General features: G+C 74.1%; 38 protein-coding genes and 1 pseudogene. 26 read left to right on the forward strand and 13 right to left on the reverse strand.

Annotated features, from left to right (window positions below; translation table 11 throughout):
• The first annotated feature begins 490 nt into the window (after nucleotides 1-490).
• Together ACFVXH_RS08445 and ACFVXH_RS08450 are read left to right on the forward strand one after the other, a co-directional pair.
• Nucleotides 491-1687: a HEAT repeat domain-containing protein gene (locus ACFVXH_RS08445; protein WP_387821571.1), complete on the forward strand. Its 1197-nt coding sequence runs from the start codon at nucleotides 491-493 to the stop codon at nucleotides 1685-1687.
• 483 nt (nucleotides 1688-2170) lie between these two features.
• Complete coding sequence (locus tag ACFVXH_RS08450; RefSeq protein WP_387821574.1) at nucleotides 2171-3082, forward strand: TIGR04222 domain-containing membrane protein; 912 nt, start codon at nucleotides 2171-2173, stop codon at nucleotides 3080-3082.
• Between the two features lie 278 nt (nucleotides 3083-3360).
• Here ACFVXH_RS08450 and ACFVXH_RS08455 read toward each other — a convergent pair whose 3' ends face one another.
• Nucleotides 3361-4593 carry an alpha/beta hydrolase family protein gene (locus tag ACFVXH_RS08455; RefSeq protein ID WP_387821577.1) on the reverse strand — a complete coding sequence of 411 codons (1233 nt, stop codon included), beginning with the start codon at nucleotides 4591-4593 and terminating at the stop codon, nucleotides 3361-3363.
• 264 nt (nucleotides 4594-4857) lie between these two features.
• Between ACFVXH_RS08455 and ACFVXH_RS08460 the strand changes: the two genes are divergently transcribed.
• Together ACFVXH_RS08460 and ACFVXH_RS08465 are read left to right on the forward strand one after the other, a co-directional pair.
• The gene (locus ACFVXH_RS08460; RefSeq protein ID WP_074006099.1) at nucleotides 4858-6048 is read left to right on the forward strand and encodes a sensor histidine kinase; all 1191 of its coding nucleotides are present in this window, start codon (nucleotides 4858-4860) and stop codon (nucleotides 6046-6048) included.
• On the forward strand, nucleotides 6045-6719 hold the full coding sequence (locus tag ACFVXH_RS08465) for a response regulator transcription factor (protein WP_074006098.1): 675 nt from the start codon (nucleotides 6045-6047) through the stop codon (nucleotides 6717-6719). The genes ACFVXH_RS08460 and ACFVXH_RS08465 overlap by 4 nt, the downstream gene beginning before the upstream one ends.
• 232 nt (nucleotides 6720-6951) lie before the next feature.
• Here ACFVXH_RS08465 and ACFVXH_RS08470 read toward each other — a convergent pair whose 3' ends face one another.
• Entirely contained in the window at nucleotides 6952-7704 is a 753-nt protein-coding gene (locus ACFVXH_RS08470; protein ID WP_049655690.1) for a hypothetical protein, read from the reverse strand.
• A gap of 187 nt (nucleotides 7705-7891) precedes the next feature.
• Complete coding sequence (locus ACFVXH_RS08475; RefSeq protein WP_074006097.1) at nucleotides 7892-8332, reverse strand: hypothetical protein; 441 nt, start codon at nucleotides 8330-8332, stop codon at nucleotides 7892-7894.
• 280 nt (nucleotides 8333-8612) lie between these two features.
• Here ACFVXH_RS08475 and ACFVXH_RS08480 point away from each other — a divergent pair, with 280 nt between their 5' ends.
• The 5 genes from ACFVXH_RS08480 to ACFVXH_RS08500 all read left to right on the forward strand — a co-directional run bounded on the left by ACFVXH_RS08480 (nucleotide 8613) and on the right by ACFVXH_RS08500 (nucleotide 12080).
• Nucleotides 8613-9266 carry a metalloregulator ArsR/SmtB family transcription factor gene (locus ACFVXH_RS08480; RefSeq protein ID WP_074006096.1) on the forward strand — a complete coding sequence of 218 codons (654 nt, stop codon included), beginning with the start codon at nucleotides 8613-8615 and terminating at the stop codon, nucleotides 9264-9266.
• 32 nt (nucleotides 9267-9298) lie between these two features.
• Complete coding sequence (locus ACFVXH_RS08485; protein WP_074006095.1) at nucleotides 9299-9769, forward strand: DUF3291 domain-containing protein; 471 nt, start codon at nucleotides 9299-9301, stop codon at nucleotides 9767-9769.
• A 458-nt stretch (nucleotides 9770-10227) separates the two neighbouring features.
• On the forward strand, nucleotides 10228-10887 hold the full coding sequence (locus ACFVXH_RS08490) for a hypothetical protein (protein ID WP_074006094.1): 660 nt from the start codon (nucleotides 10228-10230) through the stop codon (nucleotides 10885-10887).
• Nucleotides 10888-10940: 53 nt separating this feature from the next.
• Nucleotides 10941-11543, forward strand: coding sequence for an RICIN domain-containing protein (locus ACFVXH_RS08495; protein WP_074006093.1), 603 nt, complete (start codon nucleotides 10941-10943; stop codon nucleotides 11541-11543).
• Between the two features lie 303 nt (nucleotides 11544-11846).
• Nucleotides 11847-12080 carry a hypothetical protein gene (locus tag ACFVXH_RS08500; protein WP_074006092.1) on the forward strand — a complete coding sequence of 78 codons (234 nt, stop codon included), beginning with the start codon at nucleotides 11847-11849 and terminating at the stop codon, nucleotides 12078-12080.
• Between the two features lie 180 nt (nucleotides 12081-12260).
• On the opposite strand, the gene ACFVXH_RS08505 is transcribed toward ACFVXH_RS08500, so the two are convergent.
• The 4 genes from ACFVXH_RS08505 to ACFVXH_RS08520 all read right to left on the reverse strand — a co-directional run bounded on the left by ACFVXH_RS08505 (nucleotide 12261) and on the right by ACFVXH_RS08520 (nucleotide 16860).
• Nucleotides 12261-13322 carry a DUF2776 family protein gene (locus ACFVXH_RS08505; protein WP_387821585.1) on the reverse strand — a complete coding sequence of 354 codons (1062 nt, stop codon included), beginning with the start codon at nucleotides 13320-13322 and terminating at the stop codon, nucleotides 12261-12263.
• Nucleotides 13323-13724: 402 nt separating this feature from the next.
• On the reverse strand, nucleotides 13725-13856 hold the full coding sequence (locus ACFVXH_RS08510; RefSeq protein ID WP_387821588.1) for a hypothetical protein: 132 nt from the start codon (nucleotides 13854-13856) through the stop codon (nucleotides 13725-13727).
• A gap of 7 nt (nucleotides 13857-13863) precedes the next feature.
• Nucleotides 13864-14928, reverse strand: coding sequence for a substrate-binding domain-containing protein (locus ACFVXH_RS08515; RefSeq protein ID WP_387821590.1), 1065 nt, complete (start codon nucleotides 14926-14928; stop codon nucleotides 13864-13866).
• A 132-nt stretch (nucleotides 14929-15060) separates the two neighbouring features.
• A complete protein-coding gene (locus ACFVXH_RS08520; RefSeq protein ID WP_049655682.1) occupies nucleotides 15061-16860 on the reverse strand; it encodes a beta-galactosidase family protein in 1800 nt (599 codons plus the stop codon).
• 263 nt (nucleotides 16861-17123) lie between these two features.
• Between ACFVXH_RS08520 and ACFVXH_RS08525 the strand changes: the two genes are divergently transcribed.
• Complete coding sequence (locus ACFVXH_RS08525) at nucleotides 17124-18242, forward strand: substrate-binding domain-containing protein (protein ID WP_380778549.1); 1119 nt, start codon at nucleotides 17124-17126, stop codon at nucleotides 18240-18242.
• Between the two features lie 52 nt (nucleotides 18243-18294).
• Here the strand turns inward: ACFVXH_RS08525 and ACFVXH_RS08530 are convergent, their stop codons facing one another.
• Together ACFVXH_RS08530 and ACFVXH_RS08535 are read right to left on the reverse strand one after the other, a co-directional pair.
• A complete protein-coding gene (locus tag ACFVXH_RS08530; protein WP_074006088.1) occupies nucleotides 18295-19077 on the reverse strand; it encodes a sugar phosphate isomerase/epimerase in 783 nt (260 codons plus the stop codon).
• 6 nt (nucleotides 19078-19083) lie between these two features.
• Nucleotides 19084-21015, reverse strand: a complete 1932-nt coding sequence (locus ACFVXH_RS08535; protein ID WP_117484825.1) for a DUF2264 domain-containing protein — start codon at nucleotides 21013-21015, stop codon at nucleotides 19084-19086.
• A gap of 325 nt (nucleotides 21016-21340) precedes the next feature.
• Here ACFVXH_RS08535 and ACFVXH_RS08540 point away from each other — a divergent pair, with 325 nt between their 5' ends.
• The 10 genes and pseudogenes from ACFVXH_RS08540 to ACFVXH_RS08585 all read left to right on the forward strand — a co-directional run.
• On the forward strand, nucleotides 21341-22693 hold the full coding sequence (locus ACFVXH_RS08540; RefSeq protein ID WP_079272882.1) for an ABC transporter substrate-binding protein: 1353 nt from the start codon (nucleotides 21341-21343) through the stop codon (nucleotides 22691-22693).
• Complete coding sequence (locus ACFVXH_RS08545) at nucleotides 22690-23634, forward strand: carbohydrate ABC transporter permease (RefSeq protein ID WP_049657191.1); 945 nt, start codon at nucleotides 22690-22692, stop codon at nucleotides 23632-23634. Before ACFVXH_RS08540 ends, ACFVXH_RS08545 begins: the two co-directional genes overlap by 4 nt.
• A complete protein-coding gene (locus ACFVXH_RS08550; protein WP_049657190.1) occupies nucleotides 23631-24536 on the forward strand; it encodes a carbohydrate ABC transporter permease in 906 nt (301 codons plus the stop codon). The genes ACFVXH_RS08545 and ACFVXH_RS08550 overlap by 4 nt, the downstream gene beginning before the upstream one ends.
• A 116-nt stretch (nucleotides 24537-24652) precedes the next feature.
• On the forward strand, nucleotides 24653-25633 hold the full coding sequence (locus ACFVXH_RS08555) for a hydroxyacid dehydrogenase (protein WP_387821659.1): 981 nt from the start codon (nucleotides 24653-24655) through the stop codon (nucleotides 25631-25633).
• A 102-nt stretch (nucleotides 25634-25735) separates the two neighbouring features.
• On the forward strand, nucleotides 25736-26887 hold the full coding sequence (locus tag ACFVXH_RS08560) for a Gfo/Idh/MocA family protein (RefSeq protein ID WP_049657187.1): 1152 nt from the start codon (nucleotides 25736-25738) through the stop codon (nucleotides 26885-26887).
• A gap of 100 nt (nucleotides 26888-26987) precedes the next feature.
• On the forward strand, nucleotides 26988-28136 hold the full coding sequence (locus ACFVXH_RS08565) for a dihydrodipicolinate synthase family protein (protein ID WP_387821599.1): 1149 nt from the start codon (nucleotides 26988-26990) through the stop codon (nucleotides 28134-28136).
• On the forward strand, nucleotides 28133-28987 hold the full coding sequence (locus ACFVXH_RS08570) for a sugar phosphate isomerase/epimerase (protein WP_049660487.1): 855 nt from the start codon (nucleotides 28133-28135) through the stop codon (nucleotides 28985-28987). The genes ACFVXH_RS08565 and ACFVXH_RS08570 overlap by 4 nt, the downstream gene beginning before the upstream one ends.
• Entirely contained in the window at nucleotides 28984-30072 is a 1089-nt protein-coding gene (locus ACFVXH_RS08575) for a glycerate kinase (RefSeq protein WP_117484817.1), read from the forward strand. Before ACFVXH_RS08570 ends, ACFVXH_RS08575 begins: the two co-directional genes overlap by 4 nt.
• 174 nt (nucleotides 30073-30246) lie before the next feature.
• Nucleotides 30247-33171: a polysaccharide lyase family 8 super-sandwich domain-containing protein gene (locus ACFVXH_RS08580; protein WP_387821603.1), complete on the forward strand. Its 2925-nt coding sequence runs from the start codon at nucleotides 30247-30249 to the stop codon at nucleotides 33169-33171.
• 74 nt (nucleotides 33172-33245) lie between these two features.
• Nucleotides 33246-33503 (forward strand): annotated as a pseudogene (locus ACFVXH_RS08585) (hypothetical protein); the annotation flags it as partial.
• Nucleotides 33504-33688: 185 nt separating this feature from the next.
• Here ACFVXH_RS08585 and ACFVXH_RS08590 read toward each other — a convergent pair.
• Nucleotides 33689-34837 (reverse strand): helix-turn-helix domain-containing protein, encoded by a 1149-nt coding sequence (locus ACFVXH_RS08590; protein ID WP_387821606.1) that lies wholly within the window; start codon nucleotides 34835-34837, stop codon nucleotides 33689-33691.
• An 87-nt stretch (nucleotides 34838-34924) separates the two neighbouring features.
• Between ACFVXH_RS08590 and ACFVXH_RS08595 the strand changes: the two genes are divergently transcribed.
• Complete coding sequence (locus ACFVXH_RS08595; RefSeq protein WP_387821609.1) at nucleotides 34925-35989, forward strand: ferredoxin reductase; 1065 nt, start codon at nucleotides 34925-34927, stop codon at nucleotides 35987-35989.
• A 7-nt stretch (nucleotides 35990-35996) separates the two neighbouring features.
• Nucleotides 35997-37115 (forward strand): fatty acid desaturase family protein, encoded by a 1119-nt coding sequence (locus ACFVXH_RS08600; protein WP_387821612.1) that lies wholly within the window; start codon nucleotides 35997-35999, stop codon nucleotides 37113-37115.
• A gap of 988 nt (nucleotides 37116-38103) precedes the next feature.
• Here ACFVXH_RS08600 and ACFVXH_RS08605 read toward each other — a convergent pair.
• Entirely contained in the window at nucleotides 38104-38913 is an 810-nt protein-coding gene (locus tag ACFVXH_RS08605) for a TniB family NTP-binding protein (RefSeq protein WP_387821662.1), read from the reverse strand.
• A gap of 385 nt (nucleotides 38914-39298) precedes the next feature.
• Between ACFVXH_RS08605 and ACFVXH_RS08610 the strand changes: the two genes are divergently transcribed.
• Both ACFVXH_RS08610 and ACFVXH_RS08615 read left to right on the forward strand, forming a co-directional pair.
• On the forward strand, nucleotides 39299-39775 hold the full coding sequence (locus tag ACFVXH_RS08610) for an RICIN domain-containing protein (RefSeq protein ID WP_387821615.1): 477 nt from the start codon (nucleotides 39299-39301) through the stop codon (nucleotides 39773-39775).
• 144 nt (nucleotides 39776-39919) lie between these two features.
• On the forward strand, nucleotides 39920-40396 hold the full coding sequence (locus ACFVXH_RS08615) for an actinohivin (RefSeq protein ID WP_387821618.1): 477 nt from the start codon (nucleotides 39920-39922) through the stop codon (nucleotides 40394-40396).
• A 15-nt stretch (nucleotides 40397-40411) separates the two neighbouring features.
• Here the strand turns inward: ACFVXH_RS08615 and ACFVXH_RS08620 are convergent, their stop codons facing one another.
• Nucleotides 40412-40906, reverse strand: a complete 495-nt coding sequence (locus ACFVXH_RS08620) for a hypothetical protein (protein ID WP_387821621.1) — start codon at nucleotides 40904-40906, stop codon at nucleotides 40412-40414.
• A gap of 57 nt (nucleotides 40907-40963) precedes the next feature.
• Here ACFVXH_RS08620 and ACFVXH_RS08625 point away from each other — a divergent pair, with 57 nt between their 5' ends.
• Nucleotides 40964-41617 carry a hypothetical protein gene (locus ACFVXH_RS08625; protein ID WP_387821624.1) on the forward strand — a complete coding sequence of 218 codons (654 nt, stop codon included), beginning with the start codon at nucleotides 40964-40966 and terminating at the stop codon, nucleotides 41615-41617.
• Nucleotides 41618-41706: 89 nt separating this feature from the next.
• Here the strand turns inward: ACFVXH_RS08625 and ACFVXH_RS08630 are convergent, their stop codons facing one another.
• Nucleotides 41707-42084 carry a ribosomal protein L7/L12 gene (locus tag ACFVXH_RS08630; RefSeq protein WP_387821627.1) on the reverse strand — a complete coding sequence of 126 codons (378 nt, stop codon included), beginning with the start codon at nucleotides 42082-42084 and terminating at the stop codon, nucleotides 41707-41709.
• Nucleotides 42085-42248: 164 nt separating this feature from the next.
• Here ACFVXH_RS08630 and ACFVXH_RS08635 point away from each other — a divergent pair, with 164 nt between their 5' ends.
• Nucleotides 42249-42416: a hypothetical protein gene (locus tag ACFVXH_RS08635; RefSeq protein ID WP_387821630.1), complete on the forward strand. Its 168-nt coding sequence runs from the start codon at nucleotides 42249-42251 to the stop codon at nucleotides 42414-42416.
• The last annotated feature ends 2358 nt before the right edge of the window (nucleotides 42417-44774 follow it).

Genomic DNA, 44774 nt, shown 5'->3' on the forward strand with positions numbered 1-44774 from the left:
AGAAGTTCGAGTGGACCGCCGAGGGCCAGCTGCGCAACCCCGCCAGCAACCGCTGCCTGAACGTCGCCGGCGCCGGCCCGGTCTGGAACAACGAAACCCCGATCGTCCTGTGGGACTGCACCGGCGACCCGAACGAGAAGTTCCAGCTCATCGCCGTACAGGCCTGACCGCAACCCCGGATCAAGAGTGGTGGGGTGGCCGTGGCCGGATGCCGCGGTCACCCTTCCGGTTTCGGCTGTTTCAGCGGTGGGCGGCCCGTGGAACGCGCCGTCGCCCCACCGTCGGCGGCGAGGTACCGCGCGGACGTGAGGTCCCGGATGGATTCGCTCCGGGGCGCGGTCCTGCCGCCGTCGTCCTGCCGTCGCCGCCTCGTCGCGCCGGCGGAACCTGGGGCGGAGCCTGTTCCCAAAGATCCGGGCACCATCTGGCCAGGTCAGGAATCGAACGTCGAATCGCAGGGCGGACTCCCGGTGTGCCAGGATCTGCTGCTGTGACCCGCGATCCTCTTGCCGGCCTGGACGATGTGCCCTGGGCCCAACTGCAGCACTCCTATGGCAAGGCCGACGATGTACCCGGACATCTCCGGGCGATGCAGACGGGGGATCGGGAGGGCCCGTACCCGTCGAGCGCGCTGCTCGCGAACAAGATCGTGCACCAGGGCACGCGGTCGCAGGCCGCGGTGCACACCGTCCCTTTTCTCGTGCGGATGGCGCTCGACCCGAGATCGGTCGACAGGCATCGGTTCGTCGGTCTGCTGGTCGCCATCGCGATCGGGCTGGACAACAACCATCTGCCGAACGGCTACAACCCTCGGGAAGACCGCGACTACCTGGCAAGGATGCGAGGCGAGGCCGACGACTGGGCCCGGTGGATCGCCGAGGCCGCGGACGACGAGCAGCGCAAGCAGCGCGAGGAGGGCTGCGAGCAGGTGCTCATCGACGCCGAAGCGGTGGTGGTGTGCTACGACGCCGTGCGGGAGGCGCTTCCCGCACTCGCCGTCCTGCTGGCCTCGAACAGCCCTGAACTGCGCGCCGAGACGGCGAACCTGCTCGCGTGGTTCCCCGAGTCCGCGTCGACGTCGATCCCGCTGCTGAAGGCGTTCGTCGCCGACGAAGCCTCGCCGGGCGCCGCGGCGACGGGCCTGGTCGCCCTCGGGCTGCTCGGCGATCCGGCGGTCGTCCCCTTCGTCGAAAGCTACCTGGACAGCCCCGTCGTCGAACTGCGCTGGGCCTCCGCCTTCGCGTTGACCCGGCTCGGCATCGCCGGCCAAGCCGTCGTCGACGTGCTGGTCCGGGTCGTCGCCCGGCCGCCGGAAAGGACCGCGACGATGTCGTTCCTGAGTGGCTCCTACGGCGGCCTCGCAGTGACGGCCCTGGCCGAGATGCCCGAGGCCACGACGCTCCGGGCGGTCGATGCCATGCTGGCCGGCCTGGCTGACTGCGCGGGCGGCGAAAGGCAGGGCGACAGGTACTACATCACGCACATGCTGTTCACGGCGGTCTTCCCGGGCGAACCAGCCGAACCGCCGCAGTCCTTCGGGGACCTGAGTGACGTGCAGCAACGTGTCGTGCGGTTCGTCGCCGACCAGGACGACGCCGGCTGGCCGTACCACATGGCGGACGCCCTGAACCGGTGGAAGGTGCCGACCGGACACTCCGACCTGCGCGTCTACGTCGGGAGTGTCTAGGGCGTGTCTTCAAACTCGCGTCTGCGGGGCGACGCTCCCCCAGCCTTCGGCCGGGAGGTACCCCCAGGGCACAAGCGCACCTCGCCGCGTTGTCGTCGGTCGCCAATGGCCCCCAGCCTTCGGCCGGGAGGTGCCCCCACCGCAGTGGCTCCCTCCTCCGCCTTGCGATGCACGCACCCCAACGCCGCCCCGCCCGCCCTCCGGGCGGACGACGGGAGTTCGACGACAGGCCCCAGGCCCGCCGACGGGTTGACCTCCGACGCCCGGCGCCGGTGGGACCGATCCGGCAGTGGAAACCGAAGCGCGGAGCTTCGCCTGAGCCTCTGCCCCCATCAGGACAACCCAGGACCGAATGCCTGGAGGCCGCCGTCCCGCGGGGTGATCGACGGCGTCCTGTGGGCAGGGCCGGGTGCCCGCCCTCGTCGACGGACTTGCCGGGCGGCACGGGACGTTCCCACACTTGAGTGATGCGAAGGGGGCGTCATGTGGGTGGTACCGGGCCTGCTGGTGGGGGCAGGGACGGCAGTGGCCGCGACCTGGCTGAATGCCGGCGTCTGGATGGGCAAGCTGTACGGCATCGAACGGCGCGCGAAGGGACGGGAGTTCGACCCCAGCGTGGAGGAAGTGGCCTGCCTGGCGGGCCACCTGGTGGAGCTGAGGCTCCTGAAGATGCACGACGCGGGCCGGATCGTCGTCTCCCGCTCGGGGGACGTCACCGCGACCGTGACCGCGACCGACCCGGAGGACTACTTCGAGGCGGCGGCCGTCCGCAGTCTCGGTCCCACCCGCACTGGTGACATGAGGACGCTGACCATGTGGTTGGACGACGACGCGCCGCCACACGCCGTGCGCCGCCGCCTGGTGGCAGCGGGTCTGCTCCATGACGCAAAGCTCCTCGACCGGGCTTCGCTGGCCGAGGAGTCGATGGTCCTGGTGTCCTTCGTGGTGGCCGCGGTGGGCGTGGCCGCCTTCGTGTACGCACTCGTGCGGGACGAGAGCTGGCTCCTCCCGCTGCTGGCCTTCCCCACGCTGTTCGCGGTGGCCCGGCTGGCCGTCGCGCTGGTGGACATGTACGGGGACTTCAGTCGGCACACCGGGCTCGGCTCCCGGGTGCTCTCCGAAGCCCGGTCGGCCGACCGTCGCGAGCACGGGCCCACGGCCGACCGTCGCGAGCACGCGCCGATGGCCGTGGCCCTGGTCGGGATGTCGGCCCTGCCGGCCGAGCACGCCCTGCGGGTCTGCCTCGAAGCCTCCCGCGCCCGTGCCTCGGCCCGAGCCCGGGCCAGCAGGAGCACCCGCCGCTCCCACAGCGGGGGCAGCTACAGCGGCAGGAGCTGCGGCAGCAACGGCCCGATCGGCTGCGGGACCAGTTGCGGATCGAACTGCGGCTCCTGACCACGGGAGAGTACGAGTCCCCGGCGGTGCTTCCGGGAAGAGCGGCCGGGAGATGTGGACACCCGTCAGCTCGACGCCAGGACGGGCCCGAAGCCCGTTCCGGGGCTCCGCACCTGATGGACCGAACGGGTGCGGTGGCGTGGGCGTCCCACATCGACCCGGGGGCCGGGCGTCTGGCGGATCCACTGGGCCGGGGGTGTGGCGGCCGGGACGGCGGCACGGTCACGGTGCTGCGGGTCGGGCCGTACCTGTGACGCGGTGTCGGCGGGCGGGCCGGTTCAGCGCAGCACCTCCAGCTCCGGCCAGTCGTCGCCGGGCCGATCGAGGAAGCCGGTGGGCCGCCCCGTCAGGTACCGCGCGAAGAAGGCGGCGACGGCGGTGCGCTGGGCGGCCAGGGAGCGCCGGGGGTCGACGGTGCCGATGAGTCCGGCCGCGTCGGGGACCGGGAGGCGGCGGACGAGCTGGGGCAGGAGGACCTGGAGGTCGGTGTACGAGCCGTGGGCGGTGTTGCGCAGCCGCAGGGCGTGCCGCAGGCCGGTGGACGCCGCCCAGCACGAGGCCCAGCTCGGTTCGGTGCGCAGGGTCTTCGTACCGGAGGCCATCAGCAGGAAGGGCTTGGCGAGGCCGCTGTCGGCGACGGGTCCGAGGAGGGCACCGTCGAGGTCGGCCGCCGCGCGGACGCGGGGCTCGTCGTGGGCGAGCTGGGCGGCGACGGAGCCGCCGAGGGACTGCCCGAGCACGCCGGTCCTGGCCGGGTCGGCGGCTTCGGCGAGCCCGTCCGGGAGCGGGCCGGTGCCGGTGTCGGGGCGGTCCCCGCGGGCGAGGCGGTCGAGTGCGCCGAGGACGAAGCGGGCGTCGGCGAGGCGGGCCCGGGAGTGCCCGGCGAGGAGGGCGGCGACGACCTCCGGGGTGAGGTCGTCGGGGAGCGGGAGGGCGCGTTCGACACGGCCGCCGGGGAATTCGACCTGTTCGGCCTCGTACGTGGAGTCGAGGGTGACGACGAGGTGGCCGCGGCTCGCCAACTCCTCGACCAGGGTGGTGCCGAGGGCGCGCGAGCCGCCGTCGCCGGGGGAGAACAGCACCACGGGCAGCCGGCCGGCGCGCCGGGCGACGGGCGCGCCGGTGCGGGCGTGGGTCCTGATCCCCCGCCAGTCGGCGGCGCCGGCGGGGACACCGAGGGCCGGTGCGGAGTGCGCGTCCCAGTCGGCCGCCGCGGCCGGGGGCAGCCAGGGGGCCGTCGGGTGCCCGGCGCCGGGTTCCGCCGGGTACCAGAGGCCGGCCATGAGCTCCCGGTAGGGCTTGGCGGGGAGGAGGGGGTCGGGGCGGCTGTCGTCGACCAGGTGCAGCGCGACGGTGCCGACGGGCCAGGGCCCGGTGGGCGCGGGCAGGCGCAGCGGGACGGGGGCGGCGGGGCCATGTCCCCCGGCCGGGGCGGCGGCCACGGTGGCGAGCGCGGCGACGCCGAGCGTGCCGAGCAGGGCGCGGCGGGTCGGGGGCATGGGCGGGGGCATGGCGCGTACTCCTCAGGTGGTGCGGCTGCGGGGTCGCCACCAGGGTTCCGCCGCCGGGGGGTGCGGGGCGCCCTGCCGGGGGACGATCCCGCCGGTGGGCGCGGGTCGCCCCGGCGCGCGTTCGCTCCTCCGCGCGGAGGAGCCCCCGGTGTCCCGGGGTCTCCCTCGGTGTCCGCCGGCGGGCGGACGCCTTCGCGGGCGCGAGGGCCCTACCGTGGGGCTCCGGCGAGGACGCCGGACGACGCGGACGCGAGGACGGACACGATGACCGAGACCGGCGCGGTACGGACGGGCCCGCCGGGAGCCCTCGCCCGGCTGCCGGGGCGGGTGCCGCCCCTGGTGGCGGACGCCGCGCTCGCGGCGGCCCTGTTCCTGGTGACACTCGGGCCGGGGCGGGTGGCGAACGGTACGGGCTTCGCGCTGCAGACCGCCCTGGTGCTGCCGTTGGTGTGGCGGCGGCGGGCGCCCCGGGCCGCGTTCGGGGCGATCGCCGCCGCGGCGCTCGCGCAGTGGCTGCTGGGCGTTCAGCTGCCCGCCGACGCGGCGTTGCTGGTCGCCCTCGGGACGGTGACCGCGCGGGCGCCGTACCGGTCCGCGTGGGCGGCGGCTCTGGTGGCGGTGGCCGGGGCGGTGCTGGCGGCGGCGCGCTGGGCGCCCGAGGGCCGGTTCCCCGCCTCGGCCGCCGCGATGACGGCGGCGGTCGCCGCGAGCGCGCTGCTCGGGGCGAACGCCCGGATCCGGCGGGCCGCGCGGGCGGAGCGGCTGGCACGGCTGGAACTGGACCGCGACGAGCGGGAGCGCCTGGCGGTGGAGGAGGAACGCGCCCGGATCGCAAGGGAGTTGCACGACAGCGTGACGCACGGCCTGTCAGTGGTGGTGGCGCTGGCGGACGCGCTCGGGCACGCGAGGCCGGCCGACGCCTGCGCCGTGACGGCCCGGATCGCGGAGACCGGGCGGCAGGCGCTGACCGACATGCGGCGGGCCCTGGGCCTGCTCCAGGACGCCGGTCCCGACGCCGGTCCCGACACGGGGCCCGGGGACGACCGGCGGTCGCCGCCGGGGATCGGGCAGCTCAGGGCGTTGTGCGAGCAGATGGAGGCGGCGGGCCTCGTGACCCGGCTGCGGGTGGACGGCGAGGCCGCCCGGGTGCCGGCCGCGGCGCAGCTGACGGTGCACCGGCTCGTCCAGGAGTCGCTGACCAACGCGCTGCGCCACGCGCCGCAGGGGTCGCGCGCCGAGGTGCGGGTGTCCTGCGCGCCGGGGGCGGTCACGGTCGAGGTGACCGACGACGGGCGGGCCGCAGGGACCGGGCGGCCGGGATCCGCCGGGTCCGGGCGGGGTCTCGCGGGGATGCGGGAGCGCGCCGCGGCCTTCGGCGGGGTGCTGGAGGCGGGTCCGCGGCCGGGCGGCGGCTGGCGGGTCTTCGTACGGCTGGATCCCGGGGGCGCGCCGTGAACGTCCGGGTGCTGCTGGTGGACGACGAGGAGCTGCTGCGGCTGGCGTTCGGCATGATCCTGCGCGCCGAGCCGGACATGGAGCCGGTCGGGGAGGCGGCCGACGGGGCGGCGGCGGTGGAGCTGGCGCGGCGGCTGCGGCCGGACGTGGTGCTGATGGACGTGCGGATGCCGGGCACCGACGGCATCGGGGCGACCCGGCGCCTGCTGCGCGAGGTGCCCGGGACGCGGGTGCTGGTGCTCACGACCTTCGACCTGGAGGCGTACGCCGTCGAGGCGCTGCGCGCCGGGGCCTGCGGCTTCCTGCTGAAGAACAGCCGGCCGGAGGAGCTGCTGGGGGCGATCCGCGACGTGGCCCGGGGGGACGCCGTGGTCTCCCCTCGGGTGACCCGGCTGCTGCTGGACCGCTTCGCCCACCGGCTCCCCGCCGCCGGAGCCGGGGGCGGGGGCGGGGGCGACGCGGAGCGGCTGCGCGTGCTGACCGCGCGCGAGCGGGAGGTCCTGTTGGGGGCCGCCCGCGGCCTGACCAACACGGAACTCGCCGCCGCCCTCGGTCTCGCGGAGCCCACGGTGAAGAAGCATCTCGGCCGGGTCATGGCCAAGCTGGGCCTGCGGGACCGGGTGCAGGCGGTGATCTTCGCGTACGAGTGCGGGCTGGTCGGGCCGAGGTAGGCGCGAGCGGCCGCCGTCCGGCCGCCGTCCCCGCGCGCCGCCGCCGGTCCGCCCGCCGGGTCCCCGCGCGCCGCCGCTCGGCCCGTCGGGAGCCGCTGGCGCGCCCGTGGCGAAGCAGCCCGTCCGGGCGCACGGTGTCTTCCCTGCCTTCGGCGAAGTGGTGGGTGGTCAGCGGGAGCACGGCTTGCCGACCTCTTGGATCCTGCCAACCTTCGGGGCGTGTCGGGCCCGTCTATGGCCGGTACCGGTCGGCGAGGTCGCCGTAGCCGCCCGCTGTCCAGACCGTCTTGCGGAACTCCGCGAGGCCGAGCGACCCGGTGCCCTGTCCGGCGGCGGGCGGGAAGTGCGTGGTGCCGCAACGGGCGCAGTACCAGGCCTGGTTCCAGAGCCGTTCGGCCCGGGGCCGGCCTGCCAGGTGCCGCCGCCTGGCGAGGAACAGTGCGGTCGCGCCCGCCAGCAGGGCGATCGCGACGGCCAGGATCAGACACGACCCCCAGAGCGGGACCAGCGCGTCGTTCGCGTCGGCGAGCGCGGCCGCCGTGTGCGTGGCCGGGGAAGCCGGAGCGGCCTTCGGAAGGTCGCCCGGGAGGAGGTCGGTGGGGAAGTCGTTCGGGAACCCCGGGTGCGCGGTCACCCAGTCCGGCGGCGAGAGGTCGGGCTTCCGGGCGACGGGCGCGTCGCGCGCCATGGTCCCCTGGACGAAGGTGAAGACCGCCCCGACCAGCGTCACGAAGCCCAGGGATGCCAGCGTCTGGACCGCCGTGCCGACCGCGGGCGGCGCGGGCGCCAGGGCCCGGCCGAGGGCGGAGACCTCCTCGCGGGTCTCAACGCGGCCGTCGCGGCCGGAGGAGCGCACGGTGACGTTCCGCCGCTCGCCCAGGTGGACCGCCGGCACACTGCGGACCTGGTCGGTCAGCGCGCAGCTCGGGCAGGGCGTCAGGGCACCGGGCGGCGGTGGCGCAAAGACGGCGTCGTTGATCGGCATGTACGGAAATCCCCCCAGGAGCACGACGGTCGGGCGACCGTTCGTATCCGGGTGGACGCAGCCGCACGGCCTCCGGTTGCCGCCGCCCCGACCGCCCCGTGCCCGCCGCTGCGCGTCCTCGGCTTCGGCCTGGGCCGGCTGCCCGCCGGGCGCCCCCCACGGTGCGGCACGGCCGGCCCGGTGGGTCTCACCAGGCGGGGCGCGGATCCAGGGGCGAGGTGAGGGCACCCTCCCCGAAGGCTCCCGCCACCGTCTCCGGCCGCCACAGGTAGCCCGGTGAGGGCGGGTCGGTTCGGGAGGTTCCGAGAGGCACGGGGTTGTAGTACCGCTGGTGGCCGGGGATCGGCACCTCGGTCAGGGCGCCGTCGCGCATCATCCACAGCCCGTAGCAGTCGTCCTCCTCGTCGTGGATCAGCACCTGCACGCTCTCCGGGTGCGGCCACGCCAGGGACTCCAGTTGCCGGAGCAGTCCGCTACGGTGGCGCAGCCCGTAGAACTCGATCACCCACCCGCCGGCGAACAGACCGAGCGGCTTGAAGCGCCAGTGCGGCGAGTCCTGCCGCGTCAGCGGCTCCATGGCCTCGTCCGCGTACGTCGCCAGCACGATCACCTGCGCGATTCTGCTCATGCCGCAGTATCCGCGCGGCCTGTGCGCCCCTGGCAAGAGGATTTCCGTCCCGACCGCGCCCGCGAAGCCGCCCACTTCCTGTGCGCGTGGTCTGGGCGGGGGAGCGGGCCGGTGCGCACGACCGCCGTTCCCGTGTCCACGTCCGCGCCGCGTCGGGCGGCAACGCGGCGGCGTTGCACCGGGAGCCGACCGGACCACCCCGCCGCCCGGTCGGCCCGGCCCGTCGGCCCCTGCGGCCCGCCCCTCTATCTCCAATGACCATTGTTCCTAGAATGGCCGCATGGAGCACATCGAAGCGATCGCCGCCCTGCACGACCCCGTGCGCCGCCGCCTCTACGCGTACGTGGCGGCCCAGGGCCGCGAGGTGGGCCGGAACGAGGCGGCGGAGGCCGTCGGGGTGGCGCGGACACTGGCGGCGCACCACCTGGAGAAGCTGGTCGAGGCCGGGCTGCTGGAGAGCGGCAGCCGCAGGCTCACCGGGCGGTCGGGGCCGGGGGCGGGGCGGCCGGCGAAGGTGTACACGCGGACGCGCGCCGAGCGGGTGGTCTCGCTGCCCGCGCGCGACTACCGGACGGCCGCCGAACTGCTCGCCGAGGCCGCCGAGCGGGCCGGGCTGGACGACGGGCTGCGCGCGGCCGCGCGGCGGCGGGGGGAGGCCGAGCGCGGAGCGGCCGCGCCCTGCGGGGGGCTCGACGAGGCCGTCGCGCTGCTGACCGCCCGCGGGTACGAACCCCGCCTGGAGGAGGGGGCCATTCGCATGCGCAACTGCCCCTTCCACTCCGTCGCCGAGCGATTCCCGCCCCTCGTCTGCGGCATGAACCTCGCCCTCCTGGAGGGACTTCTCGGCGCGGATGGCGCCCTCCATGCCCGGATGGACGCCCGGCCCGGGGAGTGCTGCGTGGTGGTCGAGCCTTCTAAAAACAATATTGATTGACATAGAAAGAAGGCCCGTGCTGGGATGGCGCCATGACCTCCCACCACCTCGCCCAGTTCAACGTCGCCACGCTCCGCCACCCCGTCGACGACCCGCGCATCGCGCCGTTCGTCGATCTGGTCTCCCCGGTCAATGCCGCCGCCGACACCGCCCCCGGCTTCGTCTGGCGGCTCGCCGCGGACGGGAAGGACGACGCGACCGCCCTGCGCCCGGCGGGCGAGGACGTCATCGTCAACATGTCGGTGTGGGAGAGCCGGGAGGCGCTGTGGGAGTTCACCTACCGCAGCGGGCACCTGGAGGCGATGCGGCGGCGGCGTGAGTGGTTCGAGCGGAACGTCGAGGCGCACCTGGTCCTGTGGTGGGTCCCGGCCGGGCACCTGCCGGACGCCGACGAGGCCCTGGAGCGACTGGCCGACCTGCGCGCGAACGGCCCCTCCCCGCGCGCCTTCACCTTCAACTCCCCCCGTACTCCGGACGGAGCCGCACCACACCCGGGCGCGTGAGCGGGCCGCTCCCGCCGACCTGGGGGCCGGTCCCGCGGGCCACTCCTCCGCCACCGCGCCGCGTGCTTCGGAGGCCGCGGCGCCGGCCAGGGCGACCAGCGGCCGGGGGAGGGAGCGCCGGCGTCGCTCCCACGCCCGCCCCGCCCCGTCCTCGCCTGCCGGCGCCCGGAGCGGGCCGGCGGCCGCGGGCGGTGACAGGACCGGCCAGGGGGAGCCCTGGTGACGGAGCATCCCCGGGAAGTCCGCCTCGGCGCCCCGGCCGTCCCCGGCACGCCGCCAGGCCGTACGGGCCCGAGCGCGGGGGGCGAGCGGCTTCCCCGTGCCCGGTGCGCCCCGGTGTGCGCTCCCAGGAATCTGGGATGGGACGGTCCCCGCGCGAATGTGAGAATTTCCTCCACGGTGTCACGTCATGCACATGACGTATCGCTGCGCATCCCTTCCACCGGAGGAGCTCCCCCATGAGTTCGCGCACCAGGCACACCAAACGCACCAGGCACGTCAACCGCACCGCCGTCACCTCGGGAATCTCCGCGCTCGTCGCGGTTGCCGGGCTTGGCCTCGGCGCGGCGCCCGCGCACGCCACCCCCTATCCGCCGACCACCCAGTGCGACCCGGCCAAGGACACCTACTGGGAGGACGTCGACAACGTCAGGGTCGAGCCGACCGTCACCGATTTCCTCGCGGTCGCGGTCGCCCCCGGCACGACGGGCACCTACACGAAGACCCTCAGCGAGGTCGCCACGGTGAGCACCACGATCAACTCCAGCGTCGAGGTGAGCGCCGAGTTCAAGGCGATCTTCGCGAGGGTGAGCGTCAAGGTCGGATTCTCGGTGTCGGACACCAAGGCCACCACCCGGACCACCACCGTCACCGACACGGTGAACTTCAACAGCCCCGGCTACTACGGCCTCTACCGCGGTACCCAGAAGGTCACCGGCGAGTGGGTGCGCTTCATCTGCGCCCGTGACGGCAACATCGGCTACTGGGTCGAACTCAACCCGGGTGGTCCGGGCACCTTCACCACCTTCAACGTCATGGAGCAGGGAACCGTCGCCTGCTCCTTCCCGGAGCCCGCAGGCACCCTTCGAGCCGCCGCCCGCGCGCGGCTCGCCTGCTGATGCCCCCGACCACCGGAGCAGCCAGGCCCGCCCCTTGCGAAAGCGAGTCCACGATGCCTCCTCGCCCGCACCGTCGGCACGCCCGTGCCCGCCGTCCGCTGAACGTCCTCGGCGCGGCGGCCGCCGCGTGCGTCCTGCTGTCCACCGCCGCCCCCGTCGCCTCGGCCGCCCCCTCCTCGGCCGGCCCCCTCGCCGCCGACCCTTCGAGCAACTACCGCTGCGACCCGGGCCTGTACCGGATCAACACGGCCGACGAAGGCCGGCCGCTGACCGTCGCCCTCTCCTCCGGGAACTACGGCACCGTCCTCCAGTACTTCTGGAACAACGAGTCGAACCAGAAGTGGCGCGTCTGCCGGAAGCAGACCTCCGACGGCCGCACGCTGGCCTACCTCCAGGACGCCATGCGGCGATGGTGCATGGCGGTCGACCACTGGGGCCAGGAGAACGGCGCCCTGATCACCACATACGGCTGCATCGACGAGGACGTCCCCGCGAACCAGTCGTTCTGGATGGCGTATGTGCACGGCAGTACCCTGTTCGCGCTCCAGGCCCAGCACTCCGGCAAGTGGGTCGCCGCCGCGAACCACTCCGACAAGGACATCGACCAGATGGTCCAGGACGTCAAGCCGGACCTTTTCCACCTCGTGGCCGTCTGACCATCGGGCGGTGAACTCCTCGACACGGCGGGCGCCCAGCCCGCCGTGTCGGGCCCGCAGGCGGTGACCGCGGCCGGGTCGCCGGCCGCGCGCAGGACCAGGAGCTCCCGGTCCGCCGGCCGCTCGACCACCACGACGACGCCCACCACCCCACCCTCCTCCCCAGCGGGCGCCCGTACCCGGGAACGCCCACCGGGGGAGGAGGACCGCGTCCCGCGGCTTGCCGGACCGCGACGCGGCCGCCGGACCGGTCCCCGCCGCCCGCCCGGGCAGCGCGCTGTGCCGGGTGACAGACTGTCACCCATGAGTGATCATTCCGGCCGTCCGGCCCGGCGCCCGCTGTGGCAGCCGTTCTCCGAGTCCGCCACCGACCAGGCCGTCCCGCAGGCCGGCCGGCCCCGGCTGCTCGCGATCGAGCGGGCCCCGTTCCTGGAGCCCGCCGACGGCAGCGGCATCCCCGCGCGGCAACCGGCGCCCGCCCGCCGCCGGCTCGGCCACGGCGCCCTCCCCGACACGGCGGCCGACGACCGCACCTGACCCACCGCTGAAGGGCGGTGCGATGCCCGAATCCGGTGCCGGCGGTGGCCACGGCTCCGTGCCAGTGGCGATGACGGGACCGCAGGCGAGGTCCCGCGCGGCCGCCATCCGTTCGCGGTCCTGGGTGGCTGCGGCGAGGTTTCGGGCGTCTTTCTCCGCCTCTGTCACCTTCGCGGCCGGTCAGTTCCGGTCGGCGACGCCGGCCTCCAGGACGGAGACCACGGCGAACAGCGAGAAGCAGACGGCGCCGAGGCCGACCAGGACCCGGGCCGCGACCGTCACGTCCGGGTCGGCCGACTCGAACAGGAACGCCGACATGAACAGGCACAGCAGTGTGGTGCCGACCGGGACCAGCGGGGCGCGGCCGGCCGACGGCGCGGCACGGCGCCAGCCGAGGGCGAGTAGCAGCACCGCGCTCAGCACGGTCCAGCACAGCAGACCCAGCCCGATCTGCACGTACCCGGTGGCCAGTTGACCGGGCCGGGGGTCCAGGGCGACGACGACCAGGCCCCCGGTGATGTCCATGGCGCCGAGCACGGCTGCCGGGACGAGCCACCAGACCCGCTCCCGCCGGGTGTAGGTGTTCCGGATCTGCCGCAGCAGGGTGATCACCAGCCCGATCAGGGCGGTGCAGACGATCGCCTGGTCGACCACCACGTGCCCGGCCGTGAAGCGCCCGTCCGAGTCCCCGCCGCCCCCGTTGGCCAGCATGACGGTCGCCCACGCCCAGGCGGCGGCGGCCGCAAGGAGCGGGACCGCCACCAGCGCCCGGGCCGCGGACCGGCCGAACGGCGCGGGCGAGCGCGGCGGGGAACCCTCCGGCAGGACGGCGTTCTGCCCGATCAGCGTGAAGCGGGTGGCGACCGCGGCCACCGACGAGACGCACACGCAGACCAGGCCGATGCCGAGGACCACGCTGCCGGCCACGAAGTCGGCCACCGGCCGGTGGCTCTCCGCCAGCAGGCCCAGCCCGTAGCCGACGGCGGCCCCGGACACCGCGAAGCCGAACGCCGGGTAGCCGATCCGGTCCAACGCGCCGAAACGGCCGGTCAGTTGCCGCACGACGGTCGCCGCGACGGCGAACAGGCAGAGACAGACGGCGGCCAGGAAGACCAGCGTCAGGCCCGCGACCCGGGCGCTCGGCCCGGTGGAGTGCGCGAGGACGTAGCCGCCGAGCGCGGCCGACACCGCGCCCATGAGCAGCGGAATCGCCCGGAGCAGCACGCTCATTCCGTGGTCCACCAGGTCTCCTCGTTCCCTCGCGCTCGCCGGTTCCGGGCGGCAGTCAGTGTTCAGCCCACCGGCTCTCCGGCCGGCACCCCGGCGGCGGGTGTCCACGGATTTCGTCCGATCGGCTCACGGCTGCTCCGTCCCGACTGGATCCCAGCTCACGTGTCCCGCGCCCTTCTCGCTGCCGGCCCCGGGAATCCCGGACCGGCTGGCTCTTCCAGCTCGGGGGAGCGTACGGCGGGACAGTGACAGCCCGTACCGGCGAGCACTTCACCGCGCTGGTCAGGACCACTTGGCAATCGGTCAGGACCGCGTGTCAGAGGACATCGGGCTCAGCCCCGCGCTCGACCCGAGGCCCTGACCGGGTACCCGCCGGTGGCCCTGATCGTCACCGGCGCCGGAGCGATGTCCCGGTCAGTCTTCTAGGTCCGACCAGATGTTGAGACTGCCGTCCTCGACGACCCACTCGTGGTGGCCGAGCCTGCGGCCGATCTCCTCGAACCGGCTCAGCCGCGCCGGGCCAATGGGGATGAAGTACACCTTCATCGCCCGCTCAGGCTCCGGAGGACTCGCGCACCGTCAGGTCCGGCAGGAGGTCCAGGTGGTGCACCGGCAGGGCGGGGCCGGTGGCGGCCAGCCGGCGGACCAGGAGGTCCACCGCGGCGGCGCCTACGGCGCGCTTGGGCGGGGCCACGGCGGTCAGCGGCGGGGCGCCGAGGGCGGCGAACACGTCGTCGTAGGCGACCAGGGCGAGGTCCTCGGGGATCCGTACGCCGCGGGTGCGCAGCAGGGGCAGCAGTTGCAGGGCGTCCTGGTCGTTGTGCACGAGGGCGGCGCGGACCCCGTCGGCGACCGCCTCGGCGAGCCGGGCGGCGACGGAGTCGACGCCGGCGGCCGGGGTGCGGACGTCGATGACGGGTTCGGCGGGCAGGTCGAGGGTGCGGCAGGCGTCGGTGTAGCCCAGGCGGACCTGGTAGGCCGTCCAGGTGTCGGTGCGGGCCGCCAGGGCCACCCGGCGGTGGCCGAGGGAGGTGAGGTGGCGCAAGGCGAGCAGGACGCCGTGGCGGTGGTCGGAGCCGACCGCGTCGAGGGCCGCGGCGGGGCTGCCGGGGGCCGGGCGTCGTTCCAGCAGGACGGCGGGGACGGGGAGTTCGGCCGCCCAGGCGTGGTCCTCGGGGCGGTCGGCGGCGGTCCAGTTCGGGGCGAGCAGAAGGCCCTGGGCGCCGGAGGCGAGGAGCTGGTCGACCTGGACGCGGTCGGCGCTGGCCTCGTAGGAGGAGATGCCGAGGACCAGGTGCGCGCCGGCCTCGGCAGCGGCGGTGCGCGCGCCGGCGATGACCTCGTCGAAGTACTGCACCACGGCGGGGACGAGCAGGCCCAGGGTGGGGGCCTCGGCGGGCCGGGGCGGCACGGGGGCGGGGGCGTCCGCGGGGCCGCCGAAGGAGACGGAGCCGTGGGTGCGGCGGAGCAGGCCCGCGTCGGCGAGGCTCGCGACGTCCCGGCGGACGGTGACGGCGGGCAGGCCGAGCCGCTCGGCGAGGTCCACCACCCGGACGGTGCCCAGGCCGCGCACCGTGTCGAGGATGCGGGCGCGGCGATCGTCCGCCGGGATCGGCATGGCACTCCCTGTCGGTGGGCCGGTCTGTCGAGGTGGACAGGAACCTACCATTCGGTCACCGGGCGGACGGCCGGTGCGGGGTCCCCGCGGGCCCGGGCCGGGGGCCGGCGCGCGCCCGCGGGGCGGGAGGGGTCAGGAGCCGTAGCGCTCCTCGGGGACGGCGGGGCCGAGGTCGGGGCCCTCGACCAGTTCGACGCGGTCGCCCGGGCGGTGGAGTTCGAGGACCAGCAGCTCGTTGGCGCCGGCCCGCCAGAGCGGCGCGGGGGCGTAGAGGGTGCGCTGCGGGCCGCGGTCCCAGTAGCGGCCGAGCGCGAAGCCGTTCAGCCAGACCATGCCCTTGGTGAAGCCGGGCAGGGCGAGGAAGCCGTCGGCGGGGGTGTCGACGGTCAGTTCGGCGCGGTGGAAGCCGGGGCCGTCGGCGGTGGAGGGCGCGCCGAGGGCGAGGGCCGTCAGGTCGTCGAGGGGCAGCGGGCGTATCTCCCAGCCGAACTGGTACTGCCGGTCGACCCGGACACCGCCGGTGATGCCCTTGGGGTCGTGCAGCAGCGGGCCGTAGTTGATCCGGCCGAGGTTCTCGACGAGCAGTTCCAGGACGGCGCCGCCCTCGGGCACCCGAAGCGGCAGGGCCTGTTCGGGGTGGTTGCGGTCGAGGACGCCGAGGGGTTCGCCGTCGAGGAAGACCTGGGCGCGGTCGGCGAGGCCGTCCACCCGCAGTTCACCGTGGGCGAGCGGGCCGCGCAGGCGGGTGCGGTAGTGGATGAGGCCGAGGTTCTGGCCGAGCCGCTCCATCGGGAGGGGCTCGGGGAGGCGGTGCGCGGTGGAGAGTTCGCCGAGGGCGCCGCCGGCGCCGAGCAGCGGGCGGCCGGCGGTGACGGGGGCGCTGCGGGGGGCGAGGCGGGCGGGCAGCGGCGGCAGCGGGTGGGGGTTGGGGCCGAGGTGGCGTTCGATCACCGCGCGGAAGAGGTGGAACTTCTCGGTGAGTTCGCCGGCTTCGCCGACCGGGGCGTCGTAGTCGTAGCTGGTGACGTCCGGCTGGTAGCTCGTGCCGTCGTGGTTGGCGCCGTTCCACCATCCGAAGTTGGTGCCGCCGTGGCCCATGTACATGTTGACGGAGGCGCCGGCGGCGAGCTGGGCGTCGAGGACCTCGGCGGCGTCCTCGGCGTCGCGCACGTGGTGCGGTGCGCCCCAGTGGTCGAACCAGCCGCACCAGTACTCCATGGTGACCAGCGGGCCGACCGGCTGGTGGCGGCGCAGGCAGGCGAGGGACTCCTCGGGGCGGGAGCCGAAGGTGCCGGTGGTGAGGAGTCCGGGCACCCGGCCGCCGAGCTGGAAGCCGTCCTCGGCACCGTCGGCGGTGAACAGCAGGACGTCGACGCCGCGGGCGACCAGGGCGTCCCTCAGATGTTCGAGGTAGGCGGTGTCGTTGCCGTAGCTGCCGTACTCGTTCTCCACGGCGACGGCGACCACCGGGCCGCCGTGGGAGGAGAGCAGCGGGAGCAGTACGGGCACCAGGTGGTCGAACCAGGCGTCCACGGCGGCGAGGAAGGGCGGGTCGAGGCGGCGCAGCCGCATCGCGGGGTCGGCGAGCAGCCAGCCGGGCAGGCCGCCGAACTCCCATTCGGCGCAGATGTAGGGGCCCGGGCGGACGATGACGTCGAGGCCGAGGTCGCCGGCGGCGCGGACGAAGGCGGCGAGGTCGCGGTCGCCGGTGAAGTCGGCGCGGCCGGGGGTGGGCTGGTGGAAGTTCCAGGCGACGTAGGTCTCGACGGTGTTGACGCCCATGGCGCGCAGCCGGGTGAGGCGGTCGGTCCACTGTTGGGGGCGGATGCGGAAGTAGTGGACGGCGGCGGAGACGATCCGGTGCGGACGTCCGCCGCGCAGGAAGGTGTCGCCGTCGGTGGTGAGGGCGGGGTGGGGGGCCTGGTCGGCCATCGGGTCCTCCGCGGGAGGGGAGCGGGAGTGAGGGGGGTGCGGGGACCTCGGTGGGTCCGGGCGCACGGCTGCGCGGGTGGCCGCGGGCGGATCGGCGGCGGCCACCGTGGTCACCCTAGGAGTTCGGTGATCGCACGGTCAATCGATCGACGATCATCGGCTTTATTGATCAATTTCCGATCGAACGATACTCTTCGATCGGAATATCATCGGCTGACCGCTTCCGGACGACGCGTCGGCCGACACGACGGATGGAGGCCGGAATGGCCATCTCGGGGGAAGAGCGCCGCAGGCTGATCGTGTCGGCCGTCGGCGAACTCGGCGGGCGGGTCCGCCTCACGGAGCTGGCCGACCGGCTGGGCATCCCGGCCGTGACGGTCCGCCGGGACGTCGCCGCGCTCGCCGACGCCGGCCGGCTCTCCCGCTCGCACGGCTTCGTCTCCCTGGAACGCCCGGACGACGGCGCCGGGCCGCCGCTCGCCCCCGGCCCCGGGCAGGGCCGCGCCCTCGGCCTGCTGGTGCCCTCGGTCGGCTCCTACTTCGACGAGGTGATCGCCGGGGCCCGGGCCGCCGCCGCGGCCGCCGGGGCCCGGCTGGTCCTGGGCATCGCCCCGTACGGGGCGGGCGGCGACCGGCTACAGGCCGAACGCCTGCTGGAGTCCGGAGCCGAGGGCCTGCTGCTAGCCCCGGGGCTGGTCCCGGGCCGGACGGCCGAGGACTACGCCTGGCTGGACGCCCTGCCGGTGCCCGCCGTGCTGGTGGAGCGCCGTTCCCCCACCCCGGACGGCCCCGGGGCCGGACTGGACACCGTGGCCTCCGACCACCGGCACGGGGTCCTGAGCGCCCTGCGCCACCTGGCCGGGCTCGGCCACGGGAGCGTGCTGCTGGCCGCCCGCGGCGACTCCTGGACGGCCGCCGAGGTGCGGGCCGGATACCGGGAGGGCACCCGGCTGCTCGGACTGCCCGACCTGCCGGCGCTGGACATGCTCGGGCCGGGCAACCTGCCGGCCGATCCCGAGCCGTTGGTGGCACGGATCGCCGAGGCCGCGCGGTCCGGGACCCGGGCGCTGCTCGTCCACAACGACCAGGACGCGCTGCGGCTGGCGCCGCTGCTGCGCGCGCACGGCCTGGCGGTGCCCGCGGACGTGGCACTGGTCGCCTACGACGACGTCTTCGCCGCGCTCGCCGCGCCCCCGCTGACCGCCGTCGCCCCGCCCAAGCACGCGGTGGGCGCGGCGGCCGTCGACCTGCTGCTGCGCCGCCTGGCGGCGGGCGCCGAGCTGCCGGTGCACCGCACGGCGCTGCTCCCGGTCCTGCGCGTGCGCGCTTCCTGCGGGGCCGAGCGGACGGCCCCGCGGACGGGCGCCGCGACCCTGGGGTGAGGGGCGCGGCGCCGCCTCGGCCGGACAGGGCCTGAGGAACCCGTGTGCGCCCTCAGCCCGGCAGCAGTGCGGACAGGTGGCGCGCCCCGCTGCCCAGCCGCGGTGCCAGGGGCGCGGCGCGCGGGTGCCAGGGGGCCTCGTACTCCCAGGCCGCCCAGGTGCCGGGCGGCAGCAGGTGCAGGCAGTCGGCGATCGGCAGCACTCCGGTGCCGAGCGGCAGCGGGGTGAGGTCGTCCGCCGAGGCGACGTCCTTGACCTGCGCGTAGCCGAGGTGGGGGCCGAGCGCGCGGTGGGTCCGTGCCGGGGTCTCGCCGGCCAGCCAGGTGTGCAGCAGGTCCCAGAGCGCTCCGACCGCGGGGTGGTCCACCCGGTTCAGCAGGGGTGCCAGGGCTGCCCCGGCGCGGTGGGAGTCGTGGGTCTCGACGAGGATCCGCACGCCGAGGGCCGCCGCCCGCGGGGCCGCCGCGCGCAGGCGGCGGACCGCGCGCTCGTCGGCCTCGGCCGCCGGGCCGGGGCCGCCGTGCGGGAAGACCCGCAGGTGGCGGCAGCCGAGGTCGGCGGCCAGCCGCAGGTGGGCGGTCAGCGCGGCGAGCACCGGCGCGTCCGGTCCGGGCGCGGCGACGCCGACGTAGGAGGCGAGGGTCAGCGGGAGGACCCCGGCGGTGGACAGCAGGCGGGCGGCGCGGCGGCGTTCGTCCGCGTCCAGCCCGAGGCGGACCGGCTGGTCGTCGGCGCAGCGCAGTTCGAGGCCGTGCCAGCCGTGTTCGGCGGCGAGGGCGGCGGCCCGGTCGAGCGGCGTCCCGGGCAGGCCGAGGGTGGCGAGGGCGAGGGGCACGGCGGTTCAGTCCCCTTCGGCGGGGTGGACGGTGACGGCGGCGGGTGCCAGGCGGATCCGCAGGCCCGGTGCGCCGGCGAGGCGGACGGTCAGCAGGACGGCCTCCGGGTCCTGCCCGTCCGGCCGGGCCGTCAGCTGGACGGTGTCCGCGAGCGCCGGCGGCCGCGCGACGGCGGTGAGCCGGGCGGCGCAGGCGAACAGGGCCGGGCCGTCGGCGGGAAGCTCGCCGGTGAGCACCGGCAGGGCGGCCTCGGGGCCGAACGCGGTACCGCCGGGGACGTGCTCGGCGCCGGCGGTGGTGAAGCCGCGCAGGGCGTGCAGCTCCGAGGCGAGCCCGCCGTCGGCCCGCACTCCGGCACCGGCGCGCTGCCCGGCGCCCCGGCCCGCGACGGCCCAGCCGGTCTGGGTGACCGGGGTGCCGGCCGGCCCGCCGGTGACCAGGTGGGCCCGGAACTCCTCGGCGCCGTGGGCCAGGGTGAGCGAGGTGACGGTGACGCCGGGCAGTTCACGGCCGCCGACGCGCGGGTGCCAGCGGGAGGCGGCCCAGCCGGGCCCGGTGCCGAGCGGGTGGACGCGGCCGCGTTCGGTGGGTCCGGCGTCGGTCAGCAGGGCGAGGTGGTTGTCGGCGGGGCCCTCGAAGGCCGGCCCGGTGGCGGTGGAGTGGGCGAGCCGCGCGTAGTACGGGTCGTCCGGGCCCACGGCGTCGGCGGGCTGGTCGTCGCTGCCGTGGTTGTGCAGCCGGACCAGGCCGTCGGCGGCGGTGGACTGCACCAGCCAGCCGGGCCCGTGCAGGGCGAGGACGGTGTCGCGCTCCTCGACGGGTGCGAGTCCCTCCGGCGCGGTCCACACCGGGTGGCCGGGCGGGAGCAGCAGGCCGAGGAAGGCGCTGCCGGCCCAGTACGGGGAGGCGGGGCCGGAGTAGACCTGGACGAGCCGGAGGTCGGGTCCGTGCCAGCCGAGGGTGAGCAGGCCCCGGTCGTCGACGGCGCCGCGGTCGAGGAAGTGGCGCAGGGCGCCGGAGGCGAGGCGGCGGGTGGTGCCGGGGGCGAGCGGGGTGTGGCCGGTCAGAGCCCCGGCCCAGAGCGGGGCGGTGGCGGCGAAGCGGTAGGTGAGCGAGCGGCCCTGGTGGACGGGCGCGCCGTCGGCCCCGAAGGTGTGGGCGTAGCCGGCCAGATGGGCGGCGAGGCGCTCGCCGTACACGGCGCCCAGGGCCCGGTCGCCGGCGAGGTGGGCGTGCAGGACGGGGTACAGGTGCAGGGCCCAGCCGTTGTAGTGGTCGAAGGCGCGGGGGCGGCCGTCGGTGTACCAGCCGTCGCCGAGGTACCAGCGGTCGATGTGCTCCAGCCCGCGGCGGACGGCGGCGCGGGCCTCGGGTTCGGCGATGCCGGCCTCGGCGAGGAAGCCGCCGACGGACAGCGGGAAGAGCTGCCAGTTGTTGTCGTTGGGCACGCGGTGCAGGGCGTCGGCGAGCCAGCGGCCGACCCGGTCGCGGACGGGCCCGGACAGCCGGTCCCAGAGCCAGGGGCGGGTCAGGCGCAGGGCGAAGGCGATGGAGGCGGCCTCGACCATGGCCTGGCCCCGGTCGGTGATCAGCGGCCAGGACTCGCGGTCGCCGTCGGCGAGGTCGCGCTCGCCGGTGGGGGTGCGGGTGCCGGCGTCGAGTCCGGCGGCGTAGTGCGCCAGCAGGCCGTGCGGATCGGTGCCGCCCGCGCCGGCCACCCGCAGGGCGGCGGGCAGGAAGGTGCGGGCGAAGCCCTCCAGGGCGTCGGAGCGGCGCCCGGAGCGGCTCGGGCGGGGGCCGGGCAGGTCGATCAGCGCCCCGGCGGGACTGGCGTGGGGGAGGACCGCGGTCAGCAGGCCGTCGGCCACCGCCTCCCAGTGCTCCCTGGTCCAGCCGGTGTGCGGGCTGAGGTCGCGGTCCTCCGGGGGCAGGCGCATGAGGTCCTCCGTGATCGGGTGGTGGGCCGGAATCTAGGTAGTGCCTGATCGTTCGTCAAGCTGGAGCGATCAAATGAGCGGCTTGATCGGATTGTGATGTTGTCGCCGTGGCAGCGTATTGCCCCGATTTTCCGGCATTCCAGTGATCGCGAGGGCGGCTTCGGAAGCCCGGCAGGTCGATCATGTCAGATCATTTGATCCAAATCTCTTGACTCCGATCGCCTATCTGCTCAGGATGACAGCCAATCGCCCCCACCCTCTGCGGGTCCCGGCCGGAGCCGACCGTTTCCGGGCCCTGTGCACCCTCGTCCTAAGGAGCCCACCGATGCGCTCGACCCCCCTCTCCCGGCGCAGAGCCCTCCGCACCGCCGCCGCGGCCACCTCGGCCGCGCTCTGCGTCACCCTGCTCGCCGCCTGCGGCAGCAGCGGCGACGGGGCGGCGGCCACCGCCGCGGACGACGGCAAGCCGGTCAGCCTGACCTTCTGGGGCTGGGCGAAGGGCACCAAGGACGTGGTCGCCGCGTTCAACGCGAGCCACCCGAACATCCAGGTCGTCTTCGAGGAGATCCCGGCCGGCGCGGCCGGCGGCTACGCCAAGCTCTCCAACGCGGTGAAGGCCGGCAACGCCCCCGACGTCTTCAACGTCGAGTACCCGCAGCTGCCGGACTTCGTCAGCCAGGGCGCCGTCCAGGACATCAGCAAGCTGGTCGACGGCGACCTCAAGGCCAAGTACCTGCCGCAGGCCGTCGAACTCACCTCGCTCGGCGGCCGCACCTGGGCCCTGCCGCTGGACGCCTCCCCCCAGGTCTTCTACTACCGCAAGGACCTCTTCGCCAAGGCCGGCATCACCGTCCCCAAGACCTGGGACGAGTTCCGCACCGCGGCGCAGCAGCTGAAGGCCGCCCAGCCCGACACCCGCATCGCCACCTTCTTCCCCGACGACCCGACCACCTTCGAGGCGATGGCCTGGCAGAACGGCGCCCACTGGTTCGCCGCCGCCGACGAGGCCTGGAAGGCCGACCTGACCGGGCCGGAGACCCGCAAGGTCGCCGACTACTGGCAGAAGCTGGCCGACGAGGACCTCGTGCGCGTCATGCCGTCCTTCAGCCAGCAGTGGACCGCCTCCCTGCAAAAGGGCGAGACGGCCGGCTACCTCGGAGCCACCTGGGGCGGCGGCGTCCTGAAGGCCAACCTCGGCACCGCCCCCGAGGTCAACGGCACCTGGGCGGCCGCGCCGATGCCCAGCTGGGACGGCAGCCCCGCCAGCGGCATGCTCGGCGGCACCACCTTCGCCGTGTCCAAGGACAGCAAGAAGGCCAAGGCCGCCGTCGAGTTCGCCACCTGGGCGACCACCACCGCGGACGGCTTCAAGGCCCGGATCTCCTCCGGCACCTCCTCCGCCTACCCGGCCGCCACCGAGCTCGTGCCGGCCGCCAAGCAGGCCTTCAACACCGACTTCTACGGCGGCCAGGACCTCTACGCCCTCTACGCGGACGCCGCCAAGTCCGTCAAGCCGGGCTGGACCTGGGGCCCGGCGATGGGCGTCACCAACGGCTCGCTGAAGGACTCCTTCGGCAAGGTCGCCGGCCGGACCGGCACCATCGACGAGTCGCTCACCGCCGCGCAGCAGGCCACCCTCGCCGAGTTCAAGAACCGCGGACTGAAGGTCGCCCAGTGACCACCGGCACCCATCCAGGCCGTACCGCCCGCGCCACCGCCGGCCGGTGGCGCGGGCGGTACGGGGCACCGGCCGTGCTGCTCGCCCCGTTCCTCCTGCTCTTCACCGCCTGCACGCTGATCCCGATCGGCTACGCGATCCGGCTCAGCCTCTTCACCGAACACCGCTCCGGCCTCGGCTTCGGCGACGCCGAGACGGTCTTCACCGGGCTCGGCAACTACACCCGGGCACTGTCGGACGCGGCCTTCCGCGGCGGCTTCCTGACCGCCGCCCAGTACTGCCTGATCTACATCCCGCTGATGACCGGCCTGGCACTCGTCCTGGCCCTGCTGCTGGACTCCACGCTGGCCCGCGCCCGGCGCTTCTTCCAACTGGCGCTGTTCATCCCGCACGCCGTGCCCGGCATCATCGCCGCGCTGCTGTGGATGTACCTCTACACCCCCGGCATCAGCCCCGTACTGGACGCACTGGAGTCCCTGGGCACCCAGCCCGACCCGCTCGGCCACCCGCTGCCCGCCGTCGTCAACATGGCGCTGTGGCAGTGGACCGGCTACAACCTGGTCATCTTCTACGCCGCGCTGCAGGCCGTCGACCGCTCCGTGCTGGAGGCCGCCGTCGTCGACGGCGCCGGGGAGCTGCGCACCGCCCTGAACATCAAGGTGCCGCTGATCCGGCCCTCGATCGCCATGGTCGGCCTGTTCACCGTCATCGGCTCGCTCCAGCTGTTCACCGAGCCGATGATCCTCTACGGCACCTCACCGGGCGTCACCTCCTCCTGGACCCCGAACATGTACGCCTACACGGCCGCCTTCGAACGCCACGACTACGGGCTCGCCGCTTCCGCCTCGGTGCTGCTGGCCCTCGCCGCGGCGGGGCTCTCCTTCGCCGTCACCCGGCTCACCCGGGGCCGCTCCGACCGCCGGCGGGAGGCCGACGCATGACCACCACCGCCACCCGCCCCAGCGGCGCCCCGCCCCGCCGCCCGGCCCGCGCCGCCCGGCCGCGCCGCCCCTGGACACTCTCCAAGACCGCCGTCAACGGCACCCTGGTCCTGGCCACCGTCTACACCCTGTGGCCGCTCGGCTGGCTGCTCACCGCCTCCGCCAAGAACACCGCCGACCTGCTCGGCGGCAACGCCCTGGGCGCCGACAACTTCCGGCTCGGCCAGAACCTGCACGACCTGGCCACCACCGGCGGCGGCATCTACTTCCGCTGGTACCTGAACTCGCTGCTGTACGCCGGGATCGGCTCGCTGCTGTGCGCGCTGGTGTGCGTCGCGGCCGGCTACGCCTTCCACGTCTACCGCTTCCCCGGCAAGGAGAAGGTGTTCGGCCTCGTACTGCTGGGCGTGCTGGTGCCCACCACCGCGCTCGCCCTGCCGATGTACCTGCTGGCCTCCGAGCTCGGCATCGTCAACACCTTCTGGGCGGTCTTCCTGCCCTCGCTGGTCAACCCCTTCGGCGTCTACCTGGCCCGGGTGTTCTGCGCCGGCTACGTGCCGAACGAGGTCCTGGAGGCCGCCCGGATGGACGGCGCCGGGGAGCTGCGGACCTTCTGGTCGATCGGGCTGCGGATGGTGATGCCCGGCTTCGTCACCGTCCTGCTGTTCCAGTTCACCGCCATCTGGAACAACTTCTTCCTGCCGCTGGTGATGCTCTCCGACAGCCGGCTCTTCCCGGTCAGCCTCGGCCTGTTCAGCTGGAACGCCCAGACCAAGGCCTTCCCCGAGTACTACCCGCTGGTCATCACCGGCTCGCTGCTCGCCGTCGTGCCGCTCGTCCTCGCGTTGGTGCTGCTCCAGCGGCACTGGAAGGCCGGCCTGACCGCGGGGAGCGTCAAGTGAGCCCGAACCCCGCCACCGCCGCGACCGGCACCGCCACCACGCCCGCCCCTACGCCCGACCGGGAGACCACCGTGCCCGACGGCCGGCCCGCCAGCCGCCCCCGCGCCGTCCTCGCCATGCACCGCGAGCTCGCCGGGCGCCTGATCGACCCGCACACCATGGCCCGGCTCACCGCCCTGGCGGACCTCGACCCGGCACTCGTCCTTGACGACTTCACCACCCCCGAGGCCCGCGCGGCGCTCGCCGACGCCGAGGTGATCGTCTCCAGCTGGGGCTGCCCGCCGATCGACGAGGAGGTGCTGGCCGCCGCCCCGCGGCTGAGCGCCGTCATCCACGCCGCCGGCTCGGTCAAACACCACGTCACCGACGCCTGCTGGCGCCACGGCCTCAAGGTCACCTCCGCGGCCTGGGCCAACGCCCTGCCGGTCGCCGAGTACACCGTCGCCGTCGTCCTGCTCGCCAACAAGCGGCTGCTGCCGATCCGTGAGGAGTACCGGCGCCGCCGCGCCCCCTACGACTGGCAGCTGGCGTACGGGGCGGCCGGCAACTACCGGCGCACCGTCGGCATCGTCGGCGCCTCCCGGATCGGCCGGCGGGTGATGGAACTGCTGCGCCCGCACGACCTGGACCTGCTGCTCCACGACCCGTACGTCGACCCCGCCGAGGCCGCCCGGCTCGGCGCCCGCGCCGTGGAGATGGACGAACTCTGCGCGGCCTCCGACGTGGTGAGCGTGCACGCCCCCGAACTGCCGGCCACCCGGCACCTGATCGACGGCCGCCGGCTCGCCCTGATGCGCGACGGCGCCACCCTGGTCAACACCTCGCGCGGCTCCCTGGTCGACCAGGAAGCACTGGTGCGCGAGGCCGCCTCCGGACGCCTCGACGCCGTCATCGACGTCACCGAGCCGGAGGTGCTGCCCGCCGACTCCCCGCTCTACGAGCTGCCGAACGTCTTCCTCACCCCCCACGTGGCCGGCTCGCTCGGCGGCGAGCTGCACCGGATGGCGGCCGCCGCCGCCGACGAGCTCGCCCGCTACACCGCCGGGCATCCGTTCGCCCACCCCGTCCTCGCCGAGGACGGACACCGCACCGCGTGACCCCGCGCCGCGCCCCCGTGCCGCGCGGCCCCGCAGCACGCTCCTCTCAGCACGTCCCTCGCACCACGTGCTCCCCGCACCAGCAACGAATCGGAGAACCCCATGCCCCGCAGGGTGATCGGCATCGTCATGAACGGCGTCACCGGCCGGATGGGCTACCGCCAGCACCTGGTCCGCTCCATCCTCGCCATCCGCGACCAGGGCGGCCTGCCGCTCGGCGACGGCGACACGCTGTGGCCCGAGCCGATCCTGGTCGGCCGCAGCGCCGACAAGCTCAAGGACCTCGCCGACCGGCACGGCCTCACCCACTGGACCACCTCGCTCGACGAGGCCCTCGCCCACCCGCTCGCCGAGATCTACTTCGACGCCCAGGTCACCCCCGCCAGGGAGACCGCGCTGCGCACGGCGATCGCCGCCGGCAAGCACATCTACACCGAGAAGCCCACCGCCGAGTCGCTGGAGGCCGCGCTCGACCTCGCCCGCCTCGCCCGCGACGCCGGGGTGTGCAACGGCGCCGTCCAGGACAAGCTCTTCCTCCCCGGCCTGCGCAAGCTCAAGCGGTTGGTGGACGGCGGGTTCTTCGGCCGGATCCTCTCCGTGCGCGGCGAGTTCGGCTACTGGGTCTTCGAGGGCGACTGGCAGCAGGCCCAGCGGCCGTCCTGGAACTACCGCGCCGAGGACGGCGGCGGCATGGTCCTCGACATGTTCCCGCACTGGCGCTACGTGCTGGACGGCATCATCGCCCCCGTCCGCTCCGTGTACGCGCACACCGCCATCCACATCCCCGAGCGCACCGACGAGCGCGGGCAGGTCTACCGGGCCACCGCCGACGACGCCGCGTACGGCGTCTTCGAGCTGGAGGGCGGCATCACCGCCCAGATCAACTCCTCCTGGGCGGTCCGGGTGGACCGCGACGAACTGGTGGAGTTCCAGGTCGACGGCACGGAGGGCAGCGCGGTCGCCGGGCTGCGCGAGTGCCGCTTCCAGCACCGCGCGGCGACCCCCAAGCCGGTCTGGAACCCGGACCTGCCGGCGACCGAGCCGTTCCGCGCGCAGTGGCAGCGGGTGCCGGACAACGAGGAGTTCGACAACGGATTCAAGGCACAGTGGGAGCTCTTCCTGCGCCACGTGACCACCGGCTCCCCGTACCACTGGGACCTGCTGGAGGGTGCCAAGGGCGTGCAGCTCGCCGAACTCGGCCTGCGCTCCGCCCGCGAGGGACGCCGGATGGACGTCCCCGAGCTGTCCCTGTGACGGCCGCCGGCCGCATCCGGGCCGGCCACCGAGCACCCGGCCGCCGGGGAGACCCGAGCGCCCCGCAGCCGCCCGCCGACGAGACGAATGCGCTGACACCATGACCGAGATCCACCTGCCCGGCCACGGCCGGCTCCGGCTGCGCGAGCCCGCCGTCCTGCCCGCCCCGCCCGCCCCCGCCCGCTCCCGGACGGCCTTCGCCGCCGCCCACGTGGTCGCCGACCCGCTGGGCGACAACGCCCCCGGCGCACCCGCCGCCGTCGACTGGGACGCCACCCTCGCCTTCCGCCGACACCTGTGGTCGCTGGGCCTCGGCGTGGCCGACGCGATGGACACCGCCCAGCGCGGCATGGGCCTCGACTGGCCGGCCACCCGCGAGCTGATCACCCGCTCCGGGGCCGAGGCCCGCGCCTGCGGCGGCCTGCTGGCCTGCGGCGTCGGCACCGACCAGCTCGCTCCCGGCCCCCACCCGCTGGACACCGTCCGCGCCGCCTACGAGGAGCAGCTGACCGTCGTCCAGGAGGCCGGCGCGCAGCCGATCCTGATGGCCAGCCGCGCCCTGGCCGCCGCCGCGCGCGGCCCGGAGGACTACCTGGAGGTCTACGGCAAGCTGATCGCCGCCTGCGAGCGGCCGGTGCTGCTGCACTGGCTCGGCGAGATGTTCGACCCGGCGCTGGCCGGCTACTGGGGCTCCGCCGACCCCGACCCGGCCGCCGCGACCGTACTGGAGCTGATCGGCGCGCACGCCGACCGGATCGAGGGCATCAAGGTCTCCCTGCTGGACTCCGACCGGGAGATCGCGCTGCGCCGCGCGCTGCCGGCCGGCGTGCGGATGTACACGGGCGACGACTTCCACTACCCCGAGCTGATCCGCGGCGACGAACACGGCCACAGCCACGCCCTGCTGGGCGTCTTCGACCCGATCGCGGCCACCGCCGCGGCGGCGCTGCGGGCGCTCGACGAGGGCGACCTCGACCGCTACGAGGAGCTGTTCGCGCCGACCGTGCCGCTGGCCCGGCACCTGTTCGCCGCGCCGACCTTCCACTACAAGACCGGCGTGGTCTTCCTCGCCTGGCTGGCGGGCCACCAGGACCACTTCACCATGGTGGGCGGCGCGCAGAGCGGACGTTCGGTGCCCCACCTGGTGGAACTGTTCCGGCTCGCGGACGCCGCCGCCGTGCTCCCCGACCCGGATCTCGCGGCCGACCGGATGCGCCGGCTGCTCGCCGTCGCGGGGGTGGCGGCATGAGCGGCGCCGGCGCGGCGAACGGCCTCGCGAGGCTGTCGCTCAACCAGATCACCACCCGGGGCTGGAGCCTTCCGGAGGCCGTGCGGGGCTGCGTGGACGCCGGCATCCCGGCCATCGGGCTCTGGCGCGACAAGGTCGCCGAAACCGGCCTGGCCCGCTCCGCGAAGCTGTGCCGGGACGCCGGACTCGCCGTCAGCAGCCTCTGCCGGGGCGGCTTCCTCACCGCCGACGGCCCCGAGCGGCGCCGGGCCGCGCTCGCCGACAACCTCCAGGCCATCGAGGAGGCCGCCGAACTCGGCACCGACACCCTGGTCCTGGTCGTCGGCGGCCTGCCGGCCGGCAGCCGCGACCTGGTCGGCGCCCGCGCCGCCGTCGCCGACCTGCTCGCCGAACTCGCCACGCACGCGGGCGACTTCGGTGTGCGACTGGCGATCGAGCCACTGCACCCGATGTTCTGCGCCGACCGGGCGGTGGTCTCCACCCTGGCCCAGGCGCTCGACCTCGCCGCCCCGTACCCCGCCCGGCAGGTCGGCGTCGTCGTCGACAGCTACCACGTCTGGTGGGACCCGGCACTGCCCGAGCAGATCGCCCGCGCCGGTCGAGAGGGCCGGATCGCCTCCTACCAGGTGTGCGACTGGACCCTGCCGCTGCCCGCCGACGCCCTGCTCGGCCGGGGCCACGTCGGTGACGGCCACATCGACTTCCGCACCCTCACCGACCTGGTCACCGCCGCCGGGTACGAGGGCTGGATCGAGGTCGAGATCTTCAACCAGGAGATCTGGGACACCCCGGGCGAGCTGACGCTGCGCACCCTGATCGAGCGGCACCTGACGCACCTGGCCTCGCCGTGAGAGTCGTCGTCGCGCCCGACTCCTTCAAGGGCACCGTCACCGCCCGGGACGCCGCCCTGGCGCTGGCCGCCGGCTGGCGCTCGGTGCGGCCGGACGACGAGCTGCTGCTCCGTCCGATGGCCGACGGCGGGGAGGGCACCCTCGACGCGCTCGCGGCCGCCCTCCCCGGCGCCGTCCCGTACCCGGTCCCCGACTGCACCGGCCCCGACGGGGGGCCGGTCACCGGCCGCTACGCGCTGCTGCCGGACGGCACCGCGCTGGTCGAACTCGCCGACACCGGCGGCCTGCCGCTGCTCGGCGGCGCCCTCGCCCCGCTCACCGCCGGCACCCGCGGCACGGGCGAGACCATCGCCGCCGCACTGGACGCCGGCGCGCGGCAGGTGACCGTCGCACTCGGCGGCTCCGCGTCCACCGACGGCGGCGCCGGGCTGCTGGCCGCCCTCGGCCTGCGGCTGCTGGACGACACCGGCGCCGACCTCCCGGACGGCGGCGGCGCCCTCACCCGGGCCGCCCGGCTCGACCGCACCGCCCTGCGCGCCGCCCCGCCCGGCGGCGTCCGGCTGCTGACTGACGTGACCAACCCGCTGCTCGGCCCCACCGGGGCGGCCGCCGTCTACGGGCCGCAGAAGGGTGCCGACCCGGCCCGGATCGCCGTCCTGGAGGCGGGGCTGCGCCGCTTCGCCGACCTGCTCGGGGGCGACCCGGCCCTCCCCGGCTCCGGCGCGGCCGGCGGCACCGCCTACGGCCTGGTGACCGCCTGGGGTGCGCAGGTGGTCCCCGGCGCGGCGGCGGTGGCCGAGCTGACCGGCCTCGACGAAGCCCTCACCGGGGCCGGCCTGGTGATCACCGGCGAGGGCCGCTTCGACCGCACCAGCCTGCTCGGCAAGGCGGTCGGCGAGGTCCTCGCCCGCGCGGAGCGGGCCGGCGTCCCCGCCCGGGTCGTCGCCGGGGAGGCCTCCGACCCCGGTGCGCTCACCCTCACCGGGCTGTCCGGGGACCCGGCCGACGCCCGCCACCGGGCGGCCCACTGGCTCACCGCCGCCGGCGCCCGACTGGCCCGCGCGGCGCCTCCTTTCACCGTCTGACGACGTGGAAGGCCTCCCGCGATCCGGACCACGCGGCCGAGAAGGCCCGCGCCGAGCACCTCCACCCGAGCACCTCCACCCGAGCACCTCCACCCGAGCGCCGACGGCGAGGTCATACCGAAGACGCCCACCGTCGTCCCGCCCGGCCCCCACCTCCCAGGAGGAGCTCCCCCCATGACCGCCGCGCCGAACCCCGCCCTGCTCTCCCGCCGCCGCCTGCTGCGACTCGCCGCCATCGGCACCACCGCCCTCACCCTCGGTGCCCTCCCCACCCCCGCCACGGCCGCGGCCGACGCCTACGACACCCTGCGCCTGCGCTGGCTCGACCTGCTCACCGGCACCGGCTTCGACCCGGCCACGGCCCCCTACGCCACCACCCTCGCCGCCCTCGGCGACCGGGCCCGCACCCAGCTCCAGGCCATGGCCCCGACCTCCACGTCCCTCTGGCCGGACCTCCCCCTGGGCACCGCCTCGGCGAACGTCACCGCCTCCCACACCCGCCTGCGCACCCTGGCCATGGCCTGGGCGCAGCCCGGCACCGGTCTGACCGGTGACCAGGCCCTGGCCACCGCGATCACCACCGGCCTGAACCACCTCAACACCACCACCGGCGCCTACACCCCCACGGCCACCGCCTACGGCAACTGGTGGGACTGGCAGATCGGCACCCCGCAGGCCCTCCTCGACACCTGCGTCCTGGCCCACGACCTCCTGCCGCCCACCCGGCTCTCCGCCCTGCTCGCCGCCGTGGACCGCCAGGTCCCCGACTCCCTGGTGTCGAGCTACACGGGCACCAGCACCGGCGGCAACCGGGTGGACCTGTGCCGCGTCCTGGCCCTGCGCGGAGTGCTGGGCCGTACCTCCGCCAAGCTCACCACCGCCACCACCGCGCTCTCCCCGGTCTTCCCGTACGTCCTGGCCGGCGACGGCCTGTACGCCGACGGCTCCTTCGTCCAGCACACCTGGGTGCCGTACACCGGCTCCTACGGGGAGGTGCTGCTCGGTGGCCTGAGCAGGCTCTTCGCCCTGCTGGCCGGTTCCGCCTGGCAGATCTCCGACCCGTCCCGGCAGAACGTCTTCGACGCCGTCACCGACGCCTACGCGCCCTTCCTCTACAACGGCCTGGTGATGGACGCCGTGAGCGGGCGGGCCGTCAGCCGGGGCCGCCAGAGCGGCGACCAGCTCCAGCTCCAGCAGGACGACCACGTCCGGGGCCACACCCTGATCGGCCACATCCTGCGCCTCGCCGACTCCGGCGCCGCCCCGGCCGCCCAGTCCGCCGCCTGGCGCTCCGCCGTGAAGGGCTGGCTCACCCGTGACCACTACCTGCCCTACCTCTCCAACGCCTACCTCGACGTCCCCGAGCTCGCCCGTGCCCAGGCCCTCCTGAACTCCGCCACCGCCGCCGCCCCCGAGCCGCTCGGCGCCCGGGTGTTCGCGATGGACCGCGCCGTGGTCCGCCGCTCCGGCTGGGCCGCCTCGCTCAGCCTCTGCTCCGCCCGCACCACCTTCTACGAGACCGGCAACGGCGAGCACCTGCGCGGCTGGCACACCAACAACGGCATGCTCTCCTGGTGGGGTGCCACCTTCGGCAACGGCCAGTACTCGGACGCCTTCTGGCCCACCGTGGACCCGTACCGCCTGCCCGGCACCACCGTCTCCGCCAAGCCGCTCGCCGACGCCGCCGGCGGCACCTGGGGCGCACCCCGCCCGGACTCCACCTGGGCCGGCGGCGCCACCGACGGCACCTACGCCGCCGTCGGCCAGGACCTGCGCGGCCTCTCCTCCACCCTGACCGGACGCAAGTCCTGGTTCCTGCTGGACGATGCGGTGGTCTGCCTCGGCGCGGGCATCAGCTGCACCGACGGCACCCCGGTGGAGACCGTCGTCGACAACCGCAACCTCGGCCCCGCCGGCACCCACGCCCTCACCGTGGACGGCGCCGCCCAGCCCACCACCCTAGGCTGGTCCCAGCGCCTCGACGGCGCCCGCGCCGTCGCCGTCGCGGGTTTCGGCGGCTACGTCCTGCCCGCCGGCACCACCCTGCGGGCGAAGCGCGAGGCCCGCACCGGCAGTTGGCACGACATCAACACCGGCGGATCCACCGAGCAGCTCACCCGCCGCTACCTCACCCTCTGGTTCGACCACGGCACCAACCCCACCGACGCCGGGTACGAGTACCAGGTGCTGCCCGGCGCGACCGCCGCGGCCACCGCGGCCCGGGCGGCCGCCCCCACCGTCACCACCCTCGCCAACTCCCGTACGGTCCAGGCGATATCCGACTCCGCCTCGGGTGTCACCGCCGCCAACTTCTTCGCCGCCGGCACGGCCGGGCCGCTCACCGCCTCCGCCCCCTGCTCGGTGCTGGTCCGCGACACCGACAGCACCCGCACCGTCACCGTCGCCGACCCCTCCCGCCGGGCCGCCACCGTCACGCTCACCCTCGCCGGCACGGGCCGCCCCACCGAGGCCGCCGAAGGCGTCAGTGTGCTCTCCACCGAGGGCGCGGTGACCCTCCTGGTGGAGCTCGGCGGCACCCAGGGCGCCGGCCGCACCATCACCCTCACCACCGCCTCCGGCGCCCCGGCGACCGCCACCGCGACCCTGCTCGACCCCACCCAGGACAGCTACGTCCGCGACGGCTCCTACGCCACCACCAACTACGGCACCGCCACCACCCTGACGGTCAAGAACACCAACACCACCGACAGCGGCTTCAGCCGGCGCGCCCTCCTCGCCTTCGACACCACCGCCGTCCCCGGCACCGTCCGCCGCGCCGTCCTCTGGGTCCACGGCGCGGTCGCCGACTCCGGGGGCACCCTCGCCACCCTCCAGGCCTTCACCACCGCCCCCACCCCCTGGACCGAACCCGCCGTCACCTGGGCCAACGCCCCCGGCCTGGCCCAACCCCTCGGCACCGGCCGGATCTCCACCACACCCGACTGGATCCCCCTCGACGTCACCCCCGCCGTCACCCCGGGCAACCCCTCCCTCACCCTGGCCCTCTTCCAGCCCCTCGCCACCGTCGGCCTCGCCGTCAACCTCGACGCCCGCAGCCACACCACCTTCCACCCCGTCCTGGAGGTGATCACCTCCTGACCGGCCACCGCCGCACCATCGGGTCGCGGGACCGGGCGCGGGCATGGACCACCACACCGGGACCAGACGCATCCATGGACGACGAGACGCTGCTGCGGGGCCGGGCCTACGGAACCGACCACGACGACCCCGTCCCCGGCCCGCGGCCGGGGTGTGTGTACTGCGAGCTCGTCGGCGGCCCGCTCGACGGCCTGCTCCTGGACGTCACAGGCTGGGACACGGAGCAGCTCGCCGACGGTGCCGCGCTGGCCACCGAGATCGGCCGGTACGGCGCCGGCGGGCGCGCCCGCTACGGGCCCCGCCCCGGGGATCCGTTCCGCTGGGACGGGCGGGCGACACCCCCTGACAGCGCGAGCCGCCATCCGGTGCGGAGACCACGGCTCCGCCGCACCGGTTCCCTCCCCGTCCTCGTCCGCCCGCGCTCCGGCACCGGCGATGCCGACTCGGTGTCAGCGGCGGGAACTAGTGGCGGCCGTCTCGTCGCCGAGGTCCGGGCGGGCCCTGCCGGGTGTACGTGTCAACCGGCGCGCAGGCCCACCGCCAGGGTGAGTTCGAGGATCCGGTCTGGCGAGGCGAGATCCGGGAACAGTTCCCGCAGTTGCGACATCCGGTACCGGACCGTCTGAGGATGGACGAACAGCGCCGCCGCCACCTCGTCCCGCCTGCCCTGGTGCAGCAGCCACGCCCGCAGCGTCTCCTCCAGCCGCCGTGCGGTCGCGGCGGGCACGGTCCGCAACGGCGCGAGGGCCCGGTTGCGCAGGTCGGCGAACGCGTCCATGTCGGCACTCAGTACCAACTCGGGCAGGTGGTCCTCGGTGTCGCGAATCCCAGCAGAGTCAGAGGAGAGGGACCACGCACGGACGGCTCGTGCGTACGAGGCGGACGCACGAGCCCATGGCCGTGCCGGGCCGACCACGGCGGTGCGGTCGGCCAGCTGCCGCAAGAGGTGGGGGCGGTCGGCGTCGGGGACGAGCAGCACTCCGGTGGCGTCGGGCAGATCGTCGAGGACGAGCGTGCTCGGGTCGAGCGCGCGGTAGGCAGGCCGGGCCTGGGAGGCAGGTAGCAGGACCGCGGTCAGCGAGACGGGGGGCTGCCACCCGGCTCGTTGAACAGAGTCCAGCAGTACGTCCGGGCTCGCATCGGCGAGGAGGTCGCGGGCCAGGTGTTCCAGGTGGCGCTCGTGGGCCCGGCCCCGGGCGGCCAGTTCGTCGGCGTGGCCGGCGGCGCTCGCGGCGGAGAGCTCGTCGATGTAGGCGAAGGTCAGTTCGGCGAACTTGGCGACCTCGGCGGCGGGCAGACCTGCGGGTACGGCGCCCGCTGCCAGGCACCGCCATGCCACCCGGGCGCCGACGCGGTAGGCGCTGAGCAGCGCGTCCATCGAACGGCCGTCGCGCACCTCGCCGCGGCCCAGCTCGTAGGCCGCGTCACCGGCGTCGCCGGCCGTGGCGTTCCCGCCGGCGAGGTCCAGGTAGTGCCCCAGGGCGGTGCGCACGGCCCGGCGGATGGTCGCGCCCATGCGGCCCGAGAGCGCGTTGGCATAGGGCGGGACCTCGTCGATGATCGCCCGGACGACCTCGTCGGCGGTGGCCGCCAGCGCGGACCGAAGCGCGGTGACCGTCGTCCCGTCCAGGACCGGTTCGCCGGCCCTCCTGATTGCATGGCTCACGTTTTTGTTCCCTACGAACAATTCGGCCGACCAGATTCACGCCCTACGGTCAGGACTTTACGCTCTGAGGCGCAGCAAGCTGGAACCATGACGAGTACAGCCCTCCGCAGCAGGGCGTGGAAACTGCTGGAGATGGTCACGACGCCGCTGCTGCCGTCGGACTACCTCGACCTGGTCAGCCCGCTGCGGGCCGGCGCCGACCTACGGGGGCGCATCGAGGCCGTGCACCCCGAGACGGGTGACGCCGTGACCGTCGTGATCAGGCCGGGACGGGGCTGGCGCGGCCACACGGCCGGCCAGTACGTGCGGATCGGCGTCGACGTCGACGGGAGGCGCCTGTGGCGCGCCTACTCCATCACTTCACCAACAGGGCGCCGGGACGGTCGCATCACGATCACCGTGAAGGCGGTCCCGAACGGCAAGGTCAGCAACCACCTCGTTCATCGGGTGACACCGGGCACGCTGATCCGGCTCGACCAGCCGGCCGGTGACTTCGTGCTGCCGCGCGCCAAGCCGGCCAAGGTGCTCTACCTGACGGCCGGCAGCGGCATCACGCCCGTGATGGGCATGCTGCGCGACACAGAGATCGACGACGTCGTCATGGTCCACTGCGCACCACGGCCGCAAGACGTGATCTTCCGCAACGAACTGCACGACCTGGCCGCGAACGGGAAGCTGCGCCTCACCGAGGTGCACACCGGCACGGACGGCAGGCTCGACATCACCCGTCTCGGCGAGCTCGTGCCCGACTGGGCCGAGCGCGAGACCTGGACCTGCGGGCCCGCAGGCCTGCTCGACGCCGCGGAGGAGCACTGGACCGAGCACGACGTCCAGGAGCGCCTGCACACCGAACGGTTCCACCCCCGCATGGTCGCCGGCGACGACGGCAGCGGCGGTGGCGAGGTCACGTTCAGCGCCACCGGCAAGACCGTCCACGCGGACGGCGCCACGCCGTTGCTGGACATCGGCGAGGAGGCCGGCGTGCTCATGTCCTCCGGGTGTCGCATGGGCATCTGCTTCGGCTGCGTCACCCCCCTCAAAGCGGGTGCCGTCCGCGACCTGCGCACCGGTGAGATCACCGAGGCCGAGCCGGGTGTCCTCATCCAGACCTGCGTGTCCGCCGCGGCGGGCCCCTGCGACATCGAACGGTAGGAGCACCTTGACCGCCATCGACCCCACCGCCCACCTGACCGCGGAGCAGATCGAGGAGCTCGGCCGCGAGCTGGACGCGATCCGCGACGAGGTGATCGCCGACCGCGGCGAGAAGGACGCCGCCTACATCCGCAAGGTCATCTCGGTGCAGCGCAAGCTCGAACTGGCCAGCAGGGGCGTGCTGCTGTTCTCGATCTTCCCGCCCGCGTGGCTGCTCGGCACGGCCGGCCTGTCGGTGGCGAAGATCATGGAGAACATGGAGATCGGCCACAACGTCCTGCACGGCCAGTGGGACTGGATGCGGGATCCGAAGATCCACTCCACCACCTGGGAGTGGGACCACGTCTCGCCGGCCGAGCAGTGGAAGCACTCGCACAACGAGCTGCACCACACGTACACCAACGTGATCGGCAAGGACAACGACCTCGGCTACGGCATCATGCGCGTCGACGAGGACCAGAAGTGGCACCCGCTCCACCTCGGCCAGCCGCTGTGGAACCTCGTCAACGCCTGCTTCTTCGAGTACGGCATCGCGGCGTACGACCTCGAACTCGGCAAGAACCTGCGCAAGCACCGCCGCGGGAACCCGGAGTTCCGCGCGCGGGCCAAGGCCGTGGGCCGCAAGATCCGCAAGCAGGTGCTCAAGGACTACGTGATCCACCCGCTGCTGTCGGGTCCGTCGTTCCTCACCACGCTCGCCGCCACGTTCACCGCGAACCTGGTCCGCAACATCTGGTCCCATTCGGTGATCATGTGCGGGCACTTCCCCGAAGGCGTACGGGTCTTCGAGCGCCGGTCGATCGAGGGCGAGACGCGCGGCCAGTGGTACCTGCGCCAGATGATGGGCTCGGCGAACATCAGCGGCAGCAGGGCCATGCACTTCATGACGGGCAACCTGTCCCACCAGATCGAGCACCACCTGTTCCCGGACCTGCCGAGCAACCGGTACGCCGAAGTCGCGGTGAAGGTGCGCGCGCTGTTCGAGAAGTACGAGCTGGAGTACGTCACCGGGCCGCTGCCCAAGCAGGTGTTCTCCGCGTGGCACAAGGTCTTCCGGCTCTCCCTGCCGAACAAGAAGCCCAAGACCAGGACGCCGGACCGCGAGAAGGAACTCGTCACGGCCTGACCCCCGGTGTCGGCTGTCCGGGCGCGACCGCGAGGACGCGCCCGGCAGCCGAGTCGGCCCGACCCGCTGGCAGGCCGTCGGCGGGCTGCCAGCGGCTGGGAAATCGCGCCCTCCTCCTGTGCCCGCTACCCCCTTGTCGCCCCGGCACGGGTGGAGCTCCGTCGGTCCCGGTGATGAAGCTCCACCTCCGGGTGCCGGGACCTGGTCTCCGGGTACACCCCGCTGCCCGGCCAGTCCACAGGGCCCGGACACCGCCTGGTCCCGCCCGGCCGCTGCCCGGACCACCCCGCCGTCCCGGCCCGCTCTGGTGCAGCTGCGCCGTCCGGCCGACGCCCGGCAACCGCCTCTCCTCCGGCCTCGCCGTCCTCCAGGTCCAGGTCCCGGCCACAGGCGAGGACGGCCGCCGCGAACTCGGTCAGGTCCCGGTTGCCGGTGCGCGTGGCCAACTCGGCCACCCACGCGGCGGCCCCCGCGGTCGCGTGCTCGGCCGCCCGTAGCGCGGCGGCGAGCTCGGCGCGCTGCCGCTCCTCCAGCCGCTCGTCCTCGGCCCGCCGCTCCGGGTCGGGCTGCGTCTGGGCGGTGAAGGCGGCCCGCTCGAGGGCGGATGAGGTTTGAGGGGGGTGTAGTTGAGGTGTGGGGTGGTGTGTGGGCTGGGGTTTTGTGGGTGGAGTGAGAACGGGTGTGTGGGGGTTGGTGGGCTTAGGTGGTGGTTGTGAACTGGGAGTATCGCTGGTTTTGTGAGTGTGGTGGCCGGTGTTGAGGGGTGTGGGGTGTCCTAAAGGCTGCTTCCACGTTTTGGCTGGTCAGGGCTGTTTTTCCTGGTCAGGTGGGGTGTCGTGGAGACTGTCCGGGGGCCCGCTGGTGGGCTGTTCTCATTGATCTCGGGGTGTTCTCGGCTCATCTCGGGTACGGGGGTGATGGCGCCGGGCCGCGTTCTCGCTGTTTCTGAGGGTTTCTCAGCCGGTTTCGGTGGCTGGTGTCCCCGCCTTCATCGGGTCCGTCCGCGGGGGCGGGGTGTGGGGTGGGTTTCGGCGAGGTGGTCCAGGCGCACCGCATCGAGGGTGGTTTTGGTGATGCGTTCGGTGCCGTCGAGGATCGCGGTGAGGGCGGCTTCGCGGATGAGGCGGTTAAGGCTGCCGATACGCCCGGCGGTGCGTTGGTGGAGGTAGGGGGCGTGGCGGGACAGGGTGCCGGGCCGGTGCCGCCGGAGGTCGAGGGCTGTTTCCATGTCGGTGACGAGGTCGGTGAAGGGGCGTCGGGTGCCGAGGCGGGCGGGTAGGGCGCCGGTTTCGACGAGGCTGGCGCGGGCGGCGAGTTGAGCGCCGCGGACCCCGCTGAACAGGGGTGTGGTGGTGACGTTGATGCCGGCGTAGACGAAGGTCGCGCCGATGCGTTCGGTGAGGTCTTTCAGCAGGTCGGCGGCTTCGGCGCCGGTGGTGGTGCGGGGGTTGAGGCGGTGGATCTCGTCGATCAGGACCAGGCGCACGCCGGCGGTGTTGTAGGTGTGGGTGACGGCGTGCATGAGCTGGGCCTGGGTGGTGCGCGTGGTGGTCGGGATGCCGAGGTAGCGGGCGAAGCCGGCGGTGAGGGTCTTGGCGCTGGCACCGGGCGGCACGAGGACGTAGGCGACGGGCACGGCCGGCTGCCCGTTCCCGGGTGGGGCGGGGTGTTGTCGCCTGTGGGCGAGGTGGCAGGTGCGGCCGACTTCGAGCAGGGCGGTGGTCTTCCCGGTGGCGGCGGGCCCGGTGAGGATGAGGCTGGGGCGGGCGGTGGTGCGCTGATACCTGCCGAGGAGCATCAGGCGGCGCACGCTGAGGGCGAGGGTGTCGATGGCGGGGGTGCGGACGGTGACGAACGCGGAGTGGTAGGCCAGGCGCTCCTCGATGCTGCGTTCCGGCTCCCCGGGCCCGGGTGGTGCGGGGGCGGGGGTGGTGGCGAAGGTCTGGAAGCCGTGCCAGGTGTCGACCGCGTACGGCGCCGGCTCTACCGGCCCCGTCGTGGTGTCGGTGGTGTTCGACTCCGCTCCCTGCTTTGTCTGCGGACAAACCGGATTGTCCGCCGCTCACCTGGCCCTTGGCCGTTTCCTGTTGATGGACAACCAGGGCAGCTCCCATGGTGGGATCTCCACCGAGTCCGAGAGGCCGGACGGCTCTCGACCACCTTCGGAGAAAGGGACTCCCACGTTGAAGATCTCCACCTTGCTCCGTACCCGCGCGGCCCGGGGTGCCGCAGCCGCGCTGGCGGCCGCGACGCTCGCCCTCACCATGGCGGCCCCTGCCAGCGCGGCGGGCGGTGAATCAGCGCTGCAGAACATAAAAACCAGCCGCTGCATGGATGACAGTGGCGCGTACGGGCTGCGTGCCTTCGGCTGCAACAACTCCGACTTCCAAAGGTTCGAATTCTCTCAGCATTCGGATGGTAGCTACGCGCTGCGAAACGTGAACACCGGGCGCTGTATCGATGACAGCTTCGCCTACGGGCTGCGCGCTTTCGGCTGCAACAACTCCGACTTCCAGCAGTGGTTGCCGATCAACCCGTGGACCGGCGGTACAACCTTCCGGAACAACGCCACCGGGCGCTGTATTGACGACAGTATTGACTACGGCCTGCGCGCCTTGGACTGCAACGACACCTTCTTCCAGCGCTTCTACTACGTATAGCCCTAACCCCATCATAGGAACGGCTACTCCACTCCTGTGAGTGGCCTGCCTTTCGTCCTACCACCTTCCGTCCATTTCACCATCGCGATGTGCCCGAAAGCTGGTCCAACCGGCTCGGGCTTCCCAGCAGAGAGGAGTCTTTTCATGAAGCTGAACAGCCTGATTTCAGCTCGTATCGCCAAAGGGGCAGCGGTCCTCGCAGTGAGCCTTGCCGCCGTCATGGCCGGCAGCGGGAGCGCCGATGCGACTGTGACATCAACTCACAACTTCGAGAACGCGTCCACCCGCAGGTGCATGGACGACAGCCAGGCCTATGGGCTTCGGCCAATAGGGTGCAATGGCGGGCCCTACCAGCAGTGGACGGCGCCGGACTGGTGGACCACCGGGAAAGTCGTCAATTCGGTCACAAGTAACTGTCTCGACGACAGCCTCGCCTATGGTCTGCGTGCGATCCCGTGCAATGGCTCGAATTTCCAGTACTGGCACCGATACATGGTGGCAGATGGAAACACGAGGATCAGTAACTCTGCCACAGGTCGCTGCCTTGACGACAGCATCGATGGTGGTCTCCGCGCGTTCCCGTGTAACGAACTGGAGTGGCAGGGCTGGTTCTACTTCTGATCATCCCCGCTGGGACTACCAGGCCAGCGGACCACGCACGGCATGCGGCGCTCCCGACCTGGCCTGGTCGGGAGCGCCGCTGGTTCTGGGCCGGGCCACCATTCCACGCATGACCTGGAGACATGGCCCATAGGCCCGTTCGAGCTCCCCGAGAGCTTTGCCGCGATGACCGACGACGAGCTCCCCGCCCTCCGCGAAGCCACCGTTACGGCGTTCGATGCCCGGGACGGCGCCCCGGCCGAGGAGCTCCCGCTCGACCAGGTCGGCCTGCTTCTTGTGCCCGGCCTGGCGCAGCATCCGTACGGCCTCGGCGAGCATTCGGTCGGCGCCGCCGGTCAGGTCGGTGAGCTCCGCCATCCTGCCCTTGATCTCGACGACCTCCCGCACCGGCAGTACCAGGCCCGTGTCCCATGCGTGGGTGCGGGCCTGGAGTGAGGTCGCGTCGAGGAGGTCGGCCAGGCGCTGGGCGGGGTCCGCGGGCGAGGGGTCGGGGACGGCGGCGAGCGTCATCGGGACCGCTCGTCGTGGTGGGACGTGGTGCCTGCGGCGGGGTCGACCAGGTGCAGGATGTCGTTCGCGACGACCCATCCGGCCGCCGCGTTCGCGGAGCTGGCCAAGGTCCTGCCCGTCTACGGCACCCGCGCCTACATGGCCGCGCAGGACGTCCGGGACAAGGCCCGCTGGCCGCACCTGAACGAGCACGAGCGCCTCATGGCCCGCTCGCGCGAGCGGATCGACCGCTGGGACCACGACGAGGACCCGGACGACGCTCCCGTCCCGGCCGAGCAGCCGCCCGCCCCCGCCTCCACTCCTGAGCCGGACGCCGGCCCGGTGCCGGCCCAGAGGTCGGCGACCAAGGCGGCCGAGCAGGCCCGGCGGGAGGCCTGCACCGACCCCGAGCACCGCTTCGACTTCCCCGACCTCCTCGACGACCTGGAGCCTACCTTCAGCCCCGGCTGGGAACTCGGCTCCTGGCTCGACCCCGCCGCCCAGGGCGTCCTCCAGCTGCGCCTCGACAGCGAGCCGGTCGGCTGGACCGCGCCCCTGCCCGACGGACCGTGGGGCCAGGCCGGCTGGACCGCCCTCCTCCACCAGCCGCGCGGCACCGCCAGGCTCCTCGTCGACCACTTCTCCCGCCCCAAGACCCACCCCAGCTCCGACCTGGCGCTGGACGCCATCCTGCGCGCCCACCAAACCACCCGCCCGGCTCCCGCCCGCTGACCCGGCCTCACCAGGGTGCAGGGCCTCCATGGTGAGGCCGGGCAACAGTCCCCAGCAACGCCTGCCGCGCACCCCGCAGCCGGAGGTGTCTACGGGCGGAGCCAGTCGGGGTCATGGGAAGGACAGCGGTCGAGGTCGCAGACGGTTTCGGAGTTGGCCTGGCAGTGGGCGGTGGGCCAGTACAGGGACTCGCACGGGCCTGGGTCGACGGGTGTGCCGTCGGTGGGCAGCAGACGTTCGCAGTAGTCGCAGCGCAGGGCGGCCTGTACACCGTTCTCCTGCAGCCTCCTGAGAGCGGCCATGGCCACCTCGAACGGGAGGTCGGCCTGGGCGGTGACGGGTGCACTGTCCAGGAGCTTCCGGCTCTGCCACAGGCTCAGGCCGGTGACCATGCGGATCGCCCTCAGCGCTCCCGGCCCGCTGTAGGCCGCCCCTGTCAGGACCACCCTGAACCCCGGATCCTCCACGGATTTCCTCCCCCGGCTGACGTGGCACCGTGAGCCCAGTCAACCCCCTGCAGCCGCCAGAAGGCCACCAAATTCAGACGCCGCCGAACCCTCTTGCGCCGAGGACTTCGGCTACGAGCTCGACCGTCCGGGCCGCTGGGGCCGCCATGGGAGGGGACACCATCATGCTTCGCAAGCTCGCGACGGCAGCGGCTGCCACGGCGCTCGCCGCGTTGGCTCTGGCCGCGACCGCGCCGGTGGCTGCGGCCGACACCGCCACACCGCAGCCGTCTGTGGACCGCATCGAGGTCGGGATGCTCTTCAAGGGTTACGACAAGGCGGTAGCGCTATGACTCCGACCACGACACCGCCCTCCAACACGCGCTGCGCCGTGAGCGCCACCGGCGCGATGTCGCCGACTGCGCCGCCGAAGCCGCCTTCCAGGCCCGCCAGAGCGCCGACGCCGCCCACCGCTCCCTCGCCGGCGCCGCCGCCCAGCCCCTCTACACCGCCCTGGAACGCGCCGGCCTCCACCTGACCGACGACGACCACCAGGCCGTCCGCGAACTCACCCGACGGCTCGACGCCGCCACACTGCGCCAGGTCATGGACTGGCTGGAGCGCACCCGCGCCGGCGCCCGCGCCCTGCACGGCACCGCGCAGGCCCCGCCCACCCGTCCGAGGGTGCGCCGCGGCCAGTTCTGACCGACCGTACGGGCCCCCGGGCCCGCTGTCCGTTCCGTTGCGCGCGCCCCGGCCGGAGGCCACCGGCCGGGGCGCGCCTCTTCGTGGTCGGTGCCGCTGTCCACAGCCGGCCCCGGCCAGGGTGGCGCCATAACGACAGCTCGCCGCCGTCCCGTCTCCCGGGGAGGCCTCGGCGGCCTCCCCGGGTGGCCGTCCCGGTGCTGTCGCGTTGTCTGTCGCGCCGGGGTGGTGTCGTGTGGTGTGACGTGGGCGGATACCCCTGTTCCCCTGTGTGTGGTGGGGGCGCGACAGGTGGGCGCGACAAGGGTGCCGGGCGGGGGCCGCGGGGGAGGTTCGGGTGGTGGCCTGTAGCCGGTGTCGACGGCCGCCGGGTGCGGGTGGTCCGGGCCGCCGTCCTGGTTGCTGTCCGGGGCGGCGGGGTGGGGTCGGGGTGGTGGCCGCGGGGAGGGCCGGCCTTCCCGGGCGGTTTGGTCCTGGTGGTGGTGCTCGGCGGCCGGGTGGCCGACGCGGGGTGCAACGCGGGGGCGCAACGTGGGGTGCAACGCGGTGTTGCGGTGGGGTGCGACGCGGGGCCGTGTTGCGGGTCTGAGCTGGTGTTATGTGGCCAGGGGGCGGGGGTGGGTGGGCGTGTTGCGGCTCGTGTTGCACCGGGCCGCGCCCGTCGGCCGGCCTCGGCGGTTCCCGCCCGCCTCGCCGTCCTGCCCGCGTCGCCTGCCTGCCCGGCCCGGTGCCGCGCCCCGCCGTCCCGCCGTTGGGCCCCGGCCCTGGCCGCCGTCGTCCTGGTCGGCCGTCAGGCCGTCCCGCTGCCGCTCGACGTGGCCGTCCTGCCCGCCGGCCTCGGCGGCCCGCCGCCGCCCGGCCGTCCCGCTGCGCCCGTCCCGGCCGTCCGGTCGCTGGCCCGTGCCCGTCCTGGCTGCCCGGTGCTGCGTCCCCGCTGCGCCCGCCCTGGTGGCCGTCCTGGCTGTCGTCCTGGTTCGGTGTTCGGTTTGGTGTCGCCGTTCCAGGAATTGCCCGGTTGGCGCTGGGCGGGATTTCCTGGGCGGTCAGGAAGGGCGGTCGCGGTGTCGGCGTGGAGGGCCGTAGGCCCCTTTCCGGCGTACCTGAATTCGATTCCCCGCCGCTGCGCCCCGAAAGGGTTTCGGATTGCCCCCAGAAAGGGAGCTGAAGGGAACTCGCATTCCCGCCGGAAGTGCGGCCGGATAGGGCCGGAATGGACGGTCGCCGCAAGGCTGCCTGTTCTCCTACGGCACCCGCCAGGGAACCGGTGGGATAGAGGTGTGCGGAAGCGGGGGAAACGCTCCCGGATTCGCTTCGGATTCCGGTCGGGAGTCTGTGGTTGGGGGCCCGTCAGGGGCCGCTGTGCGGGGCGCCGGTGAGGGCCCGCCACCGGGGTCGGGGGAGGCCCGGGCCGGACCGGAGACCCGAAGGCGCCCTCCGAGGGCCGCAGGCCCCGCTCCGGGGGGCGGAGGATGGGCCGTCAGCCCAGCAACCGCACGGCGGACCGGCCATCGGCCGGGACCGGGGGAGGCCCCACGGGGGGCGGGGTTGTGACTGATACCCGAAGTCCGCGACACATCGTCAACGCCGAGGGCCGCAGGCCCCGGCCGGCACCCCCGTCCGACCGGAGGGATGGGCCGCTACCCGAATTCCGCGTCACATCGTCAACGCCCACCCCCGGGCGCAGCCCGGGAAACCCCGCCAGCAAACCGGCCCGCAGGGCCGTGAAAACACCGCCCCAACAAGACCGGAAAGTCGACCGATTGACGGGCCGCAGGCCCGGGACAATGCCACGACAAGGCGGAGCGCAGCGACGCCAGACGCCCACCATCAACCACCCGCACAACCCCACGGATTCGCCGCAGGCGAATACCCCCAACCCCGCACCCACCCGCCGAGGCGCAGCCGAGGCCACACCACCCACGGTGACGGCGCAGCCGGCACCCCCCCGGCTGACGCCGCGTCAGCGGCGCCCCGGCCGCCAGGCCGGGGATAAGGCCCTTTAGGGC

The sequence above is a fragment of the Kitasatospora sp. NPDC058184 genome (genome assembly GCF_042883725.1).
Lineage (GTDB): Bacteria > Actinomycetota > Actinomycetes > Streptomycetales > Streptomycetaceae > Kitasatospora.

Excerpts from the sequence above, each read along its gene's own strand:
- ACFVXH_RS08515 (WP_387821590.1), bottom strand. The coding sequence starts at position 14,928 with ATGCCGATCCCGGCGGACGATCGCCGCGCCCGCATCCTCGACACGGTG.
- ACFVXH_RS08455 (WP_387821577.1), bottom strand. The coding sequence starts at position 4,593 with ATGCCCCCGCCCATGCCCCCGACCCGCCGCGCCCTGCTCGGCACGCTC.
- ACFVXH_RS08495 (WP_074006093.1), top strand. The coding sequence starts at position 10,941 with ATGCCTCCTCGCCCGCACCGTCGGCACGCCCGTGCCCGCCGTCCGCTG.
- ACFVXH_RS08615 (WP_387821618.1), top strand. The coding sequence starts at position 39,920 with ATGAAGCTGAACAGCCTGATTTCAGCTCGTATCGCCAAAGGGGCAGCG.
- ACFVXH_RS08475 (WP_074006097.1), bottom strand. The coding sequence starts at position 8,332 with ATGAGCAGAATCGCGCAGGTGATCGTGCTGGCGACGTACGCGGACGAG.
- ACFVXH_RS08450 (WP_387821574.1), top strand. The coding sequence starts at position 2,171 with ATGTGGGTGGTACCGGGCCTGCTGGTGGGGGCAGGGACGGCAGTGGCC.
- ACFVXH_RS08510 (WP_387821588.1), bottom strand. The coding sequence starts at position 13,856 with ATGAAGGTGTACTTCATCCCCATTGGCCCGGCGCGGCTGAGCCGGTTC.
- ACFVXH_RS08605 (WP_387821662.1), bottom strand. The coding sequence starts at position 38,913 with ATGCTCCTCGGCAGGTATCAGCGCACCACCGCCCGCCCCAGCCTCATC.
- ACFVXH_RS08555 (WP_387821659.1), top strand. The coding sequence starts at position 24,653 with ATGCACCGCGAGCTCGCCGGGCGCCTGATCGACCCGCACACCATGGCC.
- ACFVXH_RS08560 (WP_049657187.1), top strand. The coding sequence starts at position 25,736 with ATGCCCCGCAGGGTGATCGGCATCGTCATGAACGGCGTCACCGGCCGG.
- ACFVXH_RS08620 (WP_387821621.1), bottom strand. The coding sequence starts at position 40,906 with ATGACGCTCGCCGCCGTCCCCGACCCCTCGCCCGCGGACCCCGCCCAG.
- ACFVXH_RS08500 (WP_074006092.1), top strand. The coding sequence starts at position 11,847 with ATGAGTGATCATTCCGGCCGTCCGGCCCGGCGCCCGCTGTGGCAGCCG.
- ACFVXH_RS08490 (WP_074006094.1), top strand. The coding sequence starts at position 10,228 with ATGAGTTCGCGCACCAGGCACACCAAACGCACCAGGCACGTCAACCGC.
- ACFVXH_RS08595 (WP_387821609.1), top strand. The coding sequence starts at position 34,925 with ATGACGAGTACAGCCCTCCGCAGCAGGGCGTGGAAACTGCTGGAGATG.
- ACFVXH_RS08520 (WP_049655682.1), bottom strand. The coding sequence starts at position 16,860 with ATGGCCGACCAGGCCCCCCACCCCGCCCTCACCACCGACGGCGACACC.
- ACFVXH_RS08540 (WP_079272882.1), top strand. The coding sequence starts at position 21,341 with ATGCGCTCGACCCCCCTCTCCCGGCGCAGAGCCCTCCGCACCGCCGCC.
- ACFVXH_RS08470 (WP_049655690.1), bottom strand. The coding sequence starts at position 7,704 with ATGCCGATCAACGACGCCGTCTTTGCGCCACCGCCGCCCGGTGCCCTG.
- ACFVXH_RS08535 (WP_117484825.1), bottom strand. The coding sequence starts at position 21,015 with ATGCGCCTGCCCCCGGAGGACCGCGACCTCAGCCCGCACACCGGCTGG.
- ACFVXH_RS08525 (WP_380778549.1), top strand. The coding sequence starts at position 17,124 with ATGGCCATCTCGGGGGAAGAGCGCCGCAGGCTGATCGTGTCGGCCGTC.
- ACFVXH_RS08550 (WP_049657190.1), top strand. The coding sequence starts at position 23,631 with ATGACCACCACCGCCACCCGCCCCAGCGGCGCCCCGCCCCGCCGCCCG.
- ACFVXH_RS08570 (WP_049660487.1), top strand. The coding sequence starts at position 28,133 with ATGAGCGGCGCCGGCGCGGCGAACGGCCTCGCGAGGCTGTCGCTCAAC.
- ACFVXH_RS08460 (WP_074006099.1), top strand. The coding sequence starts at position 4,858 with ATGACCGAGACCGGCGCGGTACGGACGGGCCCGCCGGGAGCCCTCGCC.
- ACFVXH_RS08635 (WP_387821630.1), top strand. The coding sequence starts at position 42,249 with ATGCTTCGCAAGCTCGCGACGGCAGCGGCTGCCACGGCGCTCGCCGCG.
- ACFVXH_RS08565 (WP_387821599.1), top strand. The coding sequence starts at position 26,988 with ATGACCGAGATCCACCTGCCCGGCCACGGCCGGCTCCGGCTGCGCGAG.
- ACFVXH_RS08485 (WP_074006095.1), top strand. The coding sequence starts at position 9,299 with ATGACCTCCCACCACCTCGCCCAGTTCAACGTCGCCACGCTCCGCCAC.
- ACFVXH_RS08480 (WP_074006096.1), top strand. The coding sequence starts at position 8,613 with ATGGAGCACATCGAAGCGATCGCCGCCCTGCACGACCCCGTGCGCCGC.
- ACFVXH_RS08580 (WP_387821603.1), top strand. The coding sequence starts at position 30,247 with ATGACCGCCGCGCCGAACCCCGCCCTGCTCTCCCGCCGCCGCCTGCTG.
- ACFVXH_RS08625 (WP_387821624.1), top strand. The coding sequence starts at position 40,964 with ATGTCGTTCGCGACGACCCATCCGGCCGCCGCGTTCGCGGAGCTGGCC.